This is a genomic window from Corynebacterium sp. HMSC074H12, assembly GCF_001813755.1.
GTDB lineage: Bacteria > Actinomycetota > Actinomycetes > Mycobacteriales > Mycobacteriaceae > Corynebacterium > Corynebacterium hiratae.
The window spans coordinates 13,424-66,839 of sequence record NZ_KV813944.1 but is presented as its reverse complement, the minus strand read 5'-3'; the positions used below and the strand labels follow the sequence as shown (position 1 = coordinate 66,839).

General features: G+C 62.3%; 66 protein-coding genes and 1 pseudogene (1 of these 67 only partly in view). 18 read left to right on the top strand and 49 right to left on the bottom strand.

The window, feature by feature from the left end; translation table 11 throughout:
- On the bottom strand, window positions 1–743 hold the beginning of the coding sequence (gene glmS, locus HMPREF2932_RS11225) for a glutamine--fructose-6-phosphate transaminase (isomerizing) (RefSeq protein WP_070511354.1). 1,129 nt of this gene lie to the left of the window's left edge; only the first 743 of its 1,872 coding nucleotides appear in the window; the start codon lies at window positions 741–743; its stop codon lies beyond the left edge, outside the window.
- Between the two features lie 121 nt (window positions 744–864).
- Here glmS and HMPREF2932_RS11220 point away from each other — a divergent pair, with 121 nt between their 5' ends.
- Window positions 865–1,698, top strand: a complete 834-nt coding sequence (locus tag HMPREF2932_RS11220) for a dienelactone hydrolase family protein (protein ID WP_070511351.1) — start codon at window positions 865–867, stop codon at window positions 1,696–1,698.
- Between the two features lie 55 nt (window positions 1,699–1,753).
- Here the strand turns inward: HMPREF2932_RS11220 and HMPREF2932_RS11215 are convergent, their stop codons facing one another.
- The 5 genes from HMPREF2932_RS11215 to glmM form a co-directional block, all read right to left on the bottom strand.
- The gene (locus HMPREF2932_RS11215) at window positions 1,754–1,978 is read right to left on the bottom strand and encodes a hypothetical protein (RefSeq protein ID WP_049157023.1); all 225 of its coding nucleotides are present in this window, start codon (window positions 1,976–1,978) and stop codon (window positions 1,754–1,756) included.
- A 98-nt stretch (window positions 1,979–2,076) separates the two neighbouring features.
- On the bottom strand, window positions 2,077–2,349 hold the full coding sequence (locus HMPREF2932_RS11210) for a hypothetical protein (protein ID WP_046648430.1): 273 nt from the start codon (window positions 2,347–2,349) through the stop codon (window positions 2,077–2,079).
- Window positions 2,349–4,082 carry a zinc metalloprotease gene (locus HMPREF2932_RS11205; protein WP_071410154.1) on the bottom strand — a complete coding sequence of 578 codons (1,734 nt, stop codon included), beginning with the start codon at window positions 4,080–4,082 and terminating at the stop codon, window positions 2,349–2,351. Before HMPREF2932_RS11205 ends, HMPREF2932_RS11210 begins: the two co-directional genes overlap by 1 nt.
- Window positions 4,082–4,393 (bottom strand): hypothetical protein, encoded by a 312-nt coding sequence (locus HMPREF2932_RS11200; protein ID WP_053089098.1) that lies wholly within the window; start codon window positions 4,391–4,393, stop codon window positions 4,082–4,084. The genes HMPREF2932_RS11205 and HMPREF2932_RS11200 overlap by 1 nt, the downstream gene beginning before the upstream one ends.
- Window positions 4,394–4,533: 140 nt before the next feature.
- Window positions 4,534–5,877, bottom strand: coding sequence for a phosphoglucosamine mutase (gene glmM / locus HMPREF2932_RS11195; RefSeq protein WP_046648432.1), 1,344 nt, complete (start codon window positions 5,875–5,877; stop codon window positions 4,534–4,536).
- Window positions 5,878–6,031: 154 nt separating this feature from the next.
- Here glmM and HMPREF2932_RS11190 point away from each other — a divergent pair, with 154 nt between their 5' ends.
- The 3 genes from HMPREF2932_RS11190 to HMPREF2932_RS11180 are packed head-to-tail and all read left to right on the top strand — an operon-like array spanning window position 6,032 to window position 7,808.
- Window positions 6,032–6,580 carry a hypothetical protein gene (locus HMPREF2932_RS11190; protein ID WP_128081853.1) on the top strand — a complete coding sequence of 183 codons (549 nt, stop codon included), beginning with the start codon at window positions 6,032–6,034 and terminating at the stop codon, window positions 6,578–6,580.
- Complete coding sequence (locus HMPREF2932_RS11185; protein ID WP_046648434.1) at window positions 6,577–7,131, top strand: hypothetical protein; 555 nt, start codon at window positions 6,577–6,579, stop codon at window positions 7,129–7,131. Before HMPREF2932_RS11190 ends, HMPREF2932_RS11185 begins: the two co-directional genes overlap by 4 nt.
- Window positions 7,128–7,808, top strand: coding sequence for a hypothetical protein (locus HMPREF2932_RS11180; RefSeq protein WP_046648435.1), 681 nt, complete (start codon window positions 7,128–7,130; stop codon window positions 7,806–7,808). The genes HMPREF2932_RS11185 and HMPREF2932_RS11180 overlap by 4 nt, the downstream gene beginning before the upstream one ends.
- On the opposite strand, the gene HMPREF2932_RS11175 is transcribed toward HMPREF2932_RS11180, so the two are convergent.
- The 8 genes from HMPREF2932_RS11175 to eccCa form a co-directional block, all read right to left on the bottom strand.
- The gene (locus HMPREF2932_RS11175; RefSeq protein ID WP_128081854.1) at window positions 7,805–8,473 is read right to left on the bottom strand and encodes a hypothetical protein; all 669 of its coding nucleotides are present in this window, start codon (window positions 8,471–8,473) and stop codon (window positions 7,805–7,807) included. The genes HMPREF2932_RS11180 and HMPREF2932_RS11175 overlap by 4 nt on opposite strands.
- 9 nt (window positions 8,474–8,482) lie before the next feature.
- Complete coding sequence (locus HMPREF2932_RS11170) at window positions 8,483–9,901, bottom strand: hypothetical protein (RefSeq protein ID WP_046648437.1); 1,419 nt, start codon at window positions 9,899–9,901, stop codon at window positions 8,483–8,485.
- 108 nt (window positions 9,902–10,009) lie between these two features.
- On the bottom strand, window positions 10,010–10,546 hold the full coding sequence (rpsI, locus tag HMPREF2932_RS11165) for a 30S ribosomal protein S9 (RefSeq protein WP_071410153.1): 537 nt from the start codon (window positions 10,544–10,546) through the stop codon (window positions 10,010–10,012).
- Window positions 10,546–10,989: a 50S ribosomal protein L13 gene (rplM, locus tag HMPREF2932_RS11160; RefSeq protein ID WP_010189505.1), complete on the bottom strand. Its 444-nt coding sequence runs from the start codon at window positions 10,987–10,989 to the stop codon at window positions 10,546–10,548. The genes rpsI and rplM overlap by 1 nt, the downstream gene beginning before the upstream one ends.
- A gap of 437 nt (window positions 10,990–11,426) precedes the next feature.
- Window positions 11,427–11,714, bottom strand: a complete 288-nt coding sequence (locus HMPREF2932_RS11155; RefSeq protein WP_046648439.1) for a WXG100 family type VII secretion target — start codon at window positions 11,712–11,714, stop codon at window positions 11,427–11,429.
- Window positions 11,715–11,785: 71 nt separating this feature from the next.
- On the bottom strand, window positions 11,786–12,103 hold the full coding sequence (locus tag HMPREF2932_RS11150) for a WXG100 family type VII secretion target (protein ID WP_046648440.1): 318 nt from the start codon (window positions 12,101–12,103) through the stop codon (window positions 11,786–11,788).
- A gap of 177 nt (window positions 12,104–12,280) precedes the next feature.
- On the bottom strand, window positions 12,281–13,393 hold the full coding sequence (locus HMPREF2932_RS11145) for a type VII secretion-associated protein (RefSeq protein ID WP_071407386.1): 1,113 nt from the start codon (window positions 13,391–13,393) through the stop codon (window positions 12,281–12,283).
- Complete coding sequence (gene eccCa, locus HMPREF2932_RS11140; protein WP_210397789.1) at window positions 13,390–17,112, bottom strand: type VII secretion protein EccCa; 3,723 nt, start codon at window positions 17,110–17,112, stop codon at window positions 13,390–13,392. The genes HMPREF2932_RS11145 and eccCa overlap by 4 nt, the downstream gene beginning before the upstream one ends.
- 129 nt (window positions 17,113–17,241) lie before the next feature.
- Here eccCa and eccD point away from each other — a divergent pair, with 129 nt between their 5' ends.
- Both eccD and HMPREF2932_RS13270 read left to right on the top strand, forming a co-directional pair.
- Window positions 17,242–18,573, top strand: coding sequence for a type VII secretion integral membrane protein EccD (eccD, locus tag HMPREF2932_RS11135; protein ID WP_070754642.1), 1,332 nt, complete (start codon window positions 17,242–17,244; stop codon window positions 18,571–18,573).
- A pseudogene (locus HMPREF2932_RS13270) lies at window positions 18,570–19,538 on the top strand (S8 family serine peptidase); the annotation flags it as partial. The gene eccD and the pseudogene HMPREF2932_RS13270, both read left to right, overlap by 4 nt.
- Window positions 19,539–19,722: 184 nt before the next feature.
- Here the strand turns inward: HMPREF2932_RS13270 and eccB are convergent.
- The 12 genes from eccB to secY form a co-directional block, all read right to left on the bottom strand.
- Window positions 19,723–20,982 (bottom strand): type VII secretion protein EccB, encoded by a 1,260-nt coding sequence (gene eccB, locus HMPREF2932_RS11130; protein ID WP_071410151.1) that lies wholly within the window; start codon window positions 20,980–20,982, stop codon window positions 19,723–19,725.
- A gap of 53 nt (window positions 20,983–21,035) precedes the next feature.
- The gene (truA, locus tag HMPREF2932_RS11125) at window positions 21,036–21,896 is read right to left on the bottom strand and encodes a tRNA pseudouridine(38-40) synthase TruA (protein ID WP_071410150.1); all 861 of its coding nucleotides are present in this window, start codon (window positions 21,894–21,896) and stop codon (window positions 21,036–21,038) included.
- A 219-nt stretch (window positions 21,897–22,115) separates the two neighbouring features.
- Window positions 22,116–22,604, bottom strand: coding sequence for a 50S ribosomal protein L17 (gene rplQ, locus HMPREF2932_RS11120; RefSeq protein WP_070680573.1), 489 nt, complete (start codon window positions 22,602–22,604; stop codon window positions 22,116–22,118).
- Window positions 22,605–22,683: 79 nt separating this feature from the next.
- A complete protein-coding gene (locus HMPREF2932_RS11115; protein WP_010189530.1) occupies window positions 22,684–23,694 on the bottom strand; it encodes a DNA-directed RNA polymerase subunit alpha in 1,011 nt (336 codons plus the stop codon).
- A gap of 69 nt (window positions 23,695–23,763) precedes the next feature.
- Window positions 23,764–24,369 carry a 30S ribosomal protein S4 gene (gene rpsD / locus HMPREF2932_RS11110; protein WP_010189536.1) on the bottom strand — a complete coding sequence of 202 codons (606 nt, stop codon included), beginning with the start codon at window positions 24,367–24,369 and terminating at the stop codon, window positions 23,764–23,766.
- A 21-nt stretch (window positions 24,370–24,390) separates the two neighbouring features.
- Window positions 24,391–24,795 (bottom strand): 30S ribosomal protein S11, encoded by a 405-nt coding sequence (gene rpsK, locus HMPREF2932_RS11105; protein ID WP_010189540.1) that lies wholly within the window; start codon window positions 24,793–24,795, stop codon window positions 24,391–24,393.
- 3 nt (window positions 24,796–24,798) lie between these two features.
- The gene (gene rpsM, locus HMPREF2932_RS11100; protein WP_039673764.1) at window positions 24,799–25,167 is read right to left on the bottom strand and encodes a 30S ribosomal protein S13; all 369 of its coding nucleotides are present in this window, start codon (window positions 25,165–25,167) and stop codon (window positions 24,799–24,801) included.
- 188 nt (window positions 25,168–25,355) lie between these two features.
- Window positions 25,356–25,574, bottom strand: a complete 219-nt coding sequence (gene infA / locus HMPREF2932_RS11095; protein ID WP_003854422.1) for a translation initiation factor IF-1 — start codon at window positions 25,572–25,574, stop codon at window positions 25,356–25,358.
- A 276-nt stretch (window positions 25,575–25,850) separates the two neighbouring features.
- Window positions 25,851–26,642, bottom strand: a complete 792-nt coding sequence (locus HMPREF2932_RS11090) for a L,D-transpeptidase (RefSeq protein WP_071410149.1) — start codon at window positions 26,640–26,642, stop codon at window positions 25,851–25,853.
- 51 nt (window positions 26,643–26,693) lie between these two features.
- A complete protein-coding gene (gene map, locus HMPREF2932_RS11085; RefSeq protein WP_071410148.1) occupies window positions 26,694–27,488 on the bottom strand; it encodes a type I methionyl aminopeptidase in 795 nt (264 codons plus the stop codon).
- A 16-nt stretch (window positions 27,489–27,504) separates the two neighbouring features.
- Complete coding sequence (locus HMPREF2932_RS11080) at window positions 27,505–28,050, bottom strand: adenylate kinase (RefSeq protein ID WP_071410147.1); 546 nt, start codon at window positions 28,048–28,050, stop codon at window positions 27,505–27,507.
- A complete protein-coding gene (secY, locus tag HMPREF2932_RS11075; RefSeq protein WP_071410146.1) occupies window positions 28,050–29,375 on the bottom strand; it encodes a preprotein translocase subunit SecY in 1,326 nt (441 codons plus the stop codon). Before secY ends, HMPREF2932_RS11080 begins: the two co-directional genes overlap by 1 nt.
- 381 nt (window positions 29,376–29,756) lie before the next feature.
- Between secY and HMPREF2932_RS11070 the strand changes: the two genes are divergently transcribed.
- Window positions 29,757–31,064, top strand: a complete 1,308-nt coding sequence (locus HMPREF2932_RS11070) for a class I SAM-dependent methyltransferase (protein WP_070511327.1) — start codon at window positions 29,757–29,759, stop codon at window positions 31,062–31,064.
- 16 nt (window positions 31,065–31,080) lie between these two features.
- A complete protein-coding gene (locus HMPREF2932_RS11065) occupies window positions 31,081–32,562 on the top strand; it encodes an FAD-binding oxidoreductase (protein ID WP_070511325.1) in 1,482 nt (493 codons plus the stop codon).
- Between the two features lie 415 nt (window positions 32,563–32,977).
- Here HMPREF2932_RS11065 and rplO read toward each other — a convergent pair whose 3' ends face one another.
- Genes rplO through rpsH form a run of 6 tightly spaced genes read right to left on the bottom strand, consistent with a single transcriptional unit; the run spans window position 32,978 to window position 35,626 of the window.
- Entirely contained in the window at window positions 32,978–33,427 is a 450-nt protein-coding gene (rplO, locus tag HMPREF2932_RS11060) for a 50S ribosomal protein L15 (RefSeq protein ID WP_070511323.1), read from the bottom strand.
- Window positions 33,428–33,430: 3 nt separating this feature from the next.
- On the bottom strand, window positions 33,431–33,616 hold the full coding sequence (gene rpmD, locus HMPREF2932_RS11055) for a 50S ribosomal protein L30 (RefSeq protein ID WP_010189565.1): 186 nt from the start codon (window positions 33,614–33,616) through the stop codon (window positions 33,431–33,433).
- Between the two features lie 3 nt (window positions 33,617–33,619).
- Window positions 33,620–34,246 (bottom strand): 30S ribosomal protein S5, encoded by a 627-nt coding sequence (rpsE, locus tag HMPREF2932_RS11050; RefSeq protein WP_046648464.1) that lies wholly within the window; start codon window positions 34,244–34,246, stop codon window positions 33,620–33,622.
- A gap of 40 nt (window positions 34,247–34,286) precedes the next feature.
- Window positions 34,287–34,688, bottom strand: coding sequence for a 50S ribosomal protein L18 (rplR, locus tag HMPREF2932_RS11045; RefSeq protein ID WP_046648465.1), 402 nt, complete (start codon window positions 34,686–34,688; stop codon window positions 34,287–34,289).
- Window positions 34,689–34,691: 3 nt separating this feature from the next.
- Window positions 34,692–35,228: a 50S ribosomal protein L6 gene (gene rplF, locus HMPREF2932_RS11040; protein ID WP_049157327.1), complete on the bottom strand. Its 537-nt coding sequence runs from the start codon at window positions 35,226–35,228 to the stop codon at window positions 34,692–34,694.
- A gap of 14 nt (window positions 35,229–35,242) precedes the next feature.
- The gene (gene rpsH, locus HMPREF2932_RS11035; protein WP_049157329.1) at window positions 35,243–35,626 is read right to left on the bottom strand and encodes a 30S ribosomal protein S8; all 384 of its coding nucleotides are present in this window, start codon (window positions 35,624–35,626) and stop codon (window positions 35,243–35,245) included.
- Between the two features lie 310 nt (window positions 35,627–35,936).
- Here rpsH and HMPREF2932_RS11030 point away from each other — a divergent pair, with 310 nt between their 5' ends.
- Together HMPREF2932_RS11030 and fdhD are read left to right on the top strand one after the other, a co-directional pair.
- Complete coding sequence (locus tag HMPREF2932_RS11030; protein ID WP_046648468.1) at window positions 35,937–36,185, top strand: DUF6457 domain-containing protein; 249 nt, start codon at window positions 35,937–35,939, stop codon at window positions 36,183–36,185.
- Entirely contained in the window at window positions 36,182–37,033 is an 852-nt protein-coding gene (gene fdhD / locus HMPREF2932_RS11025; protein WP_046648469.1) for a formate dehydrogenase accessory sulfurtransferase FdhD, read from the top strand. Before HMPREF2932_RS11030 ends, fdhD begins: the two co-directional genes overlap by 4 nt.
- Here fdhD and HMPREF2932_RS11020 read toward each other — a convergent pair.
- From HMPREF2932_RS11020 to HMPREF2932_RS10995, 6 genes are all read right to left on the bottom strand, one after another.
- Entirely contained in the window at window positions 37,002–37,787 is a 786-nt protein-coding gene (locus HMPREF2932_RS11020) for a formate/nitrite transporter family protein (RefSeq protein ID WP_071410145.1), read from the bottom strand. The two genes, fdhD and HMPREF2932_RS11020, sit on opposite strands and share 32 nt — an antisense overlap.
- Before the next feature lie 210 nt (window positions 37,788–37,997).
- Window positions 37,998–38,549, bottom strand: coding sequence for a 50S ribosomal protein L5 (gene rplE / locus HMPREF2932_RS11015; RefSeq protein ID WP_046648471.1), 552 nt, complete (start codon window positions 38,547–38,549; stop codon window positions 37,998–38,000).
- A 1-nt stretch (window position 38,550) separates the two neighbouring features.
- On the bottom strand, window positions 38,551–38,865 hold the full coding sequence (gene rplX / locus HMPREF2932_RS11010; protein ID WP_005527724.1) for a 50S ribosomal protein L24: 315 nt from the start codon (window positions 38,863–38,865) through the stop codon (window positions 38,551–38,553).
- Window positions 38,866–38,869: 4 nt separating this feature from the next.
- Window positions 38,870–39,238 (bottom strand): 50S ribosomal protein L14, encoded by a 369-nt coding sequence (gene rplN / locus HMPREF2932_RS11005; protein ID WP_046648472.1) that lies wholly within the window; start codon window positions 39,236–39,238, stop codon window positions 38,870–38,872.
- Window positions 39,239–39,649: 411 nt separating this feature from the next.
- Window positions 39,650–41,659: a sucrose-specific PTS transporter subunit IIBC gene (locus HMPREF2932_RS11000; RefSeq protein WP_071410144.1), complete on the bottom strand. Its 2,010-nt coding sequence runs from the start codon at window positions 41,657–41,659 to the stop codon at window positions 39,650–39,652.
- Between the two features lie 109 nt (window positions 41,660–41,768).
- Window positions 41,769–43,067 carry a glycoside hydrolase family 32 protein gene (locus HMPREF2932_RS10995; RefSeq protein ID WP_071410143.1) on the bottom strand — a complete coding sequence of 433 codons (1,299 nt, stop codon included), beginning with the start codon at window positions 43,065–43,067 and terminating at the stop codon, window positions 41,769–41,771.
- Between the two features lie 21 nt (window positions 43,068–43,088).
- Between HMPREF2932_RS10995 and HMPREF2932_RS10990 the strand changes: the two genes are divergently transcribed.
- Both HMPREF2932_RS10990 and HMPREF2932_RS10985 read left to right on the top strand, forming a co-directional pair.
- The gene (locus HMPREF2932_RS10990) at window positions 43,089–43,964 is read left to right on the top strand and encodes a carbohydrate kinase family protein (RefSeq protein WP_046648508.1); all 876 of its coding nucleotides are present in this window, start codon (window positions 43,089–43,091) and stop codon (window positions 43,962–43,964) included.
- Window positions 43,961–44,353 carry a hypothetical protein gene (locus HMPREF2932_RS10985; RefSeq protein WP_046648475.1) on the top strand — a complete coding sequence of 131 codons (393 nt, stop codon included), beginning with the start codon at window positions 43,961–43,963 and terminating at the stop codon, window positions 44,351–44,353. Before HMPREF2932_RS10990 ends, HMPREF2932_RS10985 begins: the two co-directional genes overlap by 4 nt.
- 91 nt (window positions 44,354–44,444) lie before the next feature.
- Here HMPREF2932_RS10985 and rpsQ read toward each other — a convergent pair whose 3' ends face one another.
- From rpsQ to rpsJ, 11 genes are read right to left on the bottom strand one after another with little or no spacing between them, the layout of a single operon-like run.
- A complete protein-coding gene (gene rpsQ / locus HMPREF2932_RS10980; protein ID WP_010189641.1) occupies window positions 44,445–44,726 on the bottom strand; it encodes a 30S ribosomal protein S17 in 282 nt (93 codons plus the stop codon).
- Window positions 44,727–44,728: 2 nt separating this feature from the next.
- A complete protein-coding gene (gene rpmC, locus HMPREF2932_RS10975; RefSeq protein ID WP_046648476.1) occupies window positions 44,729–44,959 on the bottom strand; it encodes a 50S ribosomal protein L29 in 231 nt (76 codons plus the stop codon).
- Window positions 44,959–45,375, bottom strand: a complete 417-nt coding sequence (rplP, locus tag HMPREF2932_RS10970; protein ID WP_010189643.1) for a 50S ribosomal protein L16 — start codon at window positions 45,373–45,375, stop codon at window positions 44,959–44,961. Before rplP ends, rpmC begins: the two co-directional genes overlap by 1 nt.
- Window positions 45,376–45,378: 3 nt before the next feature.
- Entirely contained in the window at window positions 45,379–46,125 is a 747-nt protein-coding gene (rpsC, locus tag HMPREF2932_RS10965) for a 30S ribosomal protein S3 (RefSeq protein WP_049157353.1), read from the bottom strand.
- Window positions 46,125–46,487: a 50S ribosomal protein L22 gene (gene rplV, locus HMPREF2932_RS10960; protein WP_010189645.1), complete on the bottom strand. Its 363-nt coding sequence runs from the start codon at window positions 46,485–46,487 to the stop codon at window positions 46,125–46,127. Before rplV ends, rpsC begins: the two co-directional genes overlap by 1 nt.
- A gap of 3 nt (window positions 46,488–46,490) precedes the next feature.
- Window positions 46,491–46,769: a 30S ribosomal protein S19 gene (gene rpsS, locus HMPREF2932_RS10955; protein WP_010189646.1), complete on the bottom strand. Its 279-nt coding sequence runs from the start codon at window positions 46,767–46,769 to the stop codon at window positions 46,491–46,493.
- Between the two features lie 13 nt (window positions 46,770–46,782).
- Window positions 46,783–47,619, bottom strand: coding sequence for a 50S ribosomal protein L2 (gene rplB / locus HMPREF2932_RS10950; protein WP_010189648.1), 837 nt, complete (start codon window positions 47,617–47,619; stop codon window positions 46,783–46,785).
- Between the two features lie 35 nt (window positions 47,620–47,654).
- Complete coding sequence (gene rplW / locus HMPREF2932_RS10945) at window positions 47,655–47,957, bottom strand: 50S ribosomal protein L23 (RefSeq protein ID WP_046648478.1); 303 nt, start codon at window positions 47,955–47,957, stop codon at window positions 47,655–47,657.
- Window positions 47,957–48,619 (bottom strand): 50S ribosomal protein L4, encoded by a 663-nt coding sequence (rplD, locus tag HMPREF2932_RS10940; protein WP_010189650.1) that lies wholly within the window; start codon window positions 48,617–48,619, stop codon window positions 47,957–47,959. Before rplD ends, rplW begins: the two co-directional genes overlap by 1 nt.
- Window positions 48,616–49,272 (bottom strand): 50S ribosomal protein L3, encoded by a 657-nt coding sequence (gene rplC, locus HMPREF2932_RS10935; protein ID WP_010189651.1) that lies wholly within the window; start codon window positions 49,270–49,272, stop codon window positions 48,616–48,618. The genes rplD and rplC overlap by 4 nt, the downstream gene beginning before the upstream one ends.
- 35 nt (window positions 49,273–49,307) lie before the next feature.
- On the bottom strand, window positions 49,308–49,613 hold the full coding sequence (gene rpsJ, locus HMPREF2932_RS10930) for a 30S ribosomal protein S10 (RefSeq protein ID WP_003848085.1): 306 nt from the start codon (window positions 49,611–49,613) through the stop codon (window positions 49,308–49,310).
- Between the two features lie 648 nt (window positions 49,614–50,261).
- Here rpsJ and HMPREF2932_RS10925 point away from each other — a divergent pair.
- The 6 genes from HMPREF2932_RS10925 to HMPREF2932_RS10900 are packed head-to-tail and all read left to right on the top strand — an operon-like array spanning window position 50,262 to window position 53,311.
- Entirely contained in the window at window positions 50,262–50,759 is a 498-nt protein-coding gene (locus HMPREF2932_RS10925) for an Asp23/Gls24 family envelope stress response protein (RefSeq protein ID WP_046648480.1), read from the top strand.
- 1 nt (window position 50,760) lies between these two features.
- On the top strand, window positions 50,761–51,066 hold the full coding sequence (locus tag HMPREF2932_RS10920) for a hypothetical protein (RefSeq protein WP_046648481.1): 306 nt from the start codon (window positions 50,761–50,763) through the stop codon (window positions 51,064–51,066).
- 32 nt (window positions 51,067–51,098) lie between these two features.
- Window positions 51,099–51,293, top strand: a complete 195-nt coding sequence (locus HMPREF2932_RS10915) for a hypothetical protein (RefSeq protein ID WP_010189668.1) — start codon at window positions 51,099–51,101, stop codon at window positions 51,291–51,293.
- On the top strand, window positions 51,293–52,177 hold the full coding sequence (locus tag HMPREF2932_RS10910; protein WP_246818668.1) for an Asp23/Gls24 family envelope stress response protein: 885 nt from the start codon (window positions 51,293–51,295) through the stop codon (window positions 52,175–52,177). Before HMPREF2932_RS10915 ends, HMPREF2932_RS10910 begins: the two co-directional genes overlap by 1 nt.
- Window positions 52,174–52,752: a DUF6286 domain-containing protein gene (locus HMPREF2932_RS10905; RefSeq protein ID WP_071410142.1), complete on the top strand. Its 579-nt coding sequence runs from the start codon at window positions 52,174–52,176 to the stop codon at window positions 52,750–52,752. The genes HMPREF2932_RS10910 and HMPREF2932_RS10905 overlap by 4 nt, the downstream gene beginning before the upstream one ends.
- On the top strand, window positions 52,745–53,311 hold the full coding sequence (locus tag HMPREF2932_RS10900; protein ID WP_046648484.1) for an Asp23/Gls24 family envelope stress response protein: 567 nt from the start codon (window positions 52,745–52,747) through the stop codon (window positions 53,309–53,311). The genes HMPREF2932_RS10905 and HMPREF2932_RS10900 overlap by 8 nt, the downstream gene beginning before the upstream one ends.
- Window positions 53,312–53,416: the final 105 nt, after the last annotated feature.

Genomic DNA, 53,416 nt, shown 5'->3' with positions numbered 1-53,416 from the left:
TTGATCTCGAAAGGCTTGCCCTGGGCGGGGTTGCCGTCGTAGTCGGTGATCTCGATGTCATCCGCGGTGATGGTGACGACCTGGTCGTTGTCCATCTCCACGGCGGACTTGGTGTAGTCGATGAAGCCGGAGACATCCGAGCCGAGGAAGTTCTCCCCCTCACCCAAGCCGATGACCAGCGGCGAATCGCGGCGCGCAGCCACGATGCGATCGGCCTGCTCGGCATGAATAGCCAAGAGGGTGAACGCGCCTTCCAGGCGCTTGCCGGTCAGCTGCATAGCCTTGGTGAGGTCGCCGCCGGCCTCATTGTGGAACACATCTGCCAGAAGGGTGGCGGCTACCTCGGTGTCGGTCTCGGACACGAAGTTATGGCCCTTGGCCTCCAGCTCGCTCTTAAGCTCGGCGAAGTTCTCGATGATGCCGTTGTGCACGACGGCGAGCTTGCCGCCGTCCACGACGTGCGGGTGGGCGTTCAGATCGGTTGGACCACCGTGGGTTGCCCAGCGGGTGTGCCCAATGCCCAAGACGGAATCCTTCAGCGGGCGCGCAGCGATTTCAGCTTCCAGCGCAGCGACCTTTCCAGCCTTTTTGCGCCAGGAGATCTCCCCATCGGCGTACATTGCGACGCCTGCTGAGTCATAGCCGCGATACTCCAATCGGCGCAGGCCCTCCAGCACAACGTCGAGGGCAAAGTACTCACGACCATCGGTGTTATGGCCAATGTATCCAACGATTCCACACATGGAACGGAATTTTACAGCATGATTTATCGTGCCGAACCGCAAGGATCGTGCTTAAAACCTTCCCCCACCTATCTGGTACATGTCCACCTCTTTGTCTACGCTTTCCTCTATTCTGTAAAGCGTGTCTGCGAATTTGAAGAAGCATCTCGGTACGTTGTCCAAGCGCGGCCCGCACCGCGTCCTCGTTGGGGACCTGTCTTATGCAGGGCTAGAAGGCAAGGTCTACACCCCTGCTGAAGGCAAGGGCCTGCCCGCCGTGGCGTTTGCTCACGACTGGACGAAGAACGTCAAGGACTACCACGCCACTCTGCGCCACCTAGCCAGCTGGGGCATCGTGGTGGTTGCTCCCGATACGGAGACTGGTGTGTTTGCCAAGCACCGTAACCTGGCTGCCGACCTCGAATCGGCTTTGCAGATTGCCGCCGGCGTTAGGCTGGGCGCTGGCAAGATTTCGGTGTCCGCTTCCAAGCTGGGCGTTTTCGGCCACGGCATGGGAGGCGGCGTAGCCACCTTGGCTGCCGTGGATAACCCGAAGGTCCGCGCCGTCGCAGCCCTCTACCCTGCTGATACCTCACCATCCGCCGTTCAAGCTGCCCGCTCCGTCAAGGCACGCGGCCTCGTTATCGGCGCGGGCCAGGATGACATCTTCCGCGCCGGCAACCCCGCAAAGCTGGCCAACGCGTGGGGCGGACCGGTGGCCTACCGGGAGATTGCCAAGGGCACGCAGTCCGGTTTCAGCGAGGATAAGTTCTTCAAGTTGGCGCTCGGTTCCGGCTTCTTCCAGGGCTCCGCAGTCGAGACCGCCCGCGGCCTTGTGACCGGCTTCTTCCTTTCCACCCTGGCTGGCGAATCCAAGTATGACGGCTTTGCGGATGCCGACGCCTCCGCGAAGGGCGTTGAGAGCTTCACCGGCGAGGACCTGGCTCAACGCGCCGGCTTTGAGTACAGCAAATAAAGCTCCAACGAAAGAGCGCTTCACAGCGCGGCTTTTCCTATCTACAGCAGGACGATCAGTTGTCGTCCTGCTTTAGTTGTTTTAGCTTAGGGACTTCAAGAAAATACCAGGCAATAAGTGCAATGCCCGGCAGAAGCAACTGAGCGGCCGTCCACAGCTTTATGTGGGACATTTCTCTGTCGAATTTAATCTCAATGCCAAGCACAACAAAAGCCACCAAGAGGTACAGCATGGGAAGAACGCCCCACAGGACGTCATGAAGCCAAGGCACTGTTGTCATGCGGCATTCTCCTCACCCTGGTTGATACGTGCAGTAGGCAGTCACCTCACGGTATCACCTGTGGCTGCGAGGAACCAGACTTGTTTCTCGCTGCTGCTTCAGCTGCGCCTGAGCACCGACTGCACCTGACCGCGCGGACGGCCCCGGCCCTGCCCCTGCGCTTGACTATGCGGCACGCCCCTGGACTCTGGGTTTCGCCCCGGCGTATGTGTGTGCGGCGCATGTGTGTGCGCTTGGGCTTGGGCCGCGCGCTGAGCGGACTTCTCGAGCTCGTCCTGTGCCTTGGCCATCGCTTTCTCAAACTCCAACAGCCGTGCGGCTGTGCGCTCACGGAATCCGCGTGCGAACTCATCGAAATCATTGTGCGGCATTACCACTGCCCTGCCTTTCGCGCCTGTACGGATGGGGAATCTGAGCTTTCTTCCGGTGCCGTTTCCGGCTTCATTTCTGGTGCGGCTCCCGCGCCGGGAGCCGGCCCAGGAGCTGGCTCAGGGGGCGGTTCAGGGGCTGGCACCGGTGCCGGCGCTTCCGCTGCCTGCATGTGCGCCAGCTTCTCCGGTGGAGCTTCTGGCTCCGGAACGTTATTTAGCTCTGGCGGTGGTGGCGTGACTCCGTTGTCCGGGGCTGGTTCTGGTGCCGGCGGTGGACCTGGCTCCGGTTCCGGCTGCGGCTCTGGTTCTGGTTCGGGCTCAGGCGCAGGTTCCAGCTCAGGCTCCGGTAGGTTCTCAATGAAATCCACGGCGGCTTCAGCCAGCAGCCCAAGCCCCAGAATGGCAACTCCTACGCCTAGGATGCCCAGACTTCCGCAGCAGGATTCCTCCAGCTTACACTCACAGGATTCCGCGTTAGGACTCTCGCCGCTTTCTTCCTCACAGTCTTCAGCTACTACAGGCTCGTCAGGCTCCTCGACCTCTTCGACTTCCTGCACCGCCTCCTCTGGGCAGTCAGTCACCTCCGCTTGCACGGGTGCGGTGGGCACGTCAACCTCGCTGGGTGCCTCTATCCCGGCGTCGGCCGGCGTGGTGGTTCCCACGTCGCGCGGCTGCTCAGTGCAGGTACAAGACTGCTGCGACTCCTTCTCCGCGTGGCACCCGCACGGCTTGTGCTCTTCTTCTGTTGCGGTGGAATCGGGTGTGGGCTGCGCTTGCGCTGCGGGCTCAGTCGGCACGGTATGCGGCGTGTTCGGTTTCGCTGGCCGAGGCTTATCCTCAGCCGGCGGGCATTCTTCTTCCGAAACCCCTGCGGGCTGGGTTGGCGCAGGTTTTTCTGGCGGTGCCACCGGTTTGTCTGGTTCCGGCTCGACTGGTTGCTGCGGTGGAGCGGGCTGCGCTGTCGGCGCCGGTGGCGTTGGCTGGGCTTGCGCCGGTGCCGTTGGTTCTGCGGGGCTCACAGGTTTCGTCGGTTCACAGGGCTCAGGATCCGGTTGTGGGCACTCCTTCGGCTTCTCCTCGCAACCGCATTCAGGCTCAGGCGGGGTTTCCGGCAGCTCCCGCTCGCATACCTCGGTGCAGCGCTTTTCAAACTCGCCGTAGCAATTTTCAATGGCAGTGTCGCGGTCCCGACAGGTTTGCGAAATGGTGTCATTCGTCTGGTCGATTAGGTCACCGCCAATGCGCGAAATAACTGGGACGATGGCCTTGCCCAACGGGTGCCGCTGCAGCAACATGGTCAAGATATTCAGCAGCGGAATTACTGCAGAAATCAACTCCGCTACGGCAGATTCGGAAACACTGACCACGTCTTCGATGGCCTCGGAGCACTGCTGCGCGGACTCCACCAGATCATCGGCTTCGTCCCTTTCCTTCTCAAAGTCATCCTGCACGCCGCGCAGGTGATCCATGATCGCTCCCCCAGCCAGCGACAGCACCGTGCCAAGGAGGAAATCCCGCAGACCATTGCCGCCGCGCAGTGGACGTCGCGCGCCCATCGCCGACGCGGTATGCGTCACGAGCTCTCCTGGGTTGATCCCGTCGACGGAACCCACCATGTCCCCCAACAAATCAATCGGTGTGCTGGGACCGGAGTAGCCGCCAAGGCTCGCAGCCTGAAACTGGGAGACTACCTGTGAATAATCGCCCAAGAGCGACTTGATCATCGTGGACATCAGTTCGCCCCCGTTTCCTGGCTGCCGAATTGGCCAGCGAGGCCACGGTCGACGTCGCCAAACGCCCGCACCTGCTCACGCGCGGCGCCCGCGGTGGCCGATATGTTCTCCAAGCGCCACGCACCACGCTCGTGTAGCCGACTCAACAACGCCTGAATCTGCGCCCCATGCCCGCTAAAATCCCGCCCCGCAGAAGACGGGGCAAAGCTCGGTCTGTCCCCGCGGTGTGCGTCACTTTGGGCGCGGGCTTGGTCCATGACGTCGTCGAGAAGCCGCGTGGCTTCCTCCTCATCAAAAAATACGTCGGGCATGTGCGCCCTCCTTCTTGTCCACAACAAACAGTGATTCCTGCTCTTATTGGACTGAGAAAGCCACCCGCCGGTTCCCCCACCGCGCAGAAAAAGAAGAAACCCCAGGCCAAAGGCCCAGGGTTGCGATTATGCGGGTAGAACTAGACAGCGGCAACGACGGCAGCAAGCTTGCCCGCTACCTTGCGTGCCTGCTCCTTTTCAGCTGCTTCCACCATGACGCGGAAGAGCTCCTCTGTGCCTGAGGGGCGCAGCAGGACGCGGCCCGTATCACCAAGCTCTGCCTCGGCGGCGGCAATAGCTTCCTTGACTTCGGGGGCATTGAGGATGACCGCCTTATCGGACACCGGCACGTTGATGAGCACCTGCGGCAATACCGTCATCACGGAGGCCAGCTCCTTAAGGGTCTTGCCGGACTTAGCCATGCGCGCCATGATGGACAGTCCCGTCAGTGTGCCATCGCCAGTGGTGCAATCATCCGGCAGCACGACGTGACCGGACTGCTCGCCGCCCAGGGAGAAATCACCGCGGTTGAGCTCCTCCAGCACGTAGCGATCCCCCACGGCGGTTTCCTTGACCTCAATGCCCTGCTCCTGCATCGCCAGCTTCAGCCCCAGGTTCGACATCACGGTGGCCACCAGGGTGTTGAAGCGGAGGTCGTTCTCTTCCTTCATGCCCACCGCGAGGATCGCCATGATCTGGTCACCGTCAACGACGTTGCCCTCAGCATCGACGGCTAGGCAACGGTCAGCGTCACCGTCGTGGGCCAGGCCCAGATCAGCGCCGTGCTCGACGACGGCCTCCTGAGTCTTCTCAATGTGGGTCGAACCGCAGTCCTCGTTGATGTTGAAGGCATTGGGCTTGTTGTGGATAGCAATGACCTCAGCGCCCGCTGCCTCATAGGCCTGCGGAGCAACCTTGGAGGCAGCACCGTTTGCGGTGTCGACGACAACCTTGATACCGCTCAGATCCGTGGTGACGACCTCTGCTAGGTGCTTGAGGTAGCGCTCCCGGCCGTCGGGGGCCTCCGAAATAATGCGACCAATCTTGGTCCCCGTGGGCCCACCGTCGGTGAGGTTGTCCATGGCAGCCTGGATGCGGTCTTCCACCTCATCCGGCAGCTTCTTGCCGCCCGCGGAAAAGAACTTGATGCCATTGTCCGGCATCGGGTTGTGGGAGGCGGAAATCATCACGCCGAGGTCCGCCCCAAAATCATCGGTGAGGAATGCGATGGCCGGGGTCGGCAGCACGCCGATGCGCACGACGTCGACGCCGCGTGAGGCCAAGCCCGAGGCAATCGCCGCATCCAACATCTCGCCCGACACACGCGGGTCGCGCCCAATAATCGCCAGCGGGCGGCGCTCGTAGGACTCCCGGTCCGAGGTCAGCACCTCCGCCGCTGCCTGCCCTAGGCGCAAAGCCAGAATGGGAGTGAGCTTCTTGTTCGCGAGGCCGCGAACTCCATCGGTTCCAAAAAGTCGAGTCATAGTTGTTTATTATGCCCGCTCCCCCTTGCCTGGCGCAGGTCGGCTCGTTCTTGTTGTGTAGACTTCTTCCCACCTTCTGCCCTGTGAGCAGGGCCGGTGGGGAGTTTCCCCAGTTAACGCGCGCGCTGGGCCGTCCTCTGCTTGAATAATCACCATGTCCTATGCGAAAGGCTTGACTCGCGTGAGGGAGTCGAAGGGAGTGAAACTCTTCAAAGCCCTCACCGATGGTGTGCTCACCAAGTTCAACATGGCGGTACTCGTTGTCGCAGCGCTATTTCTGGTGCTCGGAAATACCGAGCCCGCGGAAACGGAAGAACCTGCAGTCATCGCTCCGGGCGAAACGGTGGAGTTGCAGCAGGCCCAGGTGGTCGTCGATAAGCCCCGCGTCGAGGCCGGCCAAGTCCACGTCACCGCCACGTTCCTCAACACCCAAGACACCGCCTTCACGGACTACCAACAGATGTTTAGCCTTACCCGCAATGGTGAGCCTATCCCCTTTGAGCAGTTCTCCATCGCGCCTTCACTGGAGAACGGGGCGGTGACCAGGCCCAACCCCGGGGTTCCCTTCGCCGTCGACATCACCGTCGACGATGCCCCCGGAACAGCGCTTGTTCTCAACGATCTGACGGTGCGCAAATCCAGCCTGGACATGTCCTACCGCTGGTTTGACCCCACCCCCGTAGCAGAGATGGAGTTGGCATGACCCACCGCAAATCTTCCTCCCTGCCCCTGCTCAACCGCAAGAAGGTCCCCATGATCGCCGTGGCCGCAGCGATCACCTCCCTGGGCATCTTCATTAGTGACCAGATGCCCGATCCGCGCGAGGTGGAATTCTCCCACTTTGAGTACACCGACGAAATACCCGGGCACACCCGCATTAGCCAGGTAGACGTCCACACTCGCCCGCTGGCGTCTGGAGACTACGCGGAATTCACCGGTACTCTGCCCGAGGGCGAGGAGCTCAGTGAGCTGTATGAAGTAGCCGTCGATTTCACGCTGGAGCGCACTCACTCCTACCCCCTGAGCCTGAAATTAGAAGACTCCGAGGGCCGTGTTTTCCGCACGACCACACCGCAATGCGACGCCGAGGTCGTCTCCCTCCCCATGACATGTACCAGTCTCTTTGTACTCCCAGAGGATTCGCTGGGCCCCGCCACGCTGGCGCTAGAGGTGGAGAATCTCCTCGGCGACTTCCACCAACAACCGGTCCCCATGGGCAAGGAACTTCACACAGCCGTGGAGGTTAAAGCATGACGTCCCAAGACACAGCATCGAAGAAGGCCTCGAAGGCGTGGTGGTGGGCAGCAACTCTTCCGGCGCTCGCGATCATGGTGGCGGCCTCCTCCTCCGTCATGGTGCACGGATACCGACCGCTGTCGGTCCATTCGACCGTCGAGGCCACCAAGCAAGAGCCCGCCGAGTTCAGCTTTGATTATCAGCTAGACCAGGACACCGCCCAGCGCTCGGCGACGGTCACCCTGGCCGCCATCGACAAGGCAGACCCCTCCGAATTCGGCTCCCTTTATGCCGACAAGAACCTCATGGATCCCCCTGCGCTCCCCGGGGACACCGCACTCTACAAGGCCACCGTGGACTGGCATGCGGATCCGGAAAGCCCACTTGAAGGATGCGAGGTCGGGCTCCGTGACGGCCAAGGGATCGAGCAACCTGTCCGCCTCGTGTTGTCCCCGCAGGACGTGCCGACCGATATGCCCGCCGCCTTCCCCAACCTCTGTGAACCCGAAGGGGCTGCGGGGCCGATGGCCATCAATCCTTTCGAACTAGATGCCAATATCCTCCCCGAGCCCAGCGCGCGGCCGGCTGAATGGGAGATGACGTACTACTTCGTCACCAACGCCGATTTCGAGCCTTCCGAATTATTCGTCACCTGGGGCGCCCCTTATGAGGTGCGCCTGCGCACAGGCGCTTAGAAGCCTTCTGCGCGGACAACCGCCTCAACGTCCTCCGCGCCCGGATCGGTCTTGTTCCACGGCCACGACACCATTACCTTCTCTTCTGGGTAGTAGACGAAAATGTCGCCACCGCCGAATCCATCCTTGCCCCATTCGTTGACGAGGACTTCCGGGGCGGAACCATTCGCCTCGCGAACAGTACGGGTCGACGTCTGGAAGGCATCATCGTGATAATCGGGCAAGGCTCTGTACATCTCTTCGGCCTCCTCCCCAATGACAATGTCCCGCGGACTATGGAATGTCATGAGCCCCTCAGCGTCCTGCTCCTTGGTAAGCCACGGCTTGCAGGAATAGCCGTGGGCTCCTTCTAGCAGAGCATTCTCGGATTGCAGCGGTGCTTCGGTACACAGGGCGATCTTCTCAATGAAGGCCTCCGGCAAGACGTCCGCGGTCTCAGGGCGCAGGTTCACGATGTGGTCCTCCCGCAGGTCCGGACGCGCCAGCTCCTCGCTGGACCCGCGCCTGTTGATCTGCTCAACCATAATCCCGCCAGCAATCAACACCACCGCGACAACCAGGGTGAGAATGTTGAGCTTGCGCGCGCTGATGTGGGTATCAGGATCGGTCGTGGCTTCTGCGCGATCCACGTCACCGGCTTGAGTGTGCTCAGTAGTCTGTGTCACCGATTCCACCTACTTCTCTCCCGCCTGGCTCGCTGGGACGGCAGATTCAGCGTCCGGCTCTTCGCCTTGGTTTTCGTCGGTGCTCTCATCTGCGTCCTCCGCCTCGGCGTACTCAGCGTTGAGGAAGCGGTCCAGCGCGGCTACCACCAGCGGGAGCGCAACGAGGAAGTACACGGCTCGGGCAAAAACCAGCGCATAAGGCTCAAGCCCAATGGTGATGGTCCCCAGCGCCAGCGGTTTGATGATGGCACGCAGGGCATAGACTACGCCCAGCTCAGCGCCCGAAGCCAAGACGAAGACGAGGCAGAAGGTCAGCATGGGGACCGCACCGGCGACTGCCAGCGTCTTGAAATTGCGCCACGCATTACGGAAGGGGCCGACGAGTGGCTGCGCGGCGTTGTCCAGCATGTCTCGCGTCGTTCGGAAGGCTGCTTCCGAATAGCGACGCCCATAATCGGCCCACATCTTCTGCTCGGCATGCGGGGAGAGCTTTCCTCGTTCGGCGGGACCTTCGATGGGGGCATCGGCTACCGTCTGCAGGGGCGGTACCGCGTCCTCCTCGCCTGACGTGTCCGGCTCAGAACTGTCCTTCTCTCTGGTCAGGCTCGTGTTGTAGACCACCGCGCCGAGGGTCAGCCATGCGAAGGGCACGACGATAAAGTTGCCGATTTGCGCCGCGTTATTCCACAGCCACCCAATCACCGCACCAATGACCCAGGTGTGGGCGACAATCCAATCCTTCGCCGTGACAATAGAGTCCCATACGGGGCCAATGCCTTGCCGGCTAAGAATCCACACACGGACCTTCTCAAAATTGCTGGTGATGCTTAGCGACGCCGTGGCCATCCACAGCACCTCCAGGTACGCGGCCGCAGTGGCCACGCCAAAGGCGCGCTCCCCCAACTGCAGCGCACCAATGAGTTTGCGCAGCACCACGATAGAAATGAGAAACCCTGCAAATAGCCATCCGGAGTTTATGAACGAGCGCCCGAAATCATAATCGAGAAAGCTGGTGGCCACCTCGATGGTCACGGAGTCGTAGACAAAGGTCCGCGCGTCGTCGCGCAACAGACCGTGGGAGGAATACACGGTGAGGAACGGGATGAGGAGGCCACCGACGGTCAGCAGCGTGGTCTTATCCAGTTTGCTAAAGCGGGTCTCGCCGCCAAAGAACTCCATGGACGGCTGCATGATCCAAAAGCACACGATGACGCCGGTCATCACAGAAAGCGGCGCAAAGGGGAAGATGAGCGTGGCGGCCAACGGCGAATACTCAGAAATAACCACCGCCAACCACAGCACCGCCGCGCGCACGGCCAGCGACAGGCAAATCACCGTGATCAGCTGCGGCAGGTACCGCCACAGCAGCTTTGCTGCGTCCAAGGGGACTGATAGTGCGTCCCGCGCGCTCTCAAGAATGACTTTCACGCCGCTTAGTATAAGGAGAATCACACCAGTGCGCTGCCCGAACGGGGAAAGCCGCCACCTCCCCCGAAAGGGAAGCAGCGGCTTTCGAAAATGCAGTATGCGCGAAGATTAACGCTTGGAGTACTGCGGGGCACGACGTGCCTTGTGCAGACCAGCCTTCTTGCGCTCCACGGCACGAGCATCACGGGTGAGCAGGCCAGCCTTCTTCAGGGCCTGGCGGTCAGCCGGGTTGTAGATGTTCAGTGCGCGGGCGATAGCCAGACGCAGGGCGCCGGCCTGGCCGGTCGGGCCACCACCGGTGACGGTGACCTTGAGGTCAAACTGGCCCTCGCGCTCGAGGATGGTCAGCGGCTGCAGGATGTCCTGCTGGTGCAGCTTGTTCGGGAAGTACTCGTCAAAGGCACGGCCGTTGACAGAGATGTTGCCGGAACCAGCGACGAGGCGGACACGAGCGATGGCGCGCTTACGGCGGCCAACGGTCTGAATCGGGCCCTCGTGGATAGCCGGGGCAGCGGTCTCAACCTCAGCCTCGGTGTCGGTTACCAGGGAATCACCGATGGTGTTGGTGAACTCCTCGGTAGCGGCGGTTGCTGCAGCGATGTCGGCAGCGTCGGCTACATTGTTGTCGATGTTCTGCTCGGTCATTACTGTGCCACCTGCTTAAACTCAAAGGTTTCCGGCTTCTGGCCGGCGTACGGGTGCTCCTCGCCCACGAAAACGTGCAGCTTCTTGATGGAGGCGTTGGAAAGCTTGTTGTGCGGCATCATGCCCTTCACAGCTTCCTCGATAACGCGAACCGGGTTGGCGTCCAGGGACTGACCAAGGGTCATGGACTTCAGGCCGCCCGGGTAGCCGGAGTGGCGGTAGCGCATCTCGCGCTCGCGCTTGTTGGAAGAAATGTGGATCTTGTCCGCATTCAGGATGATGATGTGGTCGCCGCAATCAACGTTCGGTGCGTACTGGGGCTTGTGCTTACCGCGCAGCATGTCAGCCACGGTGGAAGCAAGCTTGCCCAGAACCACGTCGGTAGCGTCGATGACGTACCACTTGCGGGTGATGTCACCGCTCTTCGGGTGGAAAGTAGACAAAATGACTCCTTGAAAGTCTGTCTCGGAACTGCCGGCCAACGCTATGTAAGCCCCTACGCGGTACATACAGCGGCCGGTGGAGACCTGCAGCACGCGCGCACCCACGTAGACGCGGGTGCGGACACATAGGTGTTTCACTTTAGTATGAGGCTGTTTGAAAACCCAAAACGCCGATATCGCCCCTCACCAACGCCTCCATCCCCAGATACTTCGGGGTGGGGGTAGAGACAGAAACGTTGATGAGAAGCGATACCGGCGCCTTTCACTAGGTGGGCAGAAAGTGCTGACTGTGAGGTGGTGCGTCCAGCCCTTCCATTGACTGCACCCCCTCTCCTAGCCCTTCACGCCTTCCTCCACGCCACCCACCGCTCATGGTTGTGAATGGTGATGGAAGACTGCGCCCATACTCCTAGCGAAAGACCCGCAGTCGAGACGGTTTAGCCCCAGCTAGCGGCGGCGCGGCGGTTGACGTCACTCATATTGTCATTGCCCTGGGACACCGTGGTGGAGATGGTCGCTAGCACCGTGTTGAGCTCGGCGGCAGCTTTATCCCACTTGGCCTGCGCCGCGTTATATGCGGCGGCGCTTTCTCCCTCCCATGTCGATACCATCGGCTGCAGGGTGGCCTTAAGGTCACCGAGGAGCCCGTTGATGCGGCCGGAGGTGGAGTTGATGTCGGCGGCGGCACCAGCGATGGCGCCAAACTGATACTTAATTCCAGACATTGCGTGTTCCTTATCTTCTGTGTGCTCGTGTGTGGTTCAGTGCGTACGGCTATAGGAGGCTGCGGCTCTGTTTAAAGGGCCAGGCCCGCGCCGCCGACGTTGTCGAAGGACTGGGCGTTATCTGCCTCGACCGAATCAAAGTTGCGGGCATTGTCCCTGATGTTGTCGCTGATGGCGGTCAGTGCCTCACGCAGCTGCTGTGCGGAGGAGTTGTAGCGCTGCATCAGGTTGTCAAAGGAAACCTGCGCGCGGCCTGCCCAGCTGGCGCGGACGGAGTCCACAACTCCCTGCAGACGGGTGAGCTCACCCTGTACCTCGTCATTGGTGGAGTCGACGCGGCCGGCGGTGGCCACCATTACGTCGGCTTCTGTGCGGAACGTTTGAGTCATTGTTCTCTCCCTTTCTTTGTTCCCTACCTGGGGCATGCCCTTTTACTACGGGGCCTGATGTGTGTTTCTTTCCCCCCGAGAAGCACCCTGTGTCCTTCTCACCCTTATTGGACTGAGTTAGTGGCGCATCGGTTCCCACCGGTTTCAAAGTTTTTAATTTTTCTGGCTTGCCGCTGCTTAGTCCTTCTTAACCAGCGATTCCGCCGCCATTCGGCACGCTGCCTTCTGCACCACGTTGGGCTCGAACTTGGTGTGGCAGCCCACGGACATCTGGTGGCCTTTGTCCTCCCACATCATCCAGGTCACCCGCGAGCCATCGCCGGGGTCTTCGGTATAGGTCAGCCGCCCGGACTCCTCTACCGGATCACGGAGGGCGGGATCGGATTCGATCTGCTCCTTGATCTCCGCAAAAAGGACGTCAACGGGCACGTTGAAAAGCGGATCTGCAGCGACAAGGATCCGCAGGTTGGGATCCTCACCGGCCGCGGTAACGAGCCCATCTTCCACGCTGGTACGAAAACCCTGTGGCAAGACCAAGGACATCCCTTCCACGTCGATGGCTTGTTGGCCCGGACGCAGCTGCGCACTGCCGGTATCCCCGGGCGAGCCTTGCGTCCCGCCCTCCTCAGTCGGCGCGTCCGAGCTCTGGGTCGGGGCCGTACCCGGCGAATGGGCAGCACTGGAAGTACTTACCGCCGTCTGGTGTGGTGTCGCGGCTGCTAAGGCTGCGTCTTTGCGTCCCACGGCCCACCAGGACACCCCGGCCACGACGAGCACCATGACCGCAATGGCGATATAGAAGGGGTCGATGCCTCCCACGAGCGCAGAAAGGCGGTGTGGTGTCGCGCGATGGGAGCGTCGCGCGCGCGTGGCTCGCGGCCGCTCAGCTGTCACGGTGTCTGCATGGCCCTCGTCGTGCCCGTCCACAACCGCCCTTGTAAGAGTCGGTGTTTGTTCCACCACGGGCGGCGATGGTTCTGTTTCCACTACCGTCGCGCCCGCGCCGGTCAGTTGGCGGCGCAGGATGCTCACTGCCTCGTCAGTGATGTCCGTACCGGATGGATCCGCTACCACCTCGGCGCTTACCTCCGGCCACTCCGCCCCGCAGACCTTTTCTGCCTGGTCAAGGACGGCGTCGAGCGCCCAGCCTTCGGCGATGCCAGTGCCGGGTAGGTCATAGCGGTAGATCGTCTCCGGCCCCTCATAGATCGTGGCGGCGTCGAGCACCGTGATAACGAGTGCGGTCTCTGGCGTAGTCGACGGTGTGCGCAGTGCATGAGTCGCGGTCATTGGTTATCTCCCTTGCTGGATGTGGTGTGTGGTGGTTCTTCTGGTGTGTCGGTGTCCGGCACATACACCTGTGCCAGGCCTTGGGGTGCCCCACGCACGACCCATTGGCCGCGGCCGGGCGGCAGCGCTACCGGTTTGATGCCGAAGATGGCGCCTTCGTCGCGGTCGGCGTCGAGAAGCAGCAGTGCTGGCTGCAGGTCGCGCACTGCCGAGAGGAACTGCCCAAACAGCGCGCGCCCGATTCCTCCTGATTTGCGCGCGAGCACTAGGTGCAGGCCCACATCGCGGGCGTGCGGGAGAATCTCCACAAGTGGTGCCAGGGCAATGTCGCTGACCAAGTCGAGATCATCGATGACAAGGTAAATATCCGGCCCCTCCCACCAGCTTCGCGCGGCCAACTGCGCGGGAGTGACCTCGGGGCCGGGGAGGCGCTGCTCTAAGGTGCGGACGGTATCGAGGATGGCCTGGGTGGCCGCGCTTGCCGACGCCCCATATACCGCCACCATCTCCTCATCCAGCGTCCCCAAATGTGCCCGGCGCTCATCGATAACCACGAGGCGGGCTTCCTCCCGGTTCAGCTGGCTGATACCGGCGAGAATCACGCTGAGGAACTGCGACTTACCGGAACCTTGAGAACCAATGCACACGAGGTGGGGCTGCGTGGTCGGATCCCACGTCAGAAGGTCCAGGTCCGGCCCGCCAATTCCCCAAGCCACTCCGGTCGGCGGGCTCCCGGCCGGTTGTGGAAGCTCGGTGAGCAGGGCGGGCAGCATCTTTAACGGCGGGACCGGCTGGGCGTCCGCATGCACTCCGCAGATATGAGCGATATCCTGCGGGGACGTCGCAGCGAAGAGCAGGTTCTCCCCCGCCAGCGTGATGCCCCGACCGGGCGCTGCCGGGAGTTTTTGTTGTGCTTTGCGGTCAATGAGGGAATCCATGGCTTCACCCAGACGCAGCTCGAGGCGCGCCGCGATAAGGTCCCGGATTGACGGCCGCAGGCTGGTCCACCGCGCCGCCGCGATCAGGACGTGAACGTGGGAAGACGCACCATCTGCGACCAGCTGGGTAATCGGCTCGGCGAGATCTTCAAAATCCGCCCCAGAGGTGCCAATGTGGTGCCAGCCATCCACAATCAGGAAGGTGTGGCGGGATTCCGGGCGACGCACGAGGCCAGCGACTTCGTCGACGATGCGCCGTACCTTCTCCGGTTCCTCGCGGCCGGCCACCCCGGCCACGTGGGGCAGCCGCTCCAGAACCTGCAGTTGTCCGCCACCCAAGTCGATGACATAAAAGCGCACCTGGTCCGGCGAGTGCCGCAGTGCCATTCCGGAGGCGATACTGCGCAGCGCCATTGACTTGCCCGACTGCGGCCCACCGCACAGGGCCAGGTGCCCGCCACCCGTCGTGAAGTCCACGGTGAGTAGGTCTTGGCGCTGGTGGTAGGGGCGGTCGATAAACCCCACCTCGGCGCACAGCCCGCCGCCCGCGCCGGGCGATTCTACCTGCACAGCGGCGACACTGGACAGCTCCACCACGGCGGGCAAGGGCGGCAGCCAGATTCGCCGCGCTGATTGACCGCGCCCGGCGGCTTCGTCCCGGGCAGCCCCCACCACGGTGTCAAGGAGGGTGCTCGAGGAGTCCACGAGTACTGCGAAGTCTAGGTCCTCCTCCACCACGCGGTGCCCGGTGAAAAGCTCTAGGCGCGCCGTGTGCTGTGCGGAAGCATCATCTTCTAGCGCTACCCGGCGCGTCACCGGGCCGGACACATAGGAGGCCTGGAAACGTGTGGGGGCATCGGCATCCGTCTTGAGGTAGCCGGATCCCGGCTGGGCGGGGAGGTGGTAGGCGTCGGGCACACCGAGGACCTGGCGGGACTCCCCGGCGGAGAATGTCTTCAGGCCAATGCGGTAGGACAGGTGCGAATCCAATCCCCGTAGGCGCCCTTCTTCCAGGCGCTGGGATGCCAGCAGCAGGTGCACGTGCAGTGAGCGGCCGAGCCTTCCTACTGCGACGAAGAGCTCCGCGAAGTCCGGGTGCTGGCCCAACAGTTCCGAGAACTCGTCCACCACGATGACCAGCGCCGGCAGCGGCCCGTGCTCCGCCACCGCGGCAGCGGAAGCATTGAACTCGCCCACATTGGCAAAGTTGCCGGCCTTGCGCAGCAGCTCCTGGCGGCGGTTCATCTCCCCGGAGATGGCATCGTACATGCGCTCCACCAGGGTAGATTCCTCCTCCAGGTTGGTAATCACGGCGGAGGTGTGCGGCAGCTCCTCGCAGCCGAGAAAGGTCGCGCCACCTTTGAAGTCCACAAGCACGAGGTTGAGCTCCTCCGGGCTATGCGTGGCGGCTAGGGCCACGACGAGCGTCCTGAGCAGCTCCGATTTTCCGCTGCCCGTGGCACCGATGCACAGCCCATGCGGGCCCATGCCGCCCTGCGCCGACTCCTTCAGGTCGAGCACCACCGCTTGCCCGGACTCGTCCACACCGATAGGCACGCGCAGGCGTTCGGCCGGGCTGCGGCCATGCCACATGCCGGAGGCCTGCAGCGCATCCACGTCCCGGTAGCCCAGCAGCACAGGGAGGTCTGCATCGCGACCGTGCCGTGGCGTTGCCGGAGCATCGCCGCCGAAGGGGCGATGATAGGGCGCAAGCGTGCGGGCGTGGAGGAGGGCCGTGGAAACGTCGATAAGCGCGCAGCTGCCCAGCTCCTCCTCCCCCGCGGCGGTAACCACGGACAGCGCGCCTTCCGCCCGCAGGTAAATGCCTTCGTCCTCCGCACGGCGGCCCAGCAGCGAATGAGGTGTGACACCCACGGCGATGGTGGTCGTCGGGGCGTCCCCCGGCGCTCCCTCTTTGTCCAGTACACCGCGATGCCGGTGGTCCTCCTCCACGACGCGGATACGAAACTGAGCGCTCTCCGGATCCCTCGAGTGCGGCAGCCACTTCAGCCACTCCCAGCTCTCCCCGTGGTACTCAATGCCCACGGTTTCCGGGCCATGCAGTACCGCCAGGTGCAACAGCAGCGCGCGGGCCATACCGTGCGCATCCGCACCGGCCAGCCCCACGATAGGGAAGGCTTGGAGCTGGATGACCACCGGCATATCCGCCAGCGTTCCCACCGCGCGCACGGTCTGGCGCAGGCTCACCGCACACACTGGGTCGAGGTCTTCCGCGGCACCCGAATCTGGAACATTGATCGGCGTGCACAGTGCCATCGGCCCGGTGCCCACCCGCACCTCCAGCGCATCCGGGGCATCCGCATCCCGCTCCCAGAGGCGCGACGTCGGAATCAACGCGCCGAGCTGCCCAGGCGCCGGATTGCGGTGTTCCTCATGCGCGCGCTGCGCCGCCGCGCGCTCCAGCGCCTCCTCGCGCAGCGCCTTGAGGTGACGCAGGTACGTCCGGCGAGTTTCGTCCGGATCCTGCCCGCCTCCCTGCGGGTTGAACATCATCGCCATGCTGGCCAGCATCATGAGCGGGAACATGAGACTCATGGGGCTTATCCGGCGCGCATCACCCGCGCCGAGAACCATGAGCGCCACCATGCCCACCATGGCCGCGATCATGACCAGCGGCATAAGCAGGCGAACCAACGGAACGGGCTGGGCACGGGCCGCCTCCGGCACGGCCTCGGCATCAATGCTGCCTTGCGGCAGTGGTGGCGCTGGTTCCCGATATGACGACAGCCCGGTGTCAACGACGCGTGTAGGTACGCGCATGTCAAAGTCCTTCCCCCCGAAGTACTCCACCGCCTCCTTAAGCGGTGGACAGCGTGCCACCAGTAAGCCACAATGTGAGGCAATGGGCAAGGGGTTGCCCAGAAATTTTTCTCGGGGGAGGTATTTTCCATGACTCGCGCACTCGCGCATTCTGTCCGCGTCACCGTCCGTATCCACGCAGGCCAGACCCGCAAAGAAGCGGATATCTCACTGCCGCTTTCTTCCAGTCTCGGGGAGGTGCTGGGGGAGCTGCTCGTGCTTGTCGACGTTCCCCCAGCACCCATCCTGTGGCGCGCCACTACCGCGGCGGGCAAGACCATATCGATGACCACGCCACTGGATCGCACCAGCGTAGAAGAAGGCTCCGTGCTGGTGCTTAGCCCGGATGCACCGGCGCCGGCACCCATCGTGCGCGACGCCGCGGAAGCATTAGCCGCCGATGTCTCCGCCACGCAGCTTTCTGGCCTGGCTGGGCTGTGGGGTGTGGCGGGCCTTATCGCCGGCGGTGGGCTCCTTGCCGCAACACTGTCCCCCACGGTCGGCTGCGCCGCCACTGCACTCCTCGCCCTCGTTCTTGCGGTATGGACGCGGCGAGGATCTCTGCTCGCCACCGCGCACGTCGCCGCGGGGCTGGCGGGCGGGTTAGCCACTGGCGCAGCATTTGTCGCTGGACCTGCAGGTACCGCGGTGTCGGCGGCACCCGTCGTGGGGGCCGCGACCGCCGTCGGTGCGACGGCGGTGCTCTCCCACCTGGTACGCATCGGCGGGCTGCGGGACCGGGCTACTGCCGCGACGTGGTGCCTGCTCGTGCTCGTCGGCCTCCTCGGCCCCGCCCCGCTCCTCGCCGCCACCGTGGGCCTGTTGGCGGGCGCTCCCCTGCTGACCACGCGGCTGGCGGGTTTGCGCGTGCCGCAGCTTCCCACCGCCGGGCAAGACTTAAGCATCTCGGACGAGGTACCCACCGATAACGCGCTCGCTGCCCGGCGCGCCGGGCAGGCCTACGAGGGCATCGCGGTGGGCTGCGCGGTGGCGGGTGCCCCTGCCCTGCTCCTCGTCGCATTGAACGCCAACGCGGCGGCAACCCAGGGGGCCTCCCAAGCGCTATGTGTAAGTATCGCTGGCGGGGTCATCGTGCATGCAGCACGCCATGCCCGGCCCATTGCTGCGTGGGCACTGGGAATCTATGGCCTCGCCGCTGCTAGTGCCTCGGTGGCTGTGCCACTACACGAGTGGCAGCGGCTTTCTGCGCCAACCACGGAAACATGGGTGCTCAGCGTCGTCGCGGGGCTCATCGTTGTGGCCATGCTGTCAGTACCGGTGTGGGCAGGCAAGCTACGGCAGATTGAGCCGACCACCATCGTGTGGTTCGAGCGCGCCGAAGCCCTCGCACTGGCCGCGTGTTTGCCGCTCGCCGCACACCTGGCTGGGCTTTTCGAGTTCATTAGGGGGCTGGGCTCATGAACTTGGGGATCCGAATTGGTGCTGCCAGCGCTGCTCTTGGCGCTGGTCTGGCGTGGGGGTCCTGCGTGTTATCCGGGCCGGTAGCTGCTGCCCGCGAGCCAGACACCGCGTGCGCGGAGGCTACCCTCGCCGCGGCAGGGCCACAGCCTTCCGCGCAATACTCGGACTATCGCGCGCGGCTGCACTCTTTTGCCACGGGTGCCGGGGTGAAGGTCGCGGTCATCGACACCGGAGTGGCCGCGCACCCCCAGCTGCGCGTGACACCGGGAGCGGACTTCGTAACCCCAGACGAGCCCGACCCGCTACGGGACTGTGACCTGCACGGCACGGTGGTGGCCGGGGTCATTGCGGGAAAAGAGCTCGGCGTGGCCCCGGATGCGGAGATCTACGCCATCCGGCAGACCAGTTCGCATTTCAGGCAACCGGCGCCGGATAACTCGGCAGGGGCCGATGGTTCAGCGGAGGAAGACCACGGTTCCGGAACGCTGGCCAGCCTAGCTGCTGCCATCGAGGATGCCGTGAACGCGGGAGCTCAGGTCATCAACGTCTCCGTCGTGTCCTGCGTCCCGCCGGATGCCGCCTCACGGGTGGATCGATCGGGCTTGGACGCAGCGCTGCAGCGCGCGGAGGACGCTGGGGCCGTGGTGGTGGCGGCGTCGGGAAACGCGACATCCGGTGGCTGTGAACAAGGTGATGTGGTCTTCCCCGCCGTAGCGGATACGGTCCTCGCGGTTGGCGCCCTAGCCACCCCGTACGACCTTGCGGATTACTCCATCGCTGCACCTCTCAGCGCAGAGGGCAACGTACCACTCGCCTTGGAACCCGGCGGCGGCTGGGCCAGCGCCAAGGGGGATACCCTATTTCAAGGCACGTCTTTCGCCGCGCCCCTGGTCAGCGGAACGCTCGCTCTGTTGGTGCAGCGCTACCCCGACGAGTCCCCGGCGCAGCTGCGCCAGCGCGTCATCGATTCCGCCGAGCCCGGCCACGGGGTGGTCGATCCCCTCACCGCGGTGACCTTTCGTCCTGCGGCCGAAACCCGCGAGGAGCGTTCCTTTGCGGTGACACCGCTGACAGCACCGGCCGCCCAAGGCTGGCCTATGGTGCGCCTACTCCTCGGGGCCCTGGGGTTCCTCGTCCTCGTGGCTGTTATCAGTGCTCATGCTTTAAGGCCTCCGCTCGGCTCAAGGCAGAACCTTCCGGCAGCAGACGCAGAATCTCCCACGGCACCTGCTCCGGTTCCCCCAGGCCCAGCGCGTTTAGCTCCCCGGCGCTAGCCAGCTCGTGGCGCCTGCCGGTGGCAGTAACCACGTGATAGCCGTGCCCGCTGTCCACGCCCACGCCCGCCTGCAGACCGGCGAAGCGCTGCGCGGCCGAATCACCCGGTAGGTCTACGGTGGCCGATACCGGGCGCGTCGTGCCGGCGCCATGCCGGTCCGTCGCGCACAACCAGCCCTGCTCAGGGGACAGGAAATCCACGCGGTTAGTCGGGAGGTTGAAGGTCGGTGGGACGTCGCCCAGCGCGGCTACCTCCTGCGCCTGGGCTGGCAGGCGTTGTGCGCCCACACCGACGAGCATCTCCGCTTGGGTGGGAGTGATGGCGAAAACGCCCTGCTCCGTCCGCGCCCAGAGCTGCTCGCCGGTATCCAGAATCTCCGGTGGGGCGGCCGGGAAACTCAGCGGTTCTAGCTCGGCAAAGGCGTTGAGCAATTCTGTGGGCATGCTCCACACCGCCGTCTCCGCGGTCATCCCCAACGCGCGGCGCAGCACCCTGCCTTGCGTGCTCGTGGCCTCAGGCAACACGACGCGCCCCTGGCCTGTGAGCAACCACTGCGTGCCATCGGATTCCGCCACGGCGGCGTGCTCTTCGTCGAATCCGGGAACGGCGTGGTGCGCCACCACGGTCACGGAGCCGACGCGGCTGCTGGACTGCCAGTTCTCCCCTTCGGTGGATTCCTCCAAGCAGGCTGACCAGCTTGGCTCCTCCCCTGTCGCAGCGGCAAGGAGGTTCGGGGCATCCGCAATCCCCAGCGGGGTGCCTAAGCTTATCTGGTCTAGAAAGCTATCCCCGGCCGCATGTGGCTCCACCGCTTCGTTGGCAATGAGCCGGGCCGACGCCAGGTTAGCCACCGGGTGGTAGGTGCCATTGACCAGAGCTAAAAGCTGTCCCTCCGCAGAGCGGACCACGGGCGCATCCCCGGGTTGCGGATCCGGTTGCATCCACGCAATGAGCCCCGAACCGAGGCTAAGGAATGCGACTGCGGCTACTCCACCGAGCAGAGCGCGCCGGCGCCGTTTCAGCGGATCATGGATCATCCTGATATCGCCGAAAACGAGGCCATGCTCGAGCCGGCGCAACAAGAACTTGTGGCCCGATACCTGGGCCTTGGTAGTAGGCAACGCGCGTGCCATGAGAGTCCTCCCCGAATCAGTGCACCACCCTCCCTGGTGCAGTGGGGTCTAGATTAACCCAACTCCGTGTTTTCCGCAGCGCGACGGCTGCGGGTCATCTTCGCGCGCGCAGCCAATTGGTCTGCGTCGGGATAGTCCACGCCAACCAGGCTCAGCCCCGCGGCCGGGGCGAGGGGAATCTGGGAGGATCTGCTGGTTTCCTGAAGCATCTGGGCCGCGAACTCCACGTCGCGGGAACCTTCGCCTACCCGCAGACAGCATCCCACGAGGCAGCGCACCATGGACCAACAGAAGGCATCGGCGCTAACGTGTGCCTCATAAAGCTGCGGTTGTGCGGGCGTTGAGACGTCCTTCCACTCGAAGGCGAGCAACTCGCGGATGGTCGTGGCGTGTGGCTTGGCCTTGCAGAAGGCCACGAAATCGTTGAGACCCACCAACTGGTCGGCGGCGGCCTGCATCAGCTCTAGGTCCACCGGCTTGAGCCACGTGGCGGTGTCCCGAGCTCGGGTCGGCAGCGCTCCGCGCGGATGAGTAGTGATCCGATAAACATAATGCCGACGCAGGGCGGAAAAACGCGCATCGAAATCATGCGACACCTCGGTGCAGGCGTGCACGCGGACGTCGACGGGCAGCAGCTTGGCCAAGCGCCGGACCAGTTTGGCGGGATCGCCATCAATGCTGCGCTGACTTAGTGCGGCGTGGGTGGTGTCAAAGTGCGCCACCTGACCGCTGGCATGCACGCCCGCGTCGGTGCGCCCAGCCACCGTGAGCTCCACCGGGTGGCGCAAAACCATGGCCAGCTTCTCCTCGATGGTCTGCTGCACCGTGCGAAGGCCGTCCTTCTGCCGGGCCCACCCGTGGAAGTCAGTGCCGTCATAGGCCAAGTCCAATCGCAGACGAACGCTTTCACTCATGGGGGTTGATGATACCGTGCGCTCGATCTGCCGTGGGGACTACGTCGATGGTCCGTTTTAACAAATAGTGGCCTGAAAAGTGGAATTTTTGGACCCTTATTTGTTAAAACGGTACACCCCCAACACGGCTCCCCTCTCTGCGCGTGGCCCGTAGAAAACGACAAAGGCCCGCACCCCACCACAGTGGTGAGCGCGGGCCTTGCCTAGACCTCAGAAGAATTACTTCTCCTCGGTGGTCTCCTCAGCCTCGGTAGCCTCAGCGGACTCAACCTCAGCCTCTTCAGCCTTAGCTTCCTCGGCCTGCTTGGAAGCAGCAGCGCGGGTAGCGCGGTTAGCCTCAGAGGTCACGGTCTCCTCGAGAACGAGGGAGATCTGGGACATCGGGGCGTTGTCGCCGGAGCGGTTGTCCAGCTTGATGATGCGGGTGTAGCCACCCTCACGGTTCTCAAACTTCGGTGCCAGCTCGTCGAAGAGGTAGGCAACAACATCCTTGTGCGGGATGAGCTTGAGAACTGCGCGACGGTCAGCAACGGTGCCGGCCTTCGCCTTGGTGATGATCTTCTCAGCGTAAGGACGAAGCAGCTTCGCCTTAGCGTCGGTGGTCTTGATTGCGCCGTGCTCGAACAGGCTCGCTGCCATGTTGCTCAGCAGGTGCTTCTGCTGGCTGGCGGAGCCGCCGAGACGCGGACCCTTCTTGGGGGTAGGCATTATGTACTCCTCGTGTGCGGATTAATTGAGCGCGCGACGGGGCGCAAAAAGCCGCGCCGTCACGATTCAGTGGAATTCTTTACTCGGAATCGTCGGAAGCCGGGTCCTTGAAGTCGCCGGTCTCTGCGTCGTAGCCTTCAAGCTGGGTCGGGTCGAAGTCCTCAGGGGTGTCCTTGAGGGCCAGACCCAGGTTAGCCAGCTTGATCTTTACCTCGTTTATCGACTTCTGACCGAAGTTGCGGATGTCCAGCAGGTCCGACTCGGTGCACTCAGCGAGCTCACCGACGGTGTGGATCTCCTGGCGCTTCAGGCAGTTGTAGGAGCGGACGGAGAAGTTCAGATCCTCGATCGGCATGCTGTAGGCGGCGATGTACTCCGTCTCCTGCGGGGACGGGCCAATCTCAATGCCCTCAGCAGCGGTGTTCAGCTCGCGAGCCAGGCCGAAGAGCTCGACCAGGGTGCCACCGGCGGAAGCCAGGGCGTCGCGTGCGGAAATAGAGTTCTTGGTCTCGACGTCGATGATCAGCTTGTCAAAGTCAGTGCGCTGCTCAACACGAGTAGCTTCGACCTTGTAAGAGACCTTCAGCACTGGGGAGTAAATCTGGTCGACCGGAATGCGGCCGATTTCTCCCGAGGTGGCGGCGGCCGGAACATAGCCACGGCCGCGCTCGACGACGAGTTCCATCTCCAGCTTGGCGGACTCATTCAGCGATGCAATGTGCAGATCCGAGTTGTGGATCTCCACGCCAGCCGGCGGCTGGATATCGCCTGCAGTGACCTCACCCGGGCCCTCCTTGCTCAGGTACATGACCACCGGCTCATCGGAGTCGGAGGACAGAACCAGGCCCTTGACGTTCAGGATGATTTCGGAAACGTCTTCCTTCACACCATTGATGGTGGTGAACTCGTGGAGCACACCGTCAATCTTGATGGAGGTTACTGCCGCGCCCGGGATGGACGAAAGCAGCGTGCGACGAAGCGAGTTACCGAGGGTGTAACCGAAGCCCGGCTCGAGCGGCTCGATGACGAACTTAGAGCGAGACGAGTCGATGAATTCCTCGGTGAGCTGAGGACGCTGGGAAATAAGCATGGAGTTTCTCCTTGTCGGCGCCCGCTATTTGACGCCGGTAGAAGTGGTAAAGACGAAAGTGTCGAAGGATTACTTCGAGTAAAGCTCGACGATGAGCTGCTCCTGCAGCGGAACGTCGATCTGAGCGCGCTCGGGCAGCTGGTGCACGAGGATGCGCAGGGTGTCCGGAACGACCTGCAGCCATGCCGGAACGTTGGCGTCAACCAGGCGGTCCTGAGCCTCTTCGAACCATTCCATCTTCTGGGAACGCTCACGAACATCAATGATGTCATACTGCGTAACGCGGAAGGACGGAACGTTGATCTTCTTGCCGTTCACGGTGAAGTGACCGTGGGAGACAAGCTGGCGAGCCTGGCGGCGGGTGTTGGCCAGACCTGCGCGGTAGATCACGTTGTCGAGACGGGACTCGAGCAGAACGACGAGGTTGTCACCGGTCTTGCCCGGGAGACGGTTAGCCTCGGCGTAGTAGCGGCGGAACTGACGCTCCAGCACACCGTAGGTGTACTTTGCCTTCTGCTTCTCCTGGAGCTGCAGCAGGTACTCAGATTCCTTGATGCGGTTGCGGCCAGCCTGTCCCGGAGGGTACGGGCGACGCTCAAATGCCATGTCGCCGCCGACCAGGTCGACGCGCAGACGGCGGGATACGCGGGTAGCGGGGCCAGTATAACGAGCCATTTTCTTACCTCTTCCTTTCCCTTAAACCTTGCGACGCTTGGTCGGACGGCAGCCGTTGTGCGGCTGTGGGGTGGCATCCGTGATCGAGGAAACCTCGAGGCCTGCAGCCTGCAGGGAACGGATGGCGGTCTCGCGGCCGGAGCCCGGACCCTTGACGAAAACGTCAACCTTCTTCATACCGTGGTCCATGGCCTTGCGGGCCGCGTTCTCAGCAGCCATCTGCGCTGCGAACGGGGTGGACTTACGGGAACCCTTGAAGCCGACGTGGCCGGAGGATGCCCAAGAGATGACAGCACCGTGCGGGTCCGTGATGGACACGATGGTGTTGTTGAAGGTGGACTTGATGTATGCGTGGCCAGCGGCCACGTTCTTCTTTACGACGCGACGACCACCACGGCGCGCGCCGGAACGAGTCTTGGGTGGCATGTTTTACTTCTTCTTTCCTGCGATCGTCTTCTTCGGACCCTTGCGCGTACGAGCGTTGGTCTTGGTGCGCTGACCACGAACGGGCAGGCCGCGACGGTGGCGGATGCCCTGGTAGCAACCGATTTCAATCTTGCGACGGATGTCAGCCTGAACCTGGCGGCGGAGGTCACCCTCTACCTTCCAGGTAGCTTCAATGACGTCACGCAGCGCCGACAGCTGATCGTCGTCGAGGTTGTCGGTGCGCAGGTCGGGAGAAATGCCGGTCTTTTCCAGCAGTTCCTTGGCACGGGACGGCCCGATGCCATAGATGTAGGTGAGAGCAACCTCCATGCGCTTGTTGCGCGGGAGGTCAACACCAGCTAGACGTGCCATATGGCTAGTCCTTTCGGGTTGTTACGATGGTTTTCTCCTCATCCGTCCCCCGCCACGCATACGCTTCGCCCCGGGCTGTGCCGGGGAAACTGTGGGCATGCTTAGCAGCGTGGGCTCAGGCCATCGCAGCCTGAGGTAAAAAAGGACGCACCAAGGGCGCGTCCCGTGGGTGAGGAGGCTTACAGTCTTTACTTGTAGCGGTAGACGATGCGTCCGCGGGTCAGGTCATAAGGAGACAGCTCCACAACAACGCGATCCTCTGGGAGGATGCGGATGTAGTGCTGACGCATCTTGCCCGAGATGTGGGCAAGAACCTTGTGCCCGTTGTCGAGCTCGACGCGGAACATTGCGTTGGGCAGGGGTTCGACAATGCGACCCTCAACCTCGATTGCGCCTTCCTTAGCCATAACCTCTACTTTTCTGATGGAGTTCTTTACGCCGCGCTTGGCGACGCCTCCACCTGCATGTTTGGTGTCTACTGCCTGGTGCCCTCAGCAGCCAATCCGGCTACGTACAGACACCAGCACTAAAGCATACGCTGCAAGCAACCGTTTTCCAAATACGGTTAGTGCAGCACAGCAGGTTTTCGCTCGAAGACACGCCGCGAAAACGCAGAAACCTCCCGTCGCTGCCAAGCGCGGGAGGCAGAAGGCCTGTAGCGGTGGCTCGCCCACCGCTACGTTCTAGTAGATGAAGACCTTGGAACCAACCGGAACATCGTTCCAGTAGCGCACGGCATCCTGGTGGGTCAGACGCACGCAGCCATTGGACTGGTAGGCCGGGGAGCCCTCGTGGAAGGCGTGGCCATTGTTCGTGAAGTACATTGCGTACGGCATCGGTGCGTTACCGAATTCCCACGAAATCTCGTCCTTCACCTTACGGGTGATGTAGTACGTGCCGGCCGGGGTTTCCTCCCCCGGCTTACCGGTGGACATGCCCTGAGCAACGTAGGTGACATTGCCGTTGCCGTCCTGCAGCCAGGTGCGGCGACCGTCGCGGTCCACGCACACGCGGGCATCCGCCGGGCACGGGCCTGTATTGAATTTCTGCGCCTGACGCTCCGCCTCAGCCTTGCGGGCTGCTTCCTCAGCAGCGGCCTTTTCGCGAGCGACCTGTTCAGCGTGAGCGCGCTCTTCAGCCTCGCGGGCGGCGCGGATCTCCGCGTTCTTCTGGTCGATGAGGCCGGGGAAGACGAGCTCAATAGCGCCGTCGATTACTGGGCGAAGAGCATCGGCTGCCTGCGGGTTAACATTCTGCAGTGCTTCCAGCATTTGGTTGCGGCTAGCCCACGCGTTCTCACGGGTCTGACCTGCGAACTCATCAAGCTGGGACTGGACGTTGGAGGACAGGGAATCAATAGAGGGGACCGTCTGTGCATGTGCGGCCGGAGCGACCGAAAGAGTAGCGGTCAGAAGGCCGATTGCGGTGGCTCGACGTAGGGAACGAGCACCAGCGCGGGAGCGAATTTTAGACATGGCAAGAAGTATAAACCTTTCGACCATGATTTCCTACCCGAGAGACGTATTTTAGTAGCGCGGGGTCAGGATTCGGGGACCATTCTCCGTCGCCGCGACGGTGTGTTCCCAGTGCGCCGACCACGAGCCATCGAGGGTTACCACGGTCCAGTCATCCTCTAGGACCTCGCTGTCCTCAGTACCCAGGGTCAGCATCGGCTCAATGGCCAACACAGAACCTTCCTGGATGAGAGGACCGCGCCCTGCCTTGCCTTCGTTGGCCAAGTAGGGCTCCTCGTGCATCTCTCGGCCGATGCCGTGGCCGCCGTAGCCATCGACGATAAAGAGCTCGACGCCGAACTTATCCTCGGCGCGGTAGGTCGCCTGCTCGAGGGCAGCCGAGACGTCGGTCAGCCGGTTGCCCGGAACCATCGCTTTGAGCCCCTCATGGAGGACCCATTCGGTGGCGTCACTCAGCGCCTGCGCTTCGGCGCTGGGCTTGCCGACGCCAAACGTCCACGCACTATCCCCCACCCAGCCGTCGAGGGTGGCACCACAGTCGATGGAAACAAGGTCCCCCTCAGCCAGCAGCATGTCCTTACTCGGGATGCCGTGGACGATGACGTCGTTCACGGAGGCGCAGATGGAACCCGGGAACCCGCCGTAACCCTTGAAGGTGGGCACGGCACCGGCATCGCGGATGGTCTGCTCGGCCACCTCATCGAGTTCCAGCGTGCTCACGCCCACCGCGGCGGCGGAGCGTACCGCCTGCAAGGCGCGGCCGACGATCTCGCCGGCCGCCTGCATGGCATCGAGCTCTCCTGGGGTGCGGGCGGGGATGATCTTAGTGCGTCGTCGAAAAGCCATGGCTTAAAAAGGCAGATTACTTGCCCATGGCCTTCAGGGTGCGCTCGTTGATCTCCTCAACGGACCCCTCAGCCTTCACGGAGATGATGGCGTCGCCGTAGTGCTCGATGAGCGGGAAGGTCTCCTCGCGGTAGACGCCTAGGCGGGTGCGGATGGTCTCCTCGGTGTCGTCTGCGCGGCCGCGGGCGAGCATACGCTCGACAACGACGTCCTCGGACACCTCAAAGTTCAGCACGCCATCGAGCTTCAAATCCTTGTCGTCGAGGAGCTTCGCCAGGATGTCGGCCTGCTCCACGGTGCGTGGGAAGCCGTCGAGGAGGAAACCTTCCTTGGCGTCATCCTGGTTAAGGCGGTCCTCTACCATGCGGGCGGTGACGTCGGTCGGCACCAGCTTGCCAGCGTCGATGTAGGACTTGGCCTCTACGCCGAGCGGGGTGCCCTCACCAATGTTGGCGCGGAAGAGGTCACCGGTGGAGATGTGCGGAACGCCGAGCTTCTCGCTGAGGAGGGCGGCTTGGGTGCCCTTGCCGGCACCGGGAGGGCCAAGGAGTACGTAACGCATTACTTAAGCAGTCCTTCGTAGTTGGATTGTAGAAGCTGGGACTCGATTTGCTTGACCGTGGTCAGGGCAACCGAGACCATAATGAGGATGGCGGTACCGCCGAAGGCGGAGGTGCCGCTGGCACCTGCAGTGCCCACTCCGAGATCCAAGAGGATATTCGGAAGGACGGCGATAACCGCGAGGTAGATCGAACCGACGAACAGCAGGCGGTTCATCACGAAGCCTAGGTACTCGGCGGTCGGTCGACCCGGGCGGATACCCGGGATGAATCCACCATACTTCTTCATGTTGTCGGCCTGTTCCGCAGGGTCGTACTGAACCGACACGTAGAAGTAGGAGAAGAAGATGGTGAGCACAAAGTAGAGAACGATGTACTGCCAGGAACTCGGGGATTGCAGGTGAGCAATGACGTTGCGCTGCCACCAGTTATCGGAGACTCCCGGGGAGCCGGAGTTGACAATCTGGGTGATGAGCACCGGCATGTAGATCAGCGAGGAGGCGAAGATGACAGGGATAACGCCGGCCTGGTTGACCTTCAGCGGCAGGTAGGTTGAAGAACCACCGTACTGACGGCGGCCCACCATGCGCTTGGCGTACTGCACCGGGATACGGCGCTGGCCCTGCTCGATGAAGGTAATGCCCGCGACGAGAACGATGAGACCCGTGAGAACCATGGCGAAGACCAGACCACCATTGTTCTGGAAGATGTTGACACCGTCGGTAGGAAGGCGCGTAGCAATACCGGCGAAAATCAGCAGCGACATGCCATTGCCGATTCCCTTCTCCGTAATCAGCTCACCCATCCACATCACCAGGACCGCACCAGAGGTCATGGTGATAACGAGCACGACGAGGGTAAAGAAGTTGCGGTCCTCCGCCAAGACGCGCACGCCCTGGCCCAGGAGCTGCTCGCGGTCCGCCAAGGCCACGATGCCTGCGGACTGCAGCAGGGCCAGCGCAAGGGTGAGGTAACGCGTGTATTGCGTCATCTTCGCCTGACCGGACTGACCCTCCTTCTTCAACTGCTCGAAGTGCGGAATCACCACGGTGAGCAGCTGCACGATAATGGACGCCGTAATGTACGGCATGATGCCGATGGCGAAGATAGATAGCTGCAGCAGCGCACCACCGGAGAACAGGTTGATCACCGAGTACAGGTTGCCGGACTCCTCCGTGAGGTCACGAAGACGGCCGGCGATGGTGGCGTAATCAACGCCCGGCGACGGGATCTGCGCGCCTACGCGGTAGAGAATAATCATCACGAGAGTGAAGATGATCTTCTTCCGCAGGTCGGCATCTTTGAAAGCCTGCAAAATGGCGGACACTACTCAATCCTCCTGGCCTACCGCGCTTGCTGTGCGGTTCGAATTCGCCGCGCACGGGGGTGGATCTCATCTGTTCCCAATAGATAAGAACCCTCTTAAGGTCCTTCATAGGAACGGTTGGACAGTTTTGACCCCATTACCCTACCAGCCCCGCCCCCTTTCGCCACATTGGCCCCGCGAAAACCAGGCTTATCCTTCTCGGATTAGTTTCCCCCTTAGCGCCATCGACGCATGAGGCCTACCATGGACCGCGTTGCCCTAAGGCAATGTCCTTACAACATTTCTACGTCTTTTCGACCTCTCAAGCGGCGCCCCGGGGCGCCACAGAGTATGGCCGTCTTCTATCTGCCTAACCTTAATCCGAAAGTAGTATGTAGTTTTATGAGTAAGCGATTCTCCCCAATGACCGTGGCTGAGATCATCGATACCTTCGTTCCCAGCCCCAACCCCTTCCGCTGGGAAGCTTTCGACGGTTCCGCAACCGGCCCAGCCGACGCGCAGTTCACCGTCAGAATCAATAACCTGCAGGGCCTGGCCTACATCGCCACACACCCGGGCGATGTAGGCTTCGCCCGCGCCTACGTCACCGACGGAATCACCGTCGAGGGGGAACACCCGGCGCACCCCTACGGCATCTTCGACACGCTGCACGCAATGTATGACACGTTCTCCCGCCCAGACGCGAAAACCCTTGCTCGCGTCGCGCGTTCCTTGGCTTCGATGGGTGCTTTTCAAATCCAGCCGGTCCCGGATGTCGAGCGTGCCTCGTGGCTGCGCCGCAAGCTCCACGAGGGTCTATCCAAACACTCCAAGGAGCGCGACGCGGAAGTCATCTCCGATCACTATGACGTGGGCAACGACTTCTACGAGCTCTTCCTCGGCGACTCGATGACGTACACCTGCGCCTACTACCCCTCCCCTGACGCCACGCTCGACGAGGCCCAGGAAAACAAGTACCGCCTCATCTTCGACAAGCTGCGGCTCAAGGAAGGCGACCGCCACTTGGACGTCGGCTGCGGCTGGGGCGGCATGGTGCGCTACGCGGCCAAGCGCGGCGTGAAGTCCTTGGGAGTCACTCTCTCCAAGGAACAGGCAGAGTGGGGCCAGGCCAAGATCAAGGAGGAGGGCCTAGAAGATCTCGCGGAGATCCGCTTCCTGGACTATCGCGACGTCACCGAGGAAGGCTTCGACGCCATCTCCGCCATCGGGTTGCTCGAGCACATCGGGGTCAAGAACTACCCGGACTTCTTCAGCTTCCTCCACGGCAAGCTCAAGCCGGGCGGCCTCATGCTCAACCACTGCATCACCTACCCGGATAACCACAAGACGCCGAAGGGCGGGTTCATCGACCGCTACATCTTCCCCGATGGCGAGCTCTCCGGCTCCGGCACCATTACCAAGTGCATGCAGGATGCCGGTTTCGAAGTCGTCCACACGGAATCCCTCCGCTTCGACTACATGCGCACGCTGCATGATTGGTGCGAAAACCTCAAGGAGAACTGGGAGGAGGCCTGCTCGCTAGTGGGCCTTCCCACTGCCCGCCTGTGGGCCATCTACATGGCCGGCTCCGAGTGGGGCTTCGAGCACAACATCATCAACCTGTACCACTTCTTGGGCGTCAAACTGGGCGATGCTGGCTCCCGCGCCGGCGTGCCCGAGCGCCGCTGGTGGGAAGATTCGCGCTTCTAAATCTTGAAGGAGTTCCATGTTAATCGATCTCATCCGCAATCATCGCAGCGTCGACGCAATCGAAGTCCCGCCGGTGGGTTGGAAGGCGCACGAGGAGGGCGTCGAGAAGCTGTTGCGCAGCTTCCACGCGGTGCCGAAGGATAAGCGCGTACGTTTGGCCAAGAAAACCTCGAACCTCTTCCGCGGGCGCAGCGAGCAGCAGGCGGGCCTCGATGTGTCCGGCCTGGGTGGGGTCATTGAGGTCGATCCGATTGCGCAGACCGCCGAGGTCCAGGGCATGTGCACCTACGAGGACCTTGTCGACGCCACCCTACCGCACGGGCTCATGCCCTTCGTGGTGCCGCAGCTCAAGACCATTACGCTGGGCGGCGCCGTGACGGGCATGGGAGTCGAGTCCACGAGTTTCCGCGACGGCCTTCCCCACGAATCCGTCCTGGAGATGGATATCCTGACCGGCACCGGGGATATTGTGACGTGCTCACGCGAGGAGAACGTCGATCTCTTCCGCCTTTTCCCCAACTCCTATGGTTCCTTGGGCTATGCGGTGCGCCTCAAGATTGAGCTGCGCGCGGTCAAGCCCTACGTGGAGCTGCGTCAGGTGCGCTTCAACGACTTCAACTCACTCACGCACGCGCTTGACGACGTCTCCCTCACCCGCACCTACGACGACGTCGAGGTCCACGGCCTCGATGGCGTGGTCTTCTCACCGGAAGAGTCATACCTCGTCATGGCCCGTTTTACGGATGAGGAAGGGCCAACCTCGGATTACACGCGGGAGAAAATCTTTTATCGCAGCCTCCAGCACCAGAGCGGGATCCGCCGCGACCGCCTCACGGTGCGCGACTATATCTGGCGCTGGGATACGGATTGGTTCTGGTGCTCCCGCGCGTTCGGCGCGCAGAATCCGCGCGTGCGCAAGGTGTGGCCGCGACAGCTGCGCCGCAGTTCCTTCTACTGGAAGCTCGTGCGCCTAGACCGCAAGTACGAGCTGGAGTACAACTTCATCAAGAAGCCGAAGGGTCTGCCCCGCGGCGAGCGCGTGGTCCAGGACATCGAGGTCACACCGGACAATCTGCCGGAATTCTTGGATTGGTTCTTCCAAGCCTCCGATATCCAGCCGGTGTGGTTGTGCCCGATTCGGCTGCGGGAGGGCGTGGAGGACCTCATCGGTACCGGCTCGCTTGCCGCCGATTCCCCGGCCCCGTGGCCGCTCTACCCCCTGCGCCCAGGACAGACCTGGATCAACGTCGGTTTTTGGTCCGGCGTGGAGGGCAATCACGTCGATCCCTCGGCCCCTGGCAATGGCGCCTTTAACCGCCTCATCGAGGCCAAGGTCAGCGAACTCGGCGGACATAAATCCCTGTACTCAGAGGCCTTCTACTCCCCCGAAGAATTTGCCGAGCTCTACGGCGGCGACCTGCCGGAGCGCATCAAGGCCGTGACCGACCCTGATGATCGCTTCCCGGGCCTCTACGAGAAGACGGTCAACGACGCCTAACGGCCCCACCGCACGCTGTGCCTCAGCATCACCACGGCATACTGTGCCTCAGCATCACCGCCGCGCCTTATGCAACCAACTAGGCCCGCATTAATTTCTCACCATAAGGTTCCTCTCAAAAGGCATTAATACCTTTTGAGAGATGCCTTTTGCGGGCCTCCCGCAGCCAAAGCCCTGGTCATCGCATAACATCTGGACCATAAGGTTCCCCTCAAAAGGTACTAATGCCTTTTGCGGGGCTCGCGGGGTAAACCCCCAGGTCATCACATAACATTTAGACCATAAGGTTCCCCTCAAAAGGTACTAATGCCCTTTGTGCCCTGCTGGCGTAGCCCGAAAACACCAAAGCCCTCCCGAAGGCCACCGAAAGGTGGCGCCCGGGAGGGCAGTGGCTCTCACAGAGCCTGTAAGAGAATTACTTGGTTGCGGTGGCGGTGCCGCCAGCAGCCTCGATCTTCTCGACAGCAGACTTGGAGAACTTGTCAGCGGTGACGTTCAACTTAACGTTGATGTCGCCGTTGCCCAGAACCTTGACCGGCTGGTTCTTGCGAACCAGGCCAGCAGCGACGATGTCCGCAACGGTGACGTCGCCACCGTTAGCGAAAGCCTCTGCGAGGTCAGCAACGTTGACTACCTGGTACTCAACGTGGTTCGGGTTCTTGAAGCCCTTGAGCTTCGGCAGACGCATATGGATCGGCATCTGGCCACCCTCGAAAGCAGCGGAAACCTGCTTACGAGCACCGGTGCCCTTGGTACCGCGACCAGCGGTCTTACCCTTGGATGCCTCACCGCGGCCGACGCGGGTCTTGGGCTTATTGGAGCCTGCGGCCGGGCGCAGGTCGTGGAGCTTGATGATATCAGCCATAGTTTACTCCCCTGCCACTTCTTCGACGGTGACCAGGTGACGCACCTTGTGAACCATACCGCGGATGATCGGGGTGTCCTGCTTAACTACAGAGTGACCGATGCGCTTGAGACCAAGCGACTCCATGTTTGCGCGGTGGTTCGGCTTGGTGCCCACAAGGCCCTTTACCTGAGTAATCTTCAGAGCCATTGCTTATGCCTCCTGACCTGCGCGCTTGCGCAGCATCTGGGCCGGTGCGACGTCCTCGAGGGACTTGCCACGACGTGCGGCAACTTCCTCCGGACGAACCAGCTGCTTGAGGCCGTCCACGGTAGCGCGGACGACGTTGAGAGCGTTGTCGGAGCCCAGGGACTTCGACAGAATGTCCTGCACGCCAGCGCACTCAAGCACCGGACGAGCAGCACCGCCGGCGATGACACCGGTACCCGGAGCGGCCGGCTTCATCATGACGATGCCAGCTGCGTCGCGACCCTCAACCGGGTGGGTAATGGTGCCAGCAATCATCGGGACGCGGAAGAAGTTCTTGCGAGCCTCTTCTGCACCCTTCTGGATTGCGGCCGGGACTTCCTTGGCCTTGCCGTAGCCGACGCCCACCATGCCCTGGCCGTCGCCAACGACGACGAGAGCGGTGAAGGACATGTTGCGGCCACCCTTAACGGTCTTAGCGACGCGGTTGATGGTCACAACGCGCTCGATGTACTTATCGCGCTCGTTGTCCTGCTGGTTGCGGCGGTCGTTACGACGGCCGTTGTTGCGACCCTTGCGGTCGTTGTTGTTCTCGGCGGAGCGTCCGCCGTCACGCTGTTCACGGTCCGACATTAGGCGTTCCTTCCGTTGATGTTTCCGTATGCCTTAATCATTAGAACTGCAGACCACCTTCGCGAGCGGCGTCGGCCAGCGCAGCAACGCGGCCGTGGTACTTGTAGCCTGCACGGTCGAAGACGACCTGCTCGATGCCAGCAGCCTTGGCGCGCTCAGCGATGAGCTGGCCTACCTTGGCAGCCTTGGCCTTCTTATCGCCCTCGAGTGCACGCACGTCGGCTTCCATGGAGGAAGCTGCAGCCAGGGTGTGGCCGGCCAGGTCGTCGATGACCTGGACGTGCATGTGGCGGGAGGAGCGGTGAACAACCAGACGCGGTGCCTCAGGGGTGCCGCGGAGGGTCTTACGGATGCGGAAGTGGCGGCGCGCGCGTGCTTCACGACGACGCGAGGAAATGTCCTTGCCAACCGGGGTGCGCTTTGCGTTTTCAGTGTTAGCCATTGCTTACTTACCCGTCTTTCCGACCTTGCGGCGGACCTGCTCGCCGTCGTAGCGAATACCCTTGCCCTTGTAAGGATCGTCCTTACGCAGGCGGCGGATGTACGCGGCGACCTGTCCAACCAGTTGCTTGTCAATACCAGATACGGAGAGCTTGGTTGCGCCATCCACAGCGAAGGTGATGCCCTCCGGAGCCTCGATGAGGATCGGGTGGGAGTAGCCCAGAGAAAACTCCAGGTCCTTGCCCTTCTGCTGGACACGGTAACCGACACCGAAGATTTCCATCTTCTTGGTGTAGCCCTCGGTCACGCCAACAACGGCGTTGTTGACCAGGGAGCGGGATAGACCGTGCAGGGCGCGGTTCTTGCGGTCGTCATCCGGACGGGAGACCTTGATCTCGTCGTCCTCGACGGCTGCGGTGATCGGCTCCGGCAGCTCAACCTCGAGGGTGCCCTTGGAACCCTTAACGTTGACAACCTGGCCGTTGATGGTGATCTCGACGCCCTTCGGGACGGCGATAGGTGCTAGACCGATACGAGACATGTGTCAATCCTCCCTTACCAGACGTAGGCGAGAACTTCTCCGCCTACACCCTTCTCCTGAGCCTGACGGTCGGTGAGCAGACCCTGAGACGTGGAAATGATGGCCACGCCCAGGCCGCCCAGAACCTGCGGCAGTTCGGTGGACTTTGCGTACACACGCAGACCCGGCTTAGACACGCGACGCAGACCCGAGAGGGAACGCTCACGGTTGTTGTACTTAAGCTCGAGGGTCAGCTCGTGGCCCTCGACGGAGTAGTCAGCGATGTAGCCTTCCTGCTTCAAGATCTCAGCGATGTTGGCCTTGATCTTGGAGGTCGGCATCGACACGACGTCGTGGTGCGCATTAGATGCGTTGCGCACGCGCGACAGCATGTCGGCAATAGGATCAGTCATAGTCATATGAGTGACCTTTAACCTTTCTCGTTGCGGTTCCCGTACTGCTCACCAAAGCGTTTTCCGTGTGATTTCGGGCTACTCACGCTCCCCGCAGTCAATACTGCGAGGCGCTCGCCACCCTTTGATACAGACAACGGTCCGCTATCTACGGCGAGGGGCCTACAACAAAGTAGATGTGTTCAATTCTTCCGGCTTGGCACGTTTCCGCACCTCCTGCACGGTTTTCACGGCGCAGGAGTGGAAAAATGCAAGTCCGTCGGATTACTCTACCCGCTGACATGCAGTTTTCCAAAACGCGTTAGCATAGGAAGCCATGAGAGAAACACCTGATCCGATCCGCACCGCCCATCAGTGGCTGAAGGAGGCTGCCGAGCTGATCGGCGCCTCCCCCGAGGAGGCCACCGCTTTGGTCAAGGAACTTCTCGATCTGACCAAGGACGTTGCGCATACCCAGTCCCGGCCCGCCGCTCCCCTGACGGCTTACCTGGTGGGTTTGGCCTCCACGGACACCGCGGAAGCCCGCGCCCATATCGCCACCTTGAAGGAGGCGCTTAACCGATGAGCGGGCGCGTCAACGCCACTTTTGCCGTAACGAAGGTGCGCCTCAACGAAGACGGACAGGTCACACAGGTCGATACCCGCGGCGATACCGTCGCGGGCGAGGAGCCCCTGGAGATTCGCGTCGGCGGGCAGACGCTGACCACGACGATGCGTACGCCCGGTCACGACGTCGAGCTGGCGCACGGCTTCCTGCATTCCGAAGGCCACATTGAAAAGGTCAGTGATGTCCGGGAGGCCCGCTATTGCGCTGGCGCCTCAGTGGATGGGCGCAACCCTTATAACCTGCTGGATCTAGAGCTCGCTAACCCGCAGGCGCTCTCCCTCGCCGATCTGCGCCTGACCCCCACCACATCCGCCTGCGGCGTGTGCGGCACCTCCTCGATCGAAGCGCTCATGAAGCAGAGCCGTTTTGAGATTCCCCGGGTGCCGGTGGATCCGGGGGTCGTCGCCAAGCTGCCCGAGGCCCTCAAGCGGGAGCAGAAACAGTTCCGCAAGACCGGCGGCATCCACGCCGCTGGGGCCTTTACTCTCGACGGCGAACCCGTCGTGGTGCGCGAGGACGTCGGGCGGCACAACGCGGCCGATAAGGTTATTGGTCACTTGCTGATGGAAGATATGTTGCCAGCCAGCGACCTCATTCTGGTGATGAGCTCGCGGGCGAGCTTCGAGCTGGTTAACAAAGCCGCTATGGCCGGCTTCGGCATGCTCGTCGCGGTCTCGGCAGCGTCCTCCCTGGCCGTTGAGACCGCCCGGGAAACTGGCATGGCGCTCGTTGGCTTTGCCCGCGGGGACCGCTTCAACCTCTATTCGGGCGAGCTTAGTCGCGATAGGCTTCCGGGCCGGAGTTAAGCCAGGCGTACACGCCACCAATAAGGAAGCCACCACCAATGAGGTTTCCTACCCACACGATGGACCAGTTGGCCAGCACCGCGCCAAGGGTAAAGCCCTCCGGCAGCGGGCTGGCGCAGAAGAAGGTCAAGAGCATGAGGCAGAAGTTCGCAATGACGTGCTCGAGACCCAAACCCACGAAGCAGGCAATAATCGGCACGATGACGAAAAACTTGGAGACGATGTCTTTGGCAAAAACTGCTCCCACAATCGCCATATTGACCACGAAGTTAGCCAGGATGGCCTCCACCAGCAGTCCGCCGGGGCCCTTGATGAGCTTGCCCATCGCGAGGTTGGCAATGAGATGGTTCGGATCGATTCCGCCCAGCTTGGCGGACATTCCCATGGCCGCAGCGAACAAGGCGGCACCAACCAGGTTGAACAGCGTCGTCACCACGAGCAGCCACAGGCCCTTGCCCCAACCCACCTGCTTAGTCACGGCACCATAGACCATGTACATCATGTTGCCGGTAGCCAGCTCCGCGCCAAGAAGGACGATGGCAAAAAGGCCCAAGCCGAACAGGCAGGCAAAGACCAGCGAGCCCAGGCCTTCCACATGCTTCTCGACGCCCACCCCCATCACCGCAGCAAATGCCGTACCGATAGCGAGGTAGGCACCTGCCAGGGTAGAGCGCACGGCGAACCGGCCAAAGGACTCATCGAGCAACGCAACCTTTTTCTTGACCGCGGCTGCCGAAGCATCATTCAGGGACATCATTCACCTCAGGGGAATCGTTAGTTCGCAGACGCCAGTAGTTTACTCCCCGCTTGTTCGAACCTCATAGGAAGCGATGGCTCTGCCTTGCCCCTAGAACGCAATATCTCCGTCCTGACCCAAAGGCATGCAAGCGCAAAAATCCCCGGCCTCCTTACGGAGTACCGGGGATGCTCTTCACCCATGTATTAGGCGGAAGAATTCGCTACGTTACTTGAACGGGAAGCCGAGCTCGCGCAGGAGCTTGCGGCCCTCCTCGTCGTTGGTAGCGGAGGTCACGACGGTGATGTCCATACCACGCGGGCGGTCCACCTTGTCGATGTCGATCTCGTAGAACATGGTCTGCTCGGTGAGACCGAAGGTGTAGTTGCCGTGGCCGTCGAACTGCTGGTCGGAGAGACCGCGGAAGTCGCGAATACGCGGCAGCGCGATGGTCAGCAGGCGGTCCAGGAACTCCCACATGCGGTCGCCGCGCAGGGTAACGCGTGCGCCGATGGGCATGCCCTCACGGAGCTTGAAGTTAGCGATGGACTTCTTAGCGCGGCGCACCTGCGGCTTCTGGCCGGTGATAGCGGTAAGGTCCTCGAGAGCGCCGTTGATCATCTTGGAGTCGCGGGCAGCGTCGCCCACACCCATGTTGACAACAACCTTGGTGACGCCCGGAATCTGCATCACATTGTCGTACTTGAACTCTTCGTTCAGAGCCTTCTTGATTTCCTCGCGGTAGCGGGTCTTCAGACGCGGAGTGTAGTTCTCGCTCATGTTAGATGTCCTTCCCGTTGCTACGTGCGATGCGGACCTTCTTGCCGTTTTCGTCGAAACGGTAGCCCACGCGGGTCGGGTTGCCCTCGGAGTCAACGATCGCAACGTTGGACACGTGGATCGGAGCTTCCTGGGTAACGATTCCGCCGGACTCGGCGCCACGCTCGGTAGCGGAGTTAGCAACGTGCTTCTTGACGCGGTTGACGCCCTCAACGAGGACCTTGTCGCGCTTCGGGTATGCCTCGATGACCTTGCCCTTCGCGCCCTTGTCCGGGCCCGAAATAACGATCACCATATCGCCCTTATGAATCTTCATAAGACTAGATCACCTCCGGTGCGAGAGAAACGATCTTCATGAAGCGCTTGTCACGAAGTTCGCGAGCAACCGGGCCGAAGATGCGGGTACCGCGCGGCTCGTTGTCACCCTTGAGAATAACTGCGGCGTTTTCATCGAATGCGATGTAGGAGCCGTCCGGACGACGGGTCTCCTTCTTGGCACGGACGATGACGGCCTTGACGACATCGCCTTCCTTTACGTTGCCACCCGGGATGGCTTCCTTGACAGTGGCGACGACGATGTCACCAATGCCAGCGAAACGTCGAACGGAGCCGCCGAGAACGCGGATGACGAGAATCTCTCGTGCACCGGAGTTGTCGGCGACGCGCAGACGCGATTCTTGCTGAATCACTATGGGTCTCCTGACCTGGATTAACGTGCGTCAAGATTTCCGTCCTTGACACACCTGGTCTACTTGCTTACGTGGCACAGGCTGTGCGACGAACTCGCTGTTCACAGCGGTCGAAGGGTCTCGGTGCGGCGATTCGGAAACGCATCGCGCTGCACCGACCGGCCATATGCAACCCATACATTCAAGCATGCTCGCCGCCGTTTCCCCAAATCGCGCGCTGCACCACTTACCCGACCTACGACACTTCTCATCCCCTCAAACCCAAATGTGCAGACCTCAAAGTGCAGAGGTGCTGCGTGGCGTCGTGAAGCGCACGCGCAGTGCTTGGCGACGACCAGCGTGTCTGCACTTCCAGGTCTGCACTTATGGAAGCGGCGGACGGGCCCCTAGGCCTTGTCCACTGAAGCACCCCTAGGTCTTGGAGGTTGATGCAGCAGTTGCAGCATCAGCCGGTTCCGGCTTCGGGTCCACCGTCAAAAGCGCATCGCCGACGGAGATGCCCTCTCCGGGGTGGTAGGCCGGGAGGACCGGACCCGTCTTCTTCGAGTTAGACACGACGACCGGCGTGGTCACCGGGTAGTCGGCGGCCTTGATCGCATCAATGTCGAACTCGCAGAGGAGGTCGCCGGCTTTCACCTCATCGCCCTTGGAGACGTGCGAGGTGAAGTGTTCGCCCTTCAGGTTCACGGTATCGAAGCCGATGTGCATGAGGATGTCCACGTTGTTGCCGTCGGCGTCCTTGCCGCGCACGGCATACGCGTGTTTGGAGGGGAAGGTGACGGTGACCTTGCCGTCGATCGGGGAGACCAGACGCCCCTCGGAGGGCTCGACGGCCGCGCCAGCGCCCAGCTTGCCCGCCGCGAACATCGGATCCGAGACCGACTCCAAAGCGATAGCAGTACCAGCCAGCGGGGAGGCCACGCGATAGGCGTTCGGGTCAGCGGTAGCGGCCGGAACCGCACCGCCTACGCCGGCACCGGTAGCAGCACCGGTCTCATCAGGATCGATGGAACCGTTCTTGGCAATCAGGTAACGGCCATAGGCAAAGGCCACGCCGAAGGAAAGGAGCAAAGAGGTAAAAGCGCAGATGAAGAACTGCGTGTAGTCCTCGGGACGCATGGACACGAAGCCGATGAAGCCGGCGGCGCCGAGGGCGGTGGCTTTGACGTCGAAAAGCGCAATGAGCGTCGCAGCAATCGCGGACGCGCCCATACCGATGTAGAACGGCCAGCGCAGTCGCAGGTTCACACCGAAGATGGCGGGCTCGGTGATGCCGAAGAGCGCCGACACACCCGAAGCACCAGACAGGCCCTTGAGCTTCTCAGAGCGGGCCAGGAAGTAGACCGCCAGGGCCACACCACCCTGGGCAATGTTGGCCACGGAAGCCACCGCAAAGATGAAGGAGCCGCCCTCGTTCCACAGCATCGTCTCAATCGGCGGGAAGGACTGGTGCAGACCCGTGATGACAATCGGCGAGTAGAACAGACCAAAGATGAAGCCGCCCACCGGGCCGGCGAAGGTGTAAAGGTCATTCAGGCCAGCACCGAGCATGTCGCCAGCGGTGCGCAGCACCGGACCCACCGCGATGAAGGTAATAAAGCCCGTCACCAACAGCGTGAGCAGCGGGGTAAGCAGGAAGTCCACCGTGCCCTTGAGGTGCTTGTGCAGGAACTTCTCAATCGTGGCAAGAATCCAGGCGATGACCAGAATGGGCAGGATGGAACCTTGGTAGCCGGCTTGGGCCACGTCGAGGCCGAAGATGTTCCAATAGGGCATCTCCCCTGCCTCGATGGTCGAGGCTACCTGGTAACCGTTGACCAGGTCCGGCATCACCATCGCCATAGCCATGCCGGCGCCGAGGAACTCGTTGCCGCCAAAACGCTTGGTGGCGGTAAAGCCCACCAAAATAGGCAAGAACGCAAACGGCGCGGAGGCCAAGAGGTTAATAAGCCCGGCAACATCGGCCATAGCCGGGAACATCTCAATGACTGACTGCTCGCCAAAAAGGCCGTTGACGGTAAGCACGTTATTGAGCGCCATGAGCAGACCGCCACCGACCAGAATCGGGATGAGCGGCACGAAGATATCCGCGAGGACCTTCACCGCGCGGGAGAACCAGTTGCCGGAATCGGCGGCGATGTCCTTGAGCTTGTCCGTGGAGACCGCGATGTCCTTGGTGGTTATCTTGTTGAGCTGGTCGAAGACGATGTTGACATCGCCCGGGCCAACGATGACCTGGAACATGCCGCCGGCCTCAAAGATGCCCTTGAGGTCCGGATCGTTTTCCAGCGCAGCCTTGTCGACCTTCTTGCTGTCTTTGAGCACCATGCGCAGGCGGGTGGCGCAGTGCGCGAGCGCCACGATGTTGTCTTCGCCGCCGATGGCTTTCAGGATTCGCTCCGCGACTTGTGAGTGATCCATGCCGCCGTGCCTCCTAGAGTGAGATGAATTATGTAGTGTCACCTTCCATTAGACACGCCACCCCACAGAAAGCCAAGCATTCGGGCACAAATATAGGAAGTTTCACACCCTATCGGGCTTCCCAGCCCTTCCAGCGAGCGCCGCTGGCACCAAAAACCGCCGACGCCCCCGCAATCCGCCCATCGCCCGCAAAGACCTCCACCGCGCAGCCATCCGCGATGAGTTCCAGGGAACCAGCCGGACACGGCACGACGCGCTCATCACCGCCGCAAGCCAAGCAGAGTTCTCCCCCGCCGTAGGTGACGCGGAAGGCTTCGGCCCCGGAGTCGTCGACAAGCGCGTACGTGCCCTCGCCTGCCTGAAGCGTTGCAACCGAGTCGCTTTCCGGCAGCTCCCAGACCGGAGCCTGGCGCAGCCAGCCATCCTCCAACCACACGCGCCGCGGCAGAGTGAGCGTGTGGACCCACCCTTCTTCCACGGTCGGGGTGTCATCCTGCGCCGGCAACCCCATCCACCCCAGCATGATGGCTTCGCCGTCCTTCTCCACCAGCTGTGGCGCGTAGAACTGGTGGCCATAGTCCAACTCACTAAAACCACGCTCCACGTGAAAGACCGTGCCATCGAGCCGGCCCACGAGGTAGCCGCACTGGTCGGAGGAAGCGTAGTGCGTGGTGTCGTCGGCAAGCACCGGCTCAAGACCTTGCGGGCAGATGACCAAGACATCCTTGTCCTCCCCCGTCGCGCGATCCTGGAGCCTGAGCAGGTTGGGGCACTCCCACATGTAACCACCCGGCACGAGGTCCGGACTCAGGCCCGGCTGAGCACTCGAGGTATCAAAGGTGAGGGCGCCTTCTAAGGACCACTGTGCCAAGTCCGTGGAGCGGTAGAGCACCACGTGCCCCGTTTCATCCTCCGCTTGCGCGCCGAGCACCATGCGCCAGCCCGCATCATCGCGGGTGATCTGGGGATCCCGGTAGTGCCCCGTGAACCCCTCCGCGGGCCCATTGATGAGTGGGTTGGCCGGGTCGTGCTCGTAGAAACCACCTGCCGGGCCGGAGGGGTCCACCACGCGCACGCGGTTCTGCGAGGGAATCCGTACGCCATCGCGCTTAAGGTTGCCGGTATAGAACAGCCAGACGTCCTCGCCGTCGACCACTGCGCCGCCCGAGTAGCAGCCGTGGGCGTCATGCTCACGGATGGGAAACAGCGCATCCGGGTAGTGCCGCCACGGTTGCGCGGCGCTCAGCGATGCTACTGCGTGCGCCCACCCCGTTTGCTTCTTAGCGTGTGGGAAGCACGGGTCGTGCTGGTAGTAGACGTGCAGCGTATCGCCATCAAGGAAGATTCCGTTCGGGTCATTCAAGCGGCCGGAGGGCGGGGAGAGATGAAAAAGCGGACGGTAGTTCATGCCCTCGATAGTATGGGCTCTATGGACATTATGGTGTGTGGCGAAGGCCTCGTTGATCTTGTTCCGCGTGGCCGCGGGCAGCTGGCTGACCTCCAACCGGCGCTGGGTGGCGGCCCCTTCAACGTGGCGGTGGCAGCCGGGCGATTGGGCGCTGACGTGGGCTTTCAGTCCCGTCTATCGAAGGATGCATTCGGCTGTGCGCTGGTGGAGCGTCTCACCGAGGAGGGCGTGGACACCTCCCTTGTGCAGCGCGGCGAGGAACCCACCACGCTGGCGGTGTGCAACATCGCCGACGACGGCTCGGCAACCTATTCCTTTTACACGGAGGGTACTGCCGACCGCCTGGTAGAGCCCGCGCTTGCCGACGTCCCCTGGGCCTGCTTCGGCACCGTCTCCCTAGCGCTGGAGCCGGGCGCCTCGCGTTATGCCGCGCTTCTCCAGGACTTGGCTGCGCGCGGGACGAAGGTGGCGCTGGACCCGAACATCCGGCCCTTCTTCGCCACTGCGGAGCACCGCGAGTTCCTGCTGAGTCTGCTTCCTCACGTCACGCTGCTGAAGCTCAGTGAAGAAGAGGTTGATTTCCTTGGGGCTGGGGCACTGGAGCAGGTACCGGTGGTGGTCACCACGCGCGGGGCGGACGGGCTGAGCGTGCGCACGGCGTCGGTGTCGTTGGAGGTCCCGCCGGTGAACGTCGAGGTGGCGGACACCATCGGCGCGGGCGACACGGTTATGGCTGCACTCCTGACTCTTCTGGCGGAACGAGACGGGAATGCAGCCGAGCTCAGCGCCGAAGACTGGCGCGAGATCCTGCAGTTTGCGGCGGCTGCCGCGGCCATCACAGTCTCACGCACCGGCGCCCAGCCGCCCACACGCACCGAAGTAGAGGCACGGCTATGAACTATCCCCTGCGCACAGCCGTCTTAAACGCGGTCCTCCTCGTTCTCGTCGCGATATGTTTCCTCCTGCCGGTATTCTTCGGCACCTCGGCCCTGCTCCCGGTGCCCGTCGCGGCCTGGACATCGATCATCCTTGCCGTGCTAGCGCTTATCGACGCCTCCTACCACGCCTTCTCCCCCGCCCAACGCCCCACCCGTGGCCTCCGCGCGCTCACCGCCCTCGGGGCGGGCACGCTCATCGCAGGCTGGTTGGTCTGGGTTCAGATCTTTAACACCATCGACGTGACCAGCACTACGCCCTACCGCATCGGCACGTTCCTTCTCGCGGTCGGCACGGTGCTCAATGCGTTTTGCCTTGCCATTGCGCTCACATACCGCGGCACGCGCTAGAGGAGCTGGTCTCGTAGAAGAGCGCCTTGCAGGATCAAAAATAGCCCCCACGGTTATCGTGGGGGCTATTCACGTAGAAGAGGGCTAGATATTACTTAGCCTTCTCCACGATTTCGACGAGACGGAAGTGCTTGTCCTTGGACAGCGGGCGAGTCTCGGCGATGAGAACGCGGTCGCCGATGCCGGCGGTCTCGTTCTCGTCGTGCGCCTTAACCTTCTTGTTAGTGCGCATGATCTTGCCGTAGAGGGCGTGCTGCTTGCGGTCCTCGAGCTCGACAACGATGGTCTTATTCATCTTGTCGGAGACAACGATGCCGGTGCGGGTCTTGCGAGCGCCCTTTTCCTTCTTAGTGTTCACGTTTGCCTCACTCATGATTAAGCCTCAGCTCCCGGAGCAACGGACAGGCCCAGCTCGCGCTCGCGCAGAACGGTGTAGATGCGGGCAATGTCGCGCTTAACCGTGCCGATGCGGCGGTTGTTGGTCAGCTGGCCGGTGGCCTTCTGGAAACGAAGGTTGAAGAGCTCTTCCTTCGCGTCCTTCAGGCGGTTCTCCAGCTCAGCATTGTCGAGCTCGCGGAACTCGTGGGCGGGGGTACCGTTAGCCATTAGAACTGGTCCTCCTTCTTGATGATGCGGACCTTGCACGGAAGCTTCTGACCAGCGCGGCGCAGGGCCTCGATGGCGGTAGCCTCGTTCGGGTAGGTCATCTCGAAGAGGATGCGGCCCGGCTTAACGTTGGCAACCCACTTCTCGACGGGACCCTTACCGGAACCCATACGCACGCCGAGCGGCTTCTGGGTCAACGGACGGTCCGGGAAGATGTTGATCCACACCTTGCCACCACGCTTGACGTGGCGGTTGATGGCAATACGTGCGGCCTCAATCTGGCGGTTGGTGATGTACGCCGGCTCGAGAGCCTGGATGGCGTAGTCACCGAAGTTGATGCGGTTACCGCCCTTGGACACACCCGAGCGGGTCGGGCGGTGCTGACGACGGTACTTGACGCGCTTAGGAATCAGCATGGATTAGCCCTCCTGCTTCTGCTGTGCGCGCTGGCGACGCTGGCCACCACGACGCGGACGACCGTTGCGGTCACCGCGGCCACGGCCCTGCGCCGGAGCGTTCAGTTCGGACTCGCGGACGCCACCGACGACGTCACCCTTGTAGATCCACACCTTGATGCCAATGCGGCCGAAGGTGGTGTGGGCCTCTGCGGTGCCGTAGTCGATCTCGGCGCGAAGGGTGTGCAGCGGAACGCGACCCTCGTGGTAGCGCTCGGTGCGGGACATCTCAGCGCCGCCCAGACGACCAGCCAGGAGGATCTTAATACCCTTAACCTGCGGCTGGCGCATAGCGGACTGGATGGCCTTGCGCATTGCGCGGCGGAAGGCCACGCGGTTAACCAGCTGCTCAGCGATGGACTGTGCAACCAGGTTTGCGTTGGCGTCGACCTGCTTGACCTCGAGGATGTTGAGGGCGACCATCTTGCCAGTGAGCTTCTCCAGCTCACGGCGGATGCGGTCAGCCTCAGCACCGCGGCGGCCAATCACGATGCCCGGGCGGGCGGTGTGAATGTCCACGCGGACGCGGTCGCGGGTGCGCTCGATGACGACGTCGGCGATGCCGGCGCGGTCGAGGCCCTTCTCCAGGTACTCGCGGATCTTGATGTCTTCGGCTACGTAATTTGCGTAGTCCTTATCGGCGTACCAGTGGGTCTTCCAGTCGGAAGTGATGCCCAAACGTAGGCCGTGAGGATGGATCTTCTGGCCCATTACTTGGCCCCTTCCTTCTGGCTCTCGACAACCACGGTGATGTGGCTGGTGCGCTTACGAATCATGAATGCGCGGCCCTGTGCGCGCGGCTGGAAACGACGCATGGTCGGACCCTCGTTGGCGTATGCCTCGGAGATGACCAGGGTGCGCGGATCCAGACCGAAGTTGTTCTCAGCGTTGGCAGCTGCGGATGCAACAACCTTGGCAACCGGCTCAGCGGCGCCCTGCGGAGCGTACTTCAGGATTGCAAGTGCCTCGGCTACGGACTTACCGCGGACCAGGTCGATGACGCGGCGTGCCTTCATCGGGGTAACGCGGACGTAGCGAGCCGTTGCGGATGCGGAGGTGATGGTGTCACTCATCGCTTATCGACGTCCCTTCTTGTCGTCCTTAACGTGACCCTTAAAGGTCTTGGTGGGTGCGAACTCACCGAGCTTGTGACCAACCATGGAGTCCTCGACGAACACCGGGACATGCTTACGACCGTCGTGGACGGCGAAGGTGTGACCGATGAAGTCGGGCAGGATGGTGGAGCGGCGAGACCAGGTCTTGATGACCTGCTTGGTGCCGGCCTCGTTCTGAGCATCAACCTTGTTGAGGAGGTGCTCATCGACGAACGGGCCCTTCTTAAGGCTGCGTGGCATTGTTTACCTCCTCTTAGCGCTTCTTGTTCGGGCGACGACGGCGCACGATCATGTTGTTCGAGTAACGGTTCGGGTTGCGGGTGCGGCCTTCCTTGTGGCCCCACGGCGACACCGGGTGGCGACCACCCGAGGTCTTACCCTCACCACCACCATGCGGGTGGTCGACCGGGTTCATAACGACACCGCGGACGGTCGGGCGGACGCCCTTCCAACGCATACGGCCGGCCTTGCCCCAACGGATGTTCATCTGGTCGGCGTTGCCAACCTCACCGACGGTGGCGCGGCAACGGATGTCGACGCGACGGATCTCGGAGGACGGCATACGCAGGATGGCGTACTTGCCTTCCTTACCCAGCAGCTGGATGGAGGCACCAGCGGAGCGAGCCAGCTTAGCGCCAGCGCCCGGCTTGAGCTCCACAGCGTGGATGGTGGTACCGGTCGGGATGTTGCGCAGCGGCAGGTTGTTGCCAACCTTGATATCTGCGTTCGGACCAGCCTCAACGATGGTGCCCTGCTTCAGGCCCTTCGGGGCGATGATGTAGCGCTTCTCGCCGTCTGCGTAGTGCAGGAGGGCGATGTTAGCGGTACGGTTCGGGTCGTACTCGATGTGAGCGACCTTTGCAGGGATGCCGTCCTTGTCGGTACGACGGAAGTCGATGAGACGGTAACGGCGCTTGTGGCCACCGCCGATGTGGCGGGTGGTGATGCGGCCGTAGTTGTTACGACCACCAGTCTTGCTCAGCGGGCGCAGCAGGGACTTCTCCGGGGTCGAGCGAGTGATTTCCTCGAACTCAGACACGGAGGATGCGCGGCGACCCGGAGTTGTCGGCTTGTACTTACGAATAGCCATAATTCTTCCTTTTCCTTTCGGCTCTTCGGTGGGGCTTAAGCGCCTGCGCCGAAGACGTCGATGGAGTCGCTGCCTTCACGGAGCGTCACGTAGGCGCGCTTGGTGGACTTACGCTGACCGAAGCCGGTGCGGGTGCGCTTACGCTTACCTGCACGGTTCACGGTGTTCACGGAAGCAACCTTCACGCCGAAGATCTGCTCGACGGCATCTTTAATCTGGGTCTTGTTGGAGTCCGTGGAGACGTAGAACGTGTAGACGTTCTGCTCCATCAGGCCGTAGGACTTCTCGGACACAACCGGTGCGATGATGACGTCGCGCGGGTTAGCGAGCTTAGCCATTACTTCTCCTCCTTAGCTTCCTCGGCGGCGCCGGTAGCGCGCTCGACGAAGGTGTGCAGAGCCTCAACGGAGAACACAACGTCGTCCGAGTAGAGAACGTCGTAGGTGTTCAGCTGGCCGGCGTCCAGGATCTGGACGTTCGGCAGGTTGTTGGCGCTGCGGCGAGCATTGATGTCCTCGCGGCCGATGACCAGAAGAACATTCTTGCGGTCGGTGAGGCGCTCGATGAAAGCCTTGGCCTGCTTGGTGGACGGGGTCTGGCCCGGGACGAGCTCCTCGATGACGTGGATGCGCTCGTTACGTGCACGGTCGGACAGTGCGCCGTAGAGAGCAGCCTTGATCATGCGCTTCGGGGTGCGCTGGGAGTAGTCGCGCGGAACCGGGCCATGCACGGTGCCACCGCCGGTGTAGTGCGGAGCACGGATGGAGCCCTGACGGGCGCGGCCGGTGCCCTTCTGGCGGAACGGCTTGCGACCACCGCCGCGGACCTCGCCGCGAGTCTTGGTCTTGTGGGTACCCTGACGAGCGGCAGCGAGCTGTGCGTTGACAACCTGGTGCATCAGAGCAATGGATGCCTCGGTGTCAAAGAGCTCGGCCGGCAACTCAACGGTGCCGTTGGTCTTACCGTCAGCGGTCTGGACGTCTAGCTTGAGGTTGCTCATGCGTGTGCACCGCCCTTCACTGCGGTCTTAACGGTGACGAGGCCACCGCGCGCACCCGGGATAGCACCCTTGATGAGCAGCAGGTTGGACTCGGCATCAATCTTCTGAATCTTCAGGTTCTGGGTGGTCACGCGGTCCTGGCCCATGCGGCCAGCCATGCGCTTACCCTTGAAGACGCGGCCCGGGAACGAAGCGCCACCAATGCCACCAACGCGGCGGTGAGCAGCCTGGTTACCGTGGGCAGCGCCCTGGCCTGCGAAGCCGTGGCGCTTCATGGCGCCAGCGTAGCCGTGACCCTTGGTGGTGCCGGTGACGTCGACGAAGGACACGCCCTCGAAGATATCCACCTTGACCTCCTGGCCGACCTCGTATGCGGAGGTGTCGTCCATGCGGATCTCAGCGACGTAACGGCGCGGGGTCACGCCAGCCTTCTTGAAGTGACCGGTTGCAGGCTTGTTGACCTTGCGCGGGTCCTTCTCGCCGAAGGCAATCTGGATGGCGTTGTAGCCATCGGTTTCTTTCGTACGGATCTGGGTAACCACGCACGGGCCAGCCTCGACGACGGTCACCGGCACAACGCGGTTCTCCTCGTCGAAGACCTGGGTCATGCCGAGCTTGGTGCCCAGAATTCCCTTGATCTCGTTTTCACTCATTGTTTGTTCTCCACCAAATACGTTGTGTCGATCGCTTACTGGATATTCACGTCGACGCTTGCCGGAAGGTCGATGCGCATAAGGGCGTCAACGGTCTTCGGGGTCGGGTCGAGAATGTCGATGAGGCGCTTGTGAGTGCGCATCTCGAAGTGCTCGCGAGAGTCCTTGTACTTGTGCGGAGAACGAATAACGGCGTATACGTTCTTCTCGGTTGGGAGCGGCACCGGGCCGACAACACGAGCACCCGTACGGGTAACGGTCTCGACGATCTTCTTAGCAGAAGCGTCGATGGCCTCGTGGTCGTAGGCCTTCAGCCGAATGCGGATTTTTTGTCCCGCCACGCTTATCCTCTTCCTCGCTTCCCCACTTTCACATTCCCGGCCTATCCGGGGCGTGAAGCGGTGGGAAATTGCTTCTCGATTTCTCTATAACGTTGTCCGGGCTGGAAGCCATGGCTCAACGCCAGTTGTCTGACTGTCATGACGACCACGAGAGTGACTTAAGGCAAAAGCCCAGAGTGCAGTGCTCGTGACGGGGTACAAGACCCGTAGTCAAAGTAAATAGGAAGAAGACTGGGGCGTTAGATCTCAATGATCCGCAACCAAAGTCTTATTCATATACTGCCGCTGTTTATTTGCCATGCCCCTTCTCCGGTCCATCTTCTCGGGATTGTCTCTGCTCAAGCGCGGACCTAGCCCGATCGGATGACCTTCGCGTGTAGTTCCAGAAGAACTCCACAACAAAGGTGTCATGTTCGCCTTACCAGCAACGACGCCCTACAGGCTGAAGCCTGCGGCTACGCCGCTGTGTTAAAGCAACCCCTGTATTTAAGCACGTAACCTCGCGTTTTCCAAACTCCTGCAGAAACAGTGGGTAACATCACGTTTTGGCCAAGGATTGACTCTCCGCCGCCCCGCGGACCGCGTTCGAGGTTAAGCTCGTGGCGTAGATACAGACCTACATCAACTACACAGTGAGAGGGATCCACCATGGCTGAGAACACCACCCCCAAGGACGTCGCCGAGCAGACCGCCCCGGCTAACGACGCCACCCCGGCCCCTGCCCCGGAGCGCAACAAGAACCTGGAGACCGATTTCGGCACCACCCGCATCGATGATGTCGTTGTGTCCAAGATCGCCGGCATCGCTGCCCGCGAGGTTTCCGGCGTCGCCGCCCTCGGCGGCGGTGGCGCCCGCATGATGGGCTCCATCCGCGAATCCTTCGGCGCTTCCGAGGACGTCCGCCAGGGCGTGAGCGTCGAGGTGAACAACGGCACCGCTTCCATTGATATCGCCATCATCGCCGAGTACGGCGTGGCCATCCACGAGCTCGCCGAGGCTATCCGCCGCAACATCATGAACGCGGTCGAGCGCATGACCGGCCTGTCCGTGGACCGTGTCGATGTCGTCGTCCACGACGTCAAGCTGCCGCGCGAAGAAGACGAGTCTGCCGAAACGGCCCCGGCAGTTACCCAGGGCCAGGCATAACGTGACCTCTGCCGAGCTCACCCTCCCCATTGCCACGTCCATAGCGGAGGCGGTGACGGATCTGAGGGGCGTCGCCAAGCTTTCGCCCGGCCGGTTCGGGGAGGTCGCGCTGCTCTTCCCCGGTGAGCGCGTGCACGGCATCCGCCGCCCCAGCCCACAGGATGACACGCACCTGGAGCTGCACATCGTCGTTGATGTCAGCGCTGGCGTTCCCCTCGCCGAGCTTGGCGACGCCACCCGCACCACCGTCCGCGTCACCTGGCCCGCGGTGCGCCGCGTGGACGTTGTCTTCGACGACGCGGTCTAAAAGGAACCGACCCACAGAACTAAAGGAAAACCATGAAGAATTACACCTCCCTCGGCGTGATCGCCGGCTTGGTTCTGGCCTTTTTCATCTACCTCGGCGTGTGGTACGTCGCGCTCGCGGTGCTGCTCGCCGCAGTCGGTGGCGTGATTGGCGCGCATTTCGACGGCCGCATCGACCTCACTGCGGTATGGAAGGGCGTGGTCGGCCAGGATAGAGGCCGAGGCTAGTGAGCACCGCCAAACACGGCCGCACCCGCTTTTCTCTGCGCGCGATGGAGAAGGTTATTAACGCCGCCATTGCGAGCGTGCCGGGAACCGCGGCTGTCGACGCCAAACTAGCTGGCCTGGCCGGCCGCGCCTTTCCGCGCGTGATGGCGCAGATGGATCCGGATACGCAGATGGTCGCTGTCGACGTCGATATTGCCGTCTACTGGCCCTCCCCCGTCACCGACGTTGCGGCAGCCGTTCGCACGGCGATACGTGAGGCCGTGCGTGATTTCACCGGTTTCCGGACCACCCGCGTCAACGTCACCGTGGGTGGCGCCGTGGCAGGCGAACGCACGACTGCCTTGGCGGTCGAGACACGGGCGCCGCTGCAGGCGCAGATCCCCGCGATTGTGCCGGAGCGTGTCCTAAAGCCCATCACCACCGCGAACGGCGCGCCCGTGCGCCACATTACGGCCCCACGCGAGGCTACGGTACGTGCTGTGGCGGCACCGGAGGGACCGCGGGTGCGGGGTGTTGCCGCGCCATCCGAGGTTGCGGTTCGCACGGAAGGTTTCGGCCCTTCAGAGCAGCGCTACGACGAGCTGCGGCCAATCGTTACGGCAGCGCCGCGGCCGCTGCGCGTTATTGCTGACCCCGCGCCCGTCAACGTTCGTTCGGTGGCGTCGCCCCAGGAATTCGCGTTGCGCCGCATCACTACTCCCCGCCCGGTCCAGCCGCGGCACGTGGACGTTCCACAGGCACCAGCGCTGCGCTCCCCGCACGCCGAGCCGCTCCAGCTGCGCCCGATTGAGATTCGGCCCTCGGCCCAGTTCACACGCCGGGTAGACGTCCCGCGCCCGGCGCCGCTGCGCGCCATCACGATCAACGATAGGAGGCCATTATGAGTGAGAGCTCCCTGCCCGTTGGCTTTGGTCAACGCCCGAAGGCCTCCCCGCCGGCGCGCGGCTGGACCATCATCCTGGGCGTCGTCCTGCTCGTCGCCGCCGTGGTCGTGGGGCGTGAGGCCTGGGTCGTGGGTGCCGATGAGGGCGCTGCGTCGTGGTTGCAGCCGTTCATCGATGTGATGTCCTCCCCGGAGATCCACGGGTGGATGCTGGTGGCCGGCGGTGCGGCCATCCTCATCGGACTGATTCTGTTGTGGGCGGCGTGTGCACCGCGGAAGACGACGCACGTGCGGATTGGCTCCGAGGATGCGTCGATGTGGTTGCGCGCGGTGGACATTGCGCGGGTGGCGTCGGCAACGGCGCGTCGGGTGCCAGGAACTACAGCAGCGCGCAGTAGGGCGCGGATCTCCGGGGACCAAGCTCGCATTACGGTGACCGCGACGGGCGATGCCGACGACGCGCAGCTTAAAGAGCGCGTAACTGAGGCGGTGACCGCGGCACTCGCGGCTATTACCCCGGCTCCGGACATCACCGTGGTGCTTGAGGATGAACAGGAGGAGATCGCTAATGTCTAAGGCGCTTGCCGGCGTGGACCGTACGATCCTTGCCATTGTGGGAGTCCTTCTCATTGCTCTGGGCGCGTGGCCGATTCTCATTCACTTCGACGTGTCTTTTGCCACCTACCTGGCAACGTGGGTTGACCACGACACATGGGCGGGCTTACCGGAGCAGGGCTGGTGGCCCTATGCGCTGGGCTTGGCGACGATTGTCTGCGCCCTAGCCGGTCTGTGGCTTGTGATCAGCAACCTGCGGCACCATCGGTTTAGCGCGGTCTCTTCGGAACAATCGAATGAGGAGGGAGCGATTAAAACTGAGATGTCCGCTATTGCAGGCGCGGTGGCGGATACCCTCGCTGAGGTTGAGGGCGTGGAGAAGGTCTCGCGGCTCGTCGCCTACGACCGCTCGCGGCCGACTCTGCAGTACGAGGTCCTGGCAGATCCCGATACCCCGTTGCTGCGAATCAAGGACGCCATCGAAGTCAACGACCGAGACTTCCGTGCCGCGTTCCCTGACGTGGATGTGGATACGCGATACAAGGTCCACTTCACGAAGGTGCGCAACGCGGTCCTCTAGATACCACCTACCCTGCTCGCAAAACTATTCGTGAGCAGGGTTTTTCTTCTTCCGGTTGCGGGGCACTCGGTCCTGTTTTAGTCTCTGTGCCCATGGGGGATATCG

Coding starts and splice junctions, on each gene's coding strand:
- rplW (WP_046648478.1), bottom strand. CDS start 47,957: ATGGCTAAGCTCGCTAACCCGCGCGACGTCATCATCGCACCGGTTGTG.
- HMPREF2932_RS11200 (WP_053089098.1), bottom strand. CDS start 4,393: ATGCCCGACGTATTTTTTGATGAGGAGGAAGCCACGCGGCTTCTCGAC.
- rplB (WP_010189648.1), bottom strand. CDS start 47,619: ATGGCTATTCGTAAGTACAAGCCGACAACTCCGGGTCGCCGCGCATCC.
- rplE (WP_046648471.1), bottom strand. CDS start 38,549: ATGAGCGAGAACTACACTCCGCGTCTGAAGACCCGCTACCGCGAGGAA.
- rpsS (WP_010189646.1), bottom strand. CDS start 46,769: ATGCCACGCAGCCTTAAGAAGGGCCCGTTCGTCGATGAGCACCTCCTC.
- HMPREF2932_RS10985 (WP_046648475.1), top strand. CDS start 43,961: ATGAACTATCCCCTGCGCACAGCCGTCTTAAACGCGGTCCTCCTCGTT.
- rplC (WP_010189651.1), bottom strand. CDS start 49,272: ATGAGTGAAAACGAGATCAAGGGAATTCTGGGCACCAAGCTCGGCATG.
- HMPREF2932_RS11150 (WP_046648440.1), bottom strand. CDS start 12,103: ATGACTCAAACGTTCCGCACAGAAGCCGACGTAATGGTGGCCACCGCC.
- HMPREF2932_RS11070 (WP_070511327.1), top strand. CDS start 29,757: ATGAGTAAGCGATTCTCCCCAATGACCGTGGCTGAGATCATCGATACC.
- rpsH (WP_049157329.1), bottom strand. CDS start 35,626: ATGACTATGACTGATCCTATTGCCGACATGCTGTCGCGCGTGCGCAAC.
- rpsE (WP_046648464.1), bottom strand. CDS start 34,246: ATGTCGGACCGTGAACAGCGTGACGGCGGACGCTCCGCCGAGAACAAC.
- rpsD (WP_010189536.1), bottom strand. CDS start 24,369: ATGGCTCGTTATACTGGCCCCGCTACCCGCGTATCCCGCCGTCTGCGC.
- HMPREF2932_RS10990 (WP_046648508.1), top strand. CDS start 43,089: ATGGACATTATGGTGTGTGGCGAAGGCCTCGTTGATCTTGTTCCGCGT.
- HMPREF2932_RS10925 (WP_046648480.1), top strand. CDS start 50,262: ATGGCTGAGAACACCACCCCCAAGGACGTCGCCGAGCAGACCGCCCCG.
- fdhD (WP_046648469.1), top strand. CDS start 36,182: ATGAGCGGGCGCGTCAACGCCACTTTTGCCGTAACGAAGGTGCGCCTC.
- rplF (WP_049157327.1), bottom strand. CDS start 35,228: ATGTCTCGTATCGGTCTAGCACCTATCGCCGTCCCGAAGGGCGTCGAG.
- truA (WP_071410150.1), bottom strand. CDS start 21,896: ATGAGTGAAAGCGTTCGTCTGCGATTGGACTTGGCCTATGACGGCACT.
- rpsC (WP_049157353.1), bottom strand. CDS start 46,125: ATGGGCCAGAAGATCCATCCTCACGGCCTACGTTTGGGCATCACTTCC.
- eccB (WP_071410151.1), bottom strand. CDS start 20,982: ATGGCACGCGCGTTGCCTACTACCAAGGCCCAGGTATCGGGCCACAAG.
- HMPREF2932_RS11185 (WP_046648434.1), top strand. CDS start 6,577: ATGACCCACCGCAAATCTTCCTCCCTGCCCCTGCTCAACCGCAAGAAG.
- glmM (WP_046648432.1), bottom strand. CDS start 5,877: ATGACTCGACTTTTTGGAACCGATGGAGTTCGCGGCCTCGCGAACAAG.
- rplO (WP_070511323.1), bottom strand. CDS start 33,427: ATGGCTGATATCATCAAGCTCCACGACCTGCGCCCGGCCGCAGGCTCC.
- HMPREF2932_RS11210 (WP_046648430.1), bottom strand. CDS start 2,349: ATGCCGCACAATGATTTCGATGAGTTCGCACGCGGATTCCGTGAGCGC.
- rpmC (WP_046648476.1), bottom strand. CDS start 44,959: ATGGCTAACGGTACCCCCGCCCACGAGTTCCGCGAGCTCGACAATGCT.
- HMPREF2932_RS11155 (WP_046648439.1), bottom strand. CDS start 11,714: ATGTCTGGAATTAAGTATCAGTTTGGCGCCATCGCTGGTGCCGCCGCC.
- HMPREF2932_RS11215 (WP_049157023.1), bottom strand. CDS start 1,978: ATGACAACAGTGCCTTGGCTTCATGACGTCCTGTGGGGCGTTCTTCCC.
- rplR (WP_046648465.1), bottom strand. CDS start 34,688: ATGGCTAACACTGAAAACGCAAAGCGCACCCCGGTTGGCAAGGACATT.
- HMPREF2932_RS11020 (WP_071410145.1), bottom strand. CDS start 37,787: ATGTCCCTGAATGATGCTTCGGCAGCCGCGGTCAAGAAAAAGGTTGCG.
- HMPREF2932_RS11190 (WP_128081853.1), top strand. CDS start 6,032: ATGTCCTATGCGAAAGGCTTGACTCGCGTGAGGGAGTCGAAGGGAGTG.
- rpsK (WP_010189540.1), bottom strand. CDS start 24,795: ATGCCACCCAAGACTCGTTCCGGCGCGCGCCGTGGTGGTCGTCGCGTC.
- rpsQ (WP_010189641.1), bottom strand. CDS start 44,726: ATGAGTGAGGCAAACGTGAACACTAAGAAGGAAAAGGGCGCTCGCAAG.
- rplQ (WP_070680573.1), bottom strand. CDS start 22,604: ATGCCTACCCCCAAGAAGGGTCCGCGTCTCGGCGGCTCCGCCAGCCAG.
- HMPREF2932_RS10915 (WP_010189668.1), top strand. CDS start 51,099: ATGAAGAATTACACCTCCCTCGGCGTGATCGCCGGCTTGGTTCTGGCC.
- HMPREF2932_RS11180 (WP_046648435.1), top strand. CDS start 7,128: ATGACGTCCCAAGACACAGCATCGAAGAAGGCCTCGAAGGCGTGGTGG.
- rpsM (WP_039673764.1), bottom strand. CDS start 25,167: ATGGCACGTCTAGCTGGTGTTGACCTCCCGCGCAACAAGCGCATGGAG.
- rplX (WP_005527724.1), bottom strand. CDS start 38,865: ATGAAGATTCATAAGGGCGATATGGTGATCGTTATTTCGGGCCCGGAC.
- HMPREF2932_RS11090 (WP_071410149.1), bottom strand. CDS start 26,642: ATGTCTAAAATTCGCTCCCGCGCTGGTGCTCGTTCCCTACGTCGAGCC.
- rplP (WP_010189643.1), bottom strand. CDS start 45,375: ATGCTGATTCCTAAGCGCGTCAAGTACCGTCGTCAGCACCGCCCGACC.
- HMPREF2932_RS10900 (WP_046648484.1), top strand. CDS start 52,745: ATGTCTAAGGCGCTTGCCGGCGTGGACCGTACGATCCTTGCCATTGTG.
- HMPREF2932_RS11115 (WP_010189530.1), bottom strand. CDS start 23,694: ATGCTTATTTCCCAGCGTCCTCAGCTCACCGAGGAATTCATCGACTCG.
- rplV (WP_010189645.1), bottom strand. CDS start 46,487: ATGAGTGACACCATCACCTCCGCATCCGCAACGGCTCGCTACGTCCGC.
- rplD (WP_010189650.1), bottom strand. CDS start 48,619: ATGAGCAACCTCAAGCTAGACGTCCAGACCGCTGACGGTAAGACCAAC.
- HMPREF2932_RS11030 (WP_046648468.1), top strand. CDS start 35,937: ATGAGAGAAACACCTGATCCGATCCGCACCGCCCATCAGTGGCTGAAG.
- HMPREF2932_RS11065 (WP_070511325.1), top strand. CDS start 31,081: ATGTTAATCGATCTCATCCGCAATCATCGCAGCGTCGACGCAATCGAA.
- eccCa (WP_210397789.1), bottom strand. CDS start 17,112: ATGCGCGTACCTACACGCGTCGTTGACACCGGGCTGTCGTCATATCGG.
- infA (WP_003854422.1), bottom strand. CDS start 25,574: ATGGCTAAGGAAGGCGCAATCGAGGTTGAGGGTCGCATTGTCGAACCC.
- rpsI (WP_071410153.1), bottom strand. CDS start 10,546: ATGACCGAGCAGAACATCGACAACAATGTAGCCGACGCTGCCGACATC.
- HMPREF2932_RS11080 (WP_071410147.1), bottom strand. CDS start 28,050: ATGCGTTACGTACTCCTTGGCCCTCCCGGTGCCGGCAAGGGCACCCAA.
- HMPREF2932_RS10995 (WP_071410143.1), bottom strand. CDS start 43,067: ATGAACTACCGTCCGCTTTTTCATCTCTCCCCGCCCTCCGGCCGCTTG.
- HMPREF2932_RS11145 (WP_071407386.1), bottom strand. CDS start 13,393: ATGACCGCGACTCATGCACTGCGCACACCGTCGACTACGCCAGAGACC.
- HMPREF2932_RS10905 (WP_071410142.1), top strand. CDS start 52,174: ATGAGTGAGAGCTCCCTGCCCGTTGGCTTTGGTCAACGCCCGAAGGCC.
- map (WP_071410148.1), bottom strand. CDS start 27,488: ATGGCTTTTCGACGACGCACTAAGATCATCCCCGCCCGCACCCCAGGA.
- HMPREF2932_RS11000 (WP_071410144.1), bottom strand. CDS start 41,659: ATGGATCACTCACAAGTCGCGGAGCGAATCCTGAAAGCCATCGGCGGC.
- eccD (WP_070754642.1), top strand. CDS start 17,242: ATGACTCGCGCACTCGCGCATTCTGTCCGCGTCACCGTCCGTATCCAC.
- HMPREF2932_RS11205 (WP_071410154.1), bottom strand. CDS start 4,082: ATGTCCACGATGATCAAGTCGCTCTTGGGCGATTATTCACAGGTAGTC.
- rpmD (WP_010189565.1), bottom strand. CDS start 33,616: ATGGCTCTGAAGATTACTCAGGTAAAGGGCCTTGTGGGCACCAAGCCG.